The 57,671-nt window shown below is 48.2% G+C and carries 52 protein-coding genes, 6 tRNA genes and 2 pseudogenes (1 of these 60 running past the window's edge); 9 read left to right on the top strand and 51 right to left on the bottom strand.

Annotated features, from left to right (window positions below; all coding sequences use genetic code 11):
* Positions 1–304 precede the first annotated feature (304 nt).
* From ASF12_RS10875 to ASF12_RS10915, 9 genes are all read right to left on the bottom strand, one after another.
* Complete coding sequence (locus ASF12_RS10875; RefSeq protein ID WP_056033945.1) at positions 305–2,011, bottom strand: GMC family oxidoreductase N-terminal domain-containing protein; 1,707 nt, start codon at positions 2,009–2,011, stop codon at positions 305–307.
* Positions 2,004–2,663, bottom strand: coding sequence for a hypothetical protein (locus ASF12_RS10880; RefSeq protein WP_056033948.1), 660 nt, complete (start codon positions 2,661–2,663; stop codon positions 2,004–2,006). Before ASF12_RS10880 ends, ASF12_RS10875 begins: the two co-directional genes overlap by 8 nt.
* Positions 2,664–2,813: 150 nt before the next feature.
* The gene (locus ASF12_RS10885; RefSeq protein WP_056033951.1) at positions 2,814–3,551 is read right to left on the bottom strand and encodes a hypothetical protein; all 738 of its coding nucleotides are present in this window, start codon (positions 3,549–3,551) and stop codon (positions 2,814–2,816) included.
* Between the two features lie 129 nt (positions 3,552–3,680).
* Positions 3,681–4,787, bottom strand: coding sequence for a rhamnogalacturonan acetylesterase (locus ASF12_RS10890; protein WP_056033954.1), 1,107 nt, complete (start codon positions 4,785–4,787; stop codon positions 3,681–3,683).
* Between the two features lie 95 nt (positions 4,788–4,882).
* Complete coding sequence (locus tag ASF12_RS10895) at positions 4,883–6,139, bottom strand: MFS transporter (RefSeq protein ID WP_056033957.1); 1,257 nt, start codon at positions 6,137–6,139, stop codon at positions 4,883–4,885.
* 163 nt (positions 6,140–6,302) lie between these two features.
* Complete coding sequence (locus tag ASF12_RS10900) at positions 6,303–6,659, bottom strand: hypothetical protein (protein ID WP_056033960.1); 357 nt, start codon at positions 6,657–6,659, stop codon at positions 6,303–6,305.
* Between the two features lie 63 nt (positions 6,660–6,722).
* Positions 6,723–7,643, bottom strand: a complete 921-nt coding sequence (locus tag ASF12_RS10905) for an ABC transporter ATP-binding protein (protein ID WP_056033963.1) — start codon at positions 7,641–7,643, stop codon at positions 6,723–6,725.
* 5 nt (positions 7,644–7,648) lie between these two features.
* Positions 7,649–8,335, bottom strand: coding sequence for an ABC transporter permease (locus ASF12_RS10910; protein WP_056033966.1), 687 nt, complete (start codon positions 8,333–8,335; stop codon positions 7,649–7,651).
* A gap of 39 nt (positions 8,336–8,374) precedes the next feature.
* On the bottom strand, positions 8,375–8,593 hold the full coding sequence (locus ASF12_RS10915) for a response regulator transcription factor (protein ID WP_046228807.1): 219 nt from the start codon (positions 8,591–8,593) through the stop codon (positions 8,375–8,377).
* Between the two features lie 521 nt (positions 8,594–9,114).
* Here ASF12_RS10915 and ASF12_RS10920 point away from each other — a divergent pair.
* From ASF12_RS10920 to ASF12_RS10930, 3 genes are all read left to right on the top strand, one after another.
* Positions 9,115–9,318 carry a hypothetical protein gene (locus ASF12_RS10920; protein WP_056033970.1) on the top strand — a complete coding sequence of 68 codons (204 nt, stop codon included), beginning with the start codon at positions 9,115–9,117 and terminating at the stop codon, positions 9,316–9,318.
* A gap of 106 nt (positions 9,319–9,424) precedes the next feature.
* On the top strand, positions 9,425–10,108 hold the full coding sequence (locus ASF12_RS10925) for an ATP-binding cassette domain-containing protein (RefSeq protein WP_056033973.1): 684 nt from the start codon (positions 9,425–9,427) through the stop codon (positions 10,106–10,108).
* Entirely contained in the window at positions 10,105–11,460 is a 1,356-nt protein-coding gene (locus ASF12_RS10930) for a hypothetical protein (protein WP_056033975.1), read from the top strand. Before ASF12_RS10925 ends, ASF12_RS10930 begins: the two co-directional genes overlap by 4 nt.
* Positions 11,461–11,489: 29 nt before the next feature.
* Here the strand turns inward: ASF12_RS10930 and ASF12_RS10935 are convergent, their stop codons facing one another.
* The 11 genes from ASF12_RS10935 to ASF12_RS10985 form a co-directional block, all read right to left on the bottom strand.
* Entirely contained in the window at positions 11,490–12,065 is a 576-nt protein-coding gene (locus ASF12_RS10935; protein ID WP_056033977.1) for a TetR/AcrR family transcriptional regulator, read from the bottom strand.
* A gap of 57 nt (positions 12,066–12,122) precedes the next feature.
* Entirely contained in the window at positions 12,123–12,845 is a 723-nt protein-coding gene (locus ASF12_RS10940) for an MBL fold metallo-hydrolase (RefSeq protein ID WP_056033980.1), read from the bottom strand.
* A 203-nt stretch (positions 12,846–13,048) separates the two neighbouring features.
* A complete protein-coding gene (locus ASF12_RS10945) occupies positions 13,049–13,705 on the bottom strand; it encodes an SGNH/GDSL hydrolase family protein (protein ID WP_056033983.1) in 657 nt (218 codons plus the stop codon).
* 26 nt (positions 13,706–13,731) lie between these two features.
* Positions 13,732–14,589, bottom strand: a complete 858-nt coding sequence (locus tag ASF12_RS10950) for an AraC family transcriptional regulator (RefSeq protein WP_235533122.1) — start codon at positions 14,587–14,589, stop codon at positions 13,732–13,734.
* On the bottom strand, positions 14,552–15,415 hold the full coding sequence (locus ASF12_RS10955) for a sugar phosphate isomerase/epimerase family protein (protein ID WP_056034270.1): 864 nt from the start codon (positions 15,413–15,415) through the stop codon (positions 14,552–14,554). The genes ASF12_RS10950 and ASF12_RS10955 overlap by 38 nt, the downstream gene beginning before the upstream one ends.
* Positions 15,416–15,478: 63 nt before the next feature.
* Positions 15,479–16,549: a Gfo/Idh/MocA family protein gene (locus ASF12_RS10960; RefSeq protein WP_046228814.1), complete on the bottom strand. Its 1,071-nt coding sequence runs from the start codon at positions 16,547–16,549 to the stop codon at positions 15,479–15,481.
* 41 nt (positions 16,550–16,590) lie between these two features.
* Positions 16,591–17,751 (bottom strand): Gfo/Idh/MocA family protein, encoded by a 1,161-nt coding sequence (locus ASF12_RS10965; protein ID WP_056033989.1) that lies wholly within the window; start codon positions 17,749–17,751, stop codon positions 16,591–16,593.
* A gap of 246 nt (positions 17,752–17,997) precedes the next feature.
* Positions 17,998–19,593, bottom strand: a complete 1,596-nt coding sequence (locus ASF12_RS10970) for an extracellular solute-binding protein (RefSeq protein WP_056033992.1) — start codon at positions 19,591–19,593, stop codon at positions 17,998–18,000.
* 85 nt (positions 19,594–19,678) lie between these two features.
* Positions 19,679–20,572, bottom strand: coding sequence for a carbohydrate ABC transporter permease (locus tag ASF12_RS10975; protein WP_056033995.1), 894 nt, complete (start codon positions 20,570–20,572; stop codon positions 19,679–19,681).
* Positions 20,573–21,310: 738 nt separating this feature from the next.
* A complete protein-coding gene (locus tag ASF12_RS10980) occupies positions 21,311–22,234 on the bottom strand; it encodes an ABC transporter permease (RefSeq protein ID WP_200931609.1) in 924 nt (307 codons plus the stop codon).
* 347 nt (positions 22,235–22,581) lie between these two features.
* Complete coding sequence (locus ASF12_RS10985) at positions 22,582–24,603, bottom strand: beta-galactosidase (protein ID WP_056034001.1); 2,022 nt, start codon at positions 24,601–24,603, stop codon at positions 22,582–22,584.
* A gap of 328 nt (positions 24,604–24,931) precedes the next feature.
* Between ASF12_RS10985 and ASF12_RS10990 the strand changes: the two genes are divergently transcribed.
* Entirely contained in the window at positions 24,932–27,208 is a 2,277-nt protein-coding gene (locus ASF12_RS10990; RefSeq protein WP_056034005.1) for a helix-turn-helix domain-containing protein, read from the top strand.
* 102 nt (positions 27,209–27,310) lie between these two features.
* A complete protein-coding gene (locus ASF12_RS10995) occupies positions 27,311–27,856 on the top strand; it encodes a glutathione peroxidase (protein WP_056034273.1) in 546 nt (181 codons plus the stop codon).
* A gap of 104 nt (positions 27,857–27,960) precedes the next feature.
* Here the strand turns inward: ASF12_RS10995 and ASF12_RS11000 are convergent, their stop codons facing one another.
* From ASF12_RS11000 to ASF12_RS11105, 22 genes are all read right to left on the bottom strand, one after another.
* Positions 27,961–28,635, bottom strand: a complete 675-nt coding sequence (locus ASF12_RS11000; RefSeq protein ID WP_056034008.1) for a TIGR00266 family protein — start codon at positions 28,633–28,635, stop codon at positions 27,961–27,963.
* 59 nt (positions 28,636–28,694) lie between these two features.
* Positions 28,695–29,321 (bottom strand): RNA polymerase sigma factor, encoded by a 627-nt coding sequence (locus ASF12_RS11005; RefSeq protein ID WP_056034011.1) that lies wholly within the window; start codon positions 29,319–29,321, stop codon positions 28,695–28,697.
* A 46-nt stretch (positions 29,322–29,367) separates the two neighbouring features.
* Positions 29,368–29,928: a hypothetical protein gene (locus ASF12_RS11010; RefSeq protein WP_056034014.1), complete on the bottom strand. Its 561-nt coding sequence runs from the start codon at positions 29,926–29,928 to the stop codon at positions 29,368–29,370.
* Between the two features lie 375 nt (positions 29,929–30,303).
* Positions 30,304–31,410 (bottom strand): toxic anion resistance protein, encoded by a 1,107-nt coding sequence (locus tag ASF12_RS11015; RefSeq protein WP_056034017.1) that lies wholly within the window; start codon positions 31,408–31,410, stop codon positions 30,304–30,306.
* A gap of 39 nt (positions 31,411–31,449) precedes the next feature.
* On the bottom strand, positions 31,450–32,130 hold the full coding sequence (locus tag ASF12_RS11020; RefSeq protein ID WP_442952527.1) for a hypothetical protein: 681 nt from the start codon (positions 32,128–32,130) through the stop codon (positions 31,450–31,452).
* A 37-nt stretch (positions 32,131–32,167) separates the two neighbouring features.
* Complete coding sequence (locus tag ASF12_RS11025; RefSeq protein WP_056034020.1) at positions 32,168–33,199, bottom strand: ATP-grasp domain-containing protein; 1,032 nt, start codon at positions 33,197–33,199, stop codon at positions 32,168–32,170.
* Entirely contained in the window at positions 33,196–34,047 is an 852-nt protein-coding gene (locus tag ASF12_RS11030) for an HAD family hydrolase (protein WP_056034022.1), read from the bottom strand. The genes ASF12_RS11025 and ASF12_RS11030 overlap by 4 nt, the downstream gene beginning before the upstream one ends.
* A complete protein-coding gene (locus tag ASF12_RS11035; protein WP_056034024.1) occupies positions 34,044–35,225 on the bottom strand; it encodes a cysteine protease StiP family protein in 1,182 nt (393 codons plus the stop codon). The genes ASF12_RS11030 and ASF12_RS11035 overlap by 4 nt, the downstream gene beginning before the upstream one ends.
* A complete protein-coding gene (locus ASF12_RS11040) occupies positions 35,222–36,655 on the bottom strand; it encodes a phosphoribosyltransferase family protein (RefSeq protein WP_081418756.1) in 1,434 nt (477 codons plus the stop codon). The genes ASF12_RS11035 and ASF12_RS11040 overlap by 4 nt, the downstream gene beginning before the upstream one ends.
* Positions 36,600–37,805 (bottom strand): HpcH/HpaI aldolase/citrate lyase family protein, encoded by a 1,206-nt coding sequence (locus tag ASF12_RS11045; protein WP_081418757.1) that lies wholly within the window; start codon positions 37,803–37,805, stop codon positions 36,600–36,602. Before ASF12_RS11045 ends, ASF12_RS11040 begins: the two co-directional genes overlap by 56 nt.
* 157 nt (positions 37,806–37,962) lie before the next feature.
* Positions 37,963–38,703, bottom strand: a complete 741-nt coding sequence (locus ASF12_RS11050) for a TerC family protein (RefSeq protein ID WP_056034027.1) — start codon at positions 38,701–38,703, stop codon at positions 37,963–37,965.
* A gap of 18 nt (positions 38,704–38,721) precedes the next feature.
* A complete protein-coding gene (locus tag ASF12_RS11055; RefSeq protein WP_056034030.1) occupies positions 38,722–40,092 on the bottom strand; it encodes a TerD family protein in 1,371 nt (456 codons plus the stop codon).
* Positions 40,089–40,667 (bottom strand): TerD family protein, encoded by a 579-nt coding sequence (locus ASF12_RS11060; protein ID WP_056034033.1) that lies wholly within the window; start codon positions 40,665–40,667, stop codon positions 40,089–40,091. The genes ASF12_RS11055 and ASF12_RS11060 overlap by 4 nt, the downstream gene beginning before the upstream one ends.
* 139 nt (positions 40,668–40,806) lie before the next feature.
* Positions 40,807–41,382 carry a TerD family protein gene (locus ASF12_RS11065; RefSeq protein ID WP_056034038.1) on the bottom strand — a complete coding sequence of 192 codons (576 nt, stop codon included), beginning with the start codon at positions 41,380–41,382 and terminating at the stop codon, positions 40,807–40,809.
* A 36-nt stretch (positions 41,383–41,418) separates the two neighbouring features.
* Positions 41,419–42,021, bottom strand: coding sequence for a TerD family protein (locus tag ASF12_RS11070; protein WP_056034039.1), 603 nt, complete (start codon positions 42,019–42,021; stop codon positions 41,419–41,421).
* A 171-nt stretch (positions 42,022–42,192) separates the two neighbouring features.
* Positions 42,193–42,960, bottom strand: coding sequence for a VWA domain-containing protein (locus tag ASF12_RS11075; RefSeq protein WP_056034043.1), 768 nt, complete (start codon positions 42,958–42,960; stop codon positions 42,193–42,195).
* A gap of 147 nt (positions 42,961–43,107) precedes the next feature.
* Positions 43,108–44,937, bottom strand: a complete 1,830-nt coding sequence (locus ASF12_RS11080; RefSeq protein WP_056034048.1) for an ABC transporter ATP-binding protein — start codon at positions 44,935–44,937, stop codon at positions 43,108–43,110.
* Positions 44,930–46,675, bottom strand: coding sequence for an ABC transporter ATP-binding protein (locus ASF12_RS11085; RefSeq protein ID WP_056034050.1), 1,746 nt, complete (start codon positions 46,673–46,675; stop codon positions 44,930–44,932). The genes ASF12_RS11080 and ASF12_RS11085 overlap by 8 nt, the downstream gene beginning before the upstream one ends.
* A gap of 141 nt (positions 46,676–46,816) precedes the next feature.
* Positions 46,817–47,581: a peptidoglycan recognition protein family protein gene (locus tag ASF12_RS33260; RefSeq protein ID WP_063892543.1), complete on the bottom strand. Its 765-nt coding sequence runs from the start codon at positions 47,579–47,581 to the stop codon at positions 46,817–46,819.
* 160 nt (positions 47,582–47,741) lie between these two features.
* Positions 47,742–48,608, bottom strand: a complete 867-nt coding sequence (hflC, locus tag ASF12_RS11095) for a protease modulator HflC (protein WP_056034052.1) — start codon at positions 48,606–48,608, stop codon at positions 47,742–47,744.
* Positions 48,605–49,639, bottom strand: coding sequence for an FtsH protease activity modulator HflK (gene hflK / locus ASF12_RS11100; RefSeq protein WP_063892544.1), 1,035 nt, complete (start codon positions 49,637–49,639; stop codon positions 48,605–48,607). The genes hflC and hflK overlap by 4 nt, the downstream gene beginning before the upstream one ends.
* 73 nt (positions 49,640–49,712) lie before the next feature.
* Positions 49,713–50,795 carry an AI-2E family transporter gene (locus tag ASF12_RS11105; RefSeq protein ID WP_056034056.1) on the bottom strand — a complete coding sequence of 361 codons (1,083 nt, stop codon included), beginning with the start codon at positions 50,793–50,795 and terminating at the stop codon, positions 49,713–49,715.
* A 346-nt stretch (positions 50,796–51,141) separates the two neighbouring features.
* On the opposite strand from ASF12_RS11105, the pseudogene ASF12_RS35550 reads away from it, so the two are divergent.
* The 3 genes and pseudogenes from ASF12_RS35550 to ASF12_RS11115 form a co-directional block, all read left to right on the top strand.
* A pseudogene (locus tag ASF12_RS35550) lies at positions 51,142–51,666 on the top strand (LamG-like jellyroll fold domain-containing protein); the annotation flags it as partial.
* A gap of 120 nt (positions 51,667–51,786) precedes the next feature.
* Positions 51,787–52,959 (top strand): annotated as a pseudogene (locus tag ASF12_RS35555) (right-handed parallel beta-helix repeat-containing protein); the annotation flags it as partial.
* Between the two features lie 138 nt (positions 52,960–53,097).
* Entirely contained in the window at positions 53,098–53,652 is a 555-nt protein-coding gene (locus tag ASF12_RS11115; RefSeq protein ID WP_056034060.1) for an SEC-C metal-binding domain-containing protein, read from the top strand.
* Positions 53,653–53,823: 171 nt separating this feature from the next.
* On the opposite strand, the gene ASF12_RS11120 is transcribed toward ASF12_RS11115, so the two are convergent.
* The 9 genes from ASF12_RS11120 to ASF12_RS11155 all read right to left on the bottom strand — a co-directional run bounded on the left by ASF12_RS11120 (position 53,824) and on the right by ASF12_RS11155 (position 56,134).
* A complete protein-coding gene (locus tag ASF12_RS11120) occupies positions 53,824–54,246 on the bottom strand; it encodes a pyridoxamine 5'-phosphate oxidase family protein (protein WP_056034063.1) in 423 nt (140 codons plus the stop codon).
* Positions 54,247–54,526: 280 nt separating this feature from the next.
* Complete coding sequence (locus tag ASF12_RS11125) at positions 54,527–55,120, bottom strand: ribonuclease H-like YkuK family protein (RefSeq protein WP_155973055.1); 594 nt, start codon at positions 55,118–55,120, stop codon at positions 54,527–54,529.
* A gap of 48 nt (positions 55,121–55,168) precedes the next feature.
* Positions 55,169–55,253 (bottom strand) — tRNA-Leu (locus ASF12_RS11130).
* 7 nt (positions 55,254–55,260) lie between these two features.
* Positions 55,261–55,337 (bottom strand) — tRNA-Glu (locus ASF12_RS11135).
* Between the two features lie 25 nt (positions 55,338–55,362).
* A tRNA-Trp gene (locus ASF12_RS34390) sits at positions 55,363–55,435 on the bottom strand.
* Positions 55,436–55,444: 9 nt separating this feature from the next.
* Positions 55,445–55,518 (bottom strand) — tRNA-Gln (locus ASF12_RS11140).
* 4 nt (positions 55,519–55,522) lie between these two features.
* Positions 55,523–55,598 (bottom strand) — tRNA-His (locus ASF12_RS11145).
* Between the two features lie 2 nt (positions 55,599–55,600).
* Positions 55,601–55,677, bottom strand: a tRNA-Glu gene (locus ASF12_RS11150).
* A 223-nt stretch (positions 55,678–55,900) separates the two neighbouring features.
* Positions 55,901–56,134: a hypothetical protein gene (locus ASF12_RS11155; RefSeq protein WP_155973058.1), complete on the bottom strand. Its 234-nt coding sequence runs from the start codon at positions 56,132–56,134 to the stop codon at positions 55,901–55,903.
* 898 nt (positions 56,135–57,032) lie between these two features.
* Between ASF12_RS11155 and ASF12_RS11160 the strand changes: the two genes are divergently transcribed.
* Positions 57,033–57,671, top strand: the 5' portion of a protein-coding gene (locus ASF12_RS11160; protein ID WP_056034067.1) for an S-layer homology domain-containing protein. Its footprint extends 54 nt past the window's final position; only the first 639 of its 693 coding nucleotides appear in the window; it begins with the start codon at positions 57,033–57,035; its stop codon lies off the right edge, out of view.

The raw sequence follows: 57,671 nt of genomic DNA on the forward strand, positions 1-57,671 counted from the left end.
CAAACAGCACGCTTGGCTACATGTCACCCTTGCGTTTCGAACAGCTTTATTACGAAAAAATAGCATAATGGGCGTGTCTACTCTATTGACAGAAGAGCACAGGAGCCGCTAATGCGCCAGCAATCGCCATTTTGACACAATTATGAGGGCAATAGCGGATCTCCTGTCCGCGTGCAGGCTGAAATCGAAAAAAAAGCGGAAATAGCGGAACCTCTGTCCTTCAAAAATGAGAGAGGGTACCTGTCTGTGTGGTCAACGAAATGTGCTTGGGGATGCATACAGATGCTAAATAACAAATTTAGCGTTATGCAAAATATTGATTAAAAATCTTTTCGGCCGTTCGTGTGGCCAGCGCTTGTGTGGTAAGGGTCGGATTCGGACCGCCGATTCCGTTGAAATGCACGCTGTTATCAGCGATGAATAATCGTTTGACTTGCATCGCCTCGCAGTTCGTATCCGTAACGTATCCCATTCGCATGGTGCTTTCAATATGGAGCATAAAGCTGAAGGGCGTATCCGAGCGAATAATCGTTTTGGCTCCTGCTTGCTTTAGCGTCTCGGAAGCATATCTGGCCAATTTGTCACGTCTTTGCAGCGTTTTTTTGCTCGGAGTATAATAAACAACAGGAATTGGGCCGTTCTCGTCCTTCAGCAGCGGATCCACCTCAACCCTGTTGTGGTAAAGCGTTTCGTCATCCGTGAGAAGCAGCATCGTCATCGTTCGAGTATAGTTCATCATCAGCTCTTTCAATTGAGGACCAACGACCCGGCCGTGAATATCCCAAGGCGCTCCCGGCTCGGGAGGGTTAAGGGCATTATAGCCTGCCTCGCTGAAGCCATAAGTCAAAAAAGACATTAAACCCGGGCTCAAACAGGACACTTGGAAAATCCCTGTTCCCGGAATATCAACTCTGGCTCCCGAAGTGTGCCCCACATACGGATAAACGGCAGGCATGCCCAGTATGTTCATTAGTTCCTTTTCATCAAAAACGCCTGAAACCCAGTCAAAACAATGATTGGTCAAGCCTCTTCCTACCCAAGCATTATGGGGCAGTCCAGAATTCAGCCACAGACGTGGAGATTCGATGCAGCCTGCAGCCATGACGACCGTTTTTGCATGAAGCTCTCCGATTTCCCCTGTCCACGTATCACGAAATTGCACACCTGTTGCACGAAGTCCTTCTTTCGGGTCCTGCTCGGTTAAAATTTTAATCGCGAAGGAATTGGGACGAATGGCAACATTGCCGGTTTTGAGAGCGAGAGGAATGTAGCTGACGAGGGTGCTTCTCTTGGCAATTTTATCGACGGACGGTCCGACCGAACAGCCGTTGACACAGTTCCCCTTCAAGGTGCACCCTTCCATGTGTGATAATTGCTCCAATGAATAATTGGGGTCCATCAGATGCTCATTTGTCGGGAGTATAGCGTTTGGATTCGGGCGATAACCCGGCGTCGTCACATTGAGCGTAGGTATGAGCTGCCAGCCCGCCTTTTTAGCCCCGTAGTAAAAAAGCTCTTCTTTCGGAGTCGTCGGTGCAAACTGGACAGGCAATGTGGCTTCAGCTTTCTCGTAATAAGGAATCAGCTCCTTATAGCTAATGGGCCATATCCCATCAACTGCAATCGGAAAAGCCCGCGGCGACTGCGTCCAATAATGCTGGGTCGTTCCTCCAACTCCGGAAAGCTGCCAGATGTCTCCCTTCTGGCGCATAACCCTATGCCAAGGTGTACGCCGGCGGTCTGCCGGACCGAAGCGGAACATGCCGGACACCACATCATTCATGTTGTTCTCATACCCATTGTACAGCTTCTTATAGAGAGCTACATCCAGATCATTGTAGCTGGAGCTCCATTCCCCTCCACGCTCGCTGTTCGGGTTTTGCCAGTTTTTATTTCCATACCATGGGCCAGCTTCCAGCACCAATACTTGCAGTCCAGCCTCTGCGAGCTCCTTGGCAGCAACGGCACCTCCGCCGCCGGATCCGATTACGATTACATCCGCATCATACAATGGTAGATTCCCCTCCCTCACGAACGATGGTCAACTTATAACCGAGCAGCGCCCGGTAACCCGGAACGACGCCTGGGTAACCGACCTGCTTCCAGCTGATCGGGAAATATTCCAATCTTCGCTCGGTAGGCGTAGCGAGCCGAGTCGTACCATACGCGGACCACTCCGAGTAATTGCCAAACATCGTCTGCCTGTTGAGAAAGTCAACCATAAAGCGGACAATGCCTCCATCATACTGGTACGGAGGGGGCAAGCTCCAAAGATCAACATCAAGCTGCTCAAGCATTGCTAGAACCCGAATCCTATCGATAGGAGAAAGTGCGGCATAGGGGCTGCTTTCCCAAACCGCATGATTTGGAGCATGCTGCGCACGCCCAGAGGTGACGAGTTGAACCGCACCCGCATTGAGCATTTGGGCCGTTGGGGCAGCTAACGGAACGACCGTAAGATGTGTGCCTAAAAAAAGCGAAAGACTATGATCCAATTCCCATATCATATACTCATGAATGTGCAAATCTACTGCTCCAGCCGTTTGCTCCGCTCCGTAAACGGCAAGCGCAGGTGTGTTTGGCACAATGGCTTCGACCAGCGCCCGAAACGTTGCAACCGTAGAAAGATCAATGGAATTAATATATGATTTTGTTCGATGCATGTCGGATTCCACCCTTTGCAAGCAGAGATGTTAGCATTTGGACTCAATATAACAAAATCTATTCCATTAGTTTGTTTATTATTCTTTCACAAGCAAAAAGGAAAGAGCAGCCATTAGGGCCGCTCTTTCCTTTTTGCGATTTCAATATCGTTATGAAGCTGCTGCCTCGGATGCGTCAGCAGCTGTATCCGAGCCTTGGCCCGCCGTACCGCCACCGCTGCCTTGGCCGCCGGGACGGCCGCCGCCCATTCCTCCACCCATCATGCCGCCGATTTGAATCGTTGCCGCATCCTGGGTGCCGTCGGTTAACGTGTAAGTGACAATGTCATCGGCTTTCAAGTCGGCAAGCGTCTTGGCCGTCTCCACACGCTGGTCGTTTTCGAAAGAAATGGCTGTAATCGTTGTCGCATCGGTCACCGTCACTTCCACCGTCTCCTCGGTGAACATATTCTCCATATTCATCCGGCCACCGCCCTGACCCTCAGCAGCTTGTCCACCATCCTGAGCCGGCGGCTCCGGCTGTGTTCCATCTGGCGCCGCTCCCGCTTCACCTTGCTGTGCATCGCCTTGCGCTGGAGGCTCGCCGCCTCCTTGGCGGTCACCTGGCGTGAAGGAAGATTTGTAGAACGTAATGGTCTGCCCATCAATGGATTTGATCTTGCCCATTGTGCCTCCCATCATCATGCCGCCTTGGCCCGGACCGCGTTGCGCTTGTCCAGCACCAGCATCCGCTTGTGTGCCACTCTGCGCAGCGGCCGCTTCCGTGCCTGCAGCAGCCGCTTCCGTGCCTGCAGCAGCAGTCGTATTCGTTGCTGTCTGATTGGCGCTGCATGCAGCCAAAGTGGCCGTTATCACAATCGTACTTAGTAGTGTTTTCCAATTCTTCATAGGGTTCGCTTCCTTTCAATAAGCCTTGCTTAATTGTACAAGCACAGCTTATCAAACCATTATGAACACCGTATGAATGCCGCCTTAACGTCCGCTGAATGTGCGGCGCGCACTTAGTGACAACAAAGCTTAGCGGAATGCGACCTGTATTGCTCCAAGCCTCAATTGCTTCAGCTGCTCGACAACAAGGCTGGCAACTTGCAGCGCTCCGCGCTCCTGAAAATGCGTATTGTCCTCTACGCCATTGGGAAAGTTCATAAACTCGCCGGGCGCCGCCCACATAAATACCGATTGGGTCGCTTCCGGCCCAAGCTCCTCGAACAGCTTGCGGCTTTCCTCTGCCAAATCGATTAACGGTACATTTTCCTCCTCGGCAAGCTCCCTCATCGCAATTAAATAATCGCCATGCGTATCGACGAGACTACCATCTGCTTCATAAAATCGCCGCTGTACGGACGTCACCAGCACGGGAATCGCCTCGCGATGCCGAGCCCCGTCTATGTACTGTTTTAAATATTCCTTATAAGTGGTAAAAGGCTCCGTCCGCCGCTCCTCATCCGGCTTCTGGTCATTATGTCCGAACTGGATCATCAGCACGTCCCGCGGCTTCATCCATTGTAAGATTTCATCAAGGCGGCCCTCTCCGATAAAGCTTTTGGAGCTCCGCCCGGAAACCGCCCTATTCTCAATAGCTACATCCTGCTTGAACCATTTGGGCAGCATTTGGCCCCAGCCAGCATAGGGATAGCCATCCTCGCGCTGATCCGTAACGGTTGAATCTCCGGCAAGAAAAAGGGTCGGCGTTTGGCTGGAAGGCAGCACCTCAAGCGCATTAATGCGCGGCGCCAATCCCGTAAAGGCCAGGCGGATTTGACCATCTCTTATGGACAAGGAAAAGCTGTAGCGAATAAACTCGCCTGCTACCGTCCTCACACGCTGTGCCATGAGCCGGCCACAGCCGGCTTTAATCGTCGTCTCCGTTGCGGTTATGGCATCGCCGATTAACAAATTCACGGTGTAGACACCATTTTCTACATCAAGCAAAAAGGACGTTTCCATCGGAATACAGAAGTCGCTGCCCATGCCCTCCGCTTCCACACGACTCTTCGCCGCTACCTTCGTGACCGAGCTGAATCCGTAGCCTTTGCCTGGCTCGTACAACGTTGAGTCCGTTACCTTCACATGCCCGTCCCTCGCAGCTCCAACACCAAAATCAAATCGAAAAACATCCGTCATCTTTGTTTTCCTCCCTCAAATGATCATCAGCCGTTTCCCATGCTGGTTGTAAGCGTTCTCTAAGTTGTATGCAAGGCAGCGTTTCTGCTGCCCCTTTACTCTCCTAGCGTAGTGCCGTTTGAAAGCCGCGTCCCCGCCCGCTTGCGGTTGCCGATTACAAACAGCAGCGTGCCGACCCAGCCAAAAATAGCAGCCCCGATAAGCAGCGTACTCAGCGGCACACTGTCCGAAAAGCCCGCGCTCAGCAATGGTCCAAGCGTGCCCCTCACGCCAAACAGCATCAGATGGATACCGAACACGACCGCCTCACGCCCAGGAGCAAGCCTGAAAATATAAGAAAGGATGCCAATATCCCAAATCGCTTCGCCAATCCCCTGAATCCCATTGCCGAGTATGACCGCCGGGTAGGTGCCTATCAGCCCATAAAGCATCGGAACGATAGCATATGCTGCAATCCCGCCCAATATCGTATAGCGGATATCAAAACGATCAATCATCCAGCCCGCTATAAAATAAGTGACCAGCAGTCCGATAAAATAAGCGACGCGCGCATAACCAATTTGCACATTGCTTAGTTCAAGCACCTGTACCTGAATAATCTGGTATAGCGGAATTGACAGCATATTGCCGAAGCCAGCAAGCGACGTTGCGGCCAGCAGCACAGCCAGCTTCTTGTTGCCCGACACGAGCTTCCACTGATCGCGCAGCGAGAAGCGGGTGACCGAAGCGCCGGGAGCCACCAGCTTTTTCAGCGGAATTTTCGGCAGACGCAGCGTCTGGAACAGCAATATAGACAATGTGCCTGCTGCTGCTGCACAGACGAGCGGCCAGGCCGTACCGGACGTATCGGCCCATTTTCCGACCAAATAGGCGAGCGGGATCATAATGGCTCCCATGGCCACTCGCACATACCCCATCAGCCTGCCTCTTACATCGGGCGGATACATGCGGGACACGAGTGCCGCATAAGCCGGAGCTTGAATACCCATCAAAATTTGAAAAACGAGCGCCGTTGCCACAAACACCGAAGGATGAGCAAACAACGCCGGAAGCAGCAGAAGCAGCCTGCCAATTAAGTTTGGAATGACCACAAATGGTTTTGGATTGTTGCTTTTCTCGATCCAGTTCGCCCACAGCGGCGAGAAAATAAGGCCAATTGCCGGGGCTGCCGACAATAGCCCTACCTGAAAGTTCGTCGCCCCCTGCTGTATTGCAAACGGCATGTAAAACTGATTAAGCACCACATTAAACAAGCTGAACAATAATGAAGCGCCCACATCAATTTTGGCGTTATACCAGACGCGAGGAGTCATTTGCATGCCAAATTTTTGCAATCGGGCTTTTGTTTCCATCTTCTGCTGCTTCCTTTCGAATCTCTTCCTTTTCCCGAAGAGTACTCATTCATTTACGTTACTTTCATTAGAGCAAAATTCAACCAGAAGCGCAACAGAAGATTTTTGCAAAAAAAAAGAGAAAGCTCCGGCCGCTGCTTGGCTTTGAGCCTTCCCTATTACCTTATAATGTTGCGGCGATGAGCACAAAGCAGACAACGGAAATGCCCGTGTACAGCCATGCGTTCGTTCTGCTGCAGGTTTTGCTGGTCCAAATTCGGTATAAATAAATGATGGTAACGATGACCGAGATAGCCGTAATGCCGTTTAGCAGCAAGCCCACCCAATCTGTTCCCGAGCCGGCCGCTTCGCCGTGATGCCTATGCATGCTGCTTTCCACTGCTATACTCCCTGTCAACAGCAGTGGCAGCAGCAAATGAATGCCGTGAATGACAAGGGGAAGCAGCATCCCTCCAATAGACAATAGCGAGCTTCGCGGCAGCTGTTGCTTCGTAATGGGCAGCCCTCTCCCTTCTGGCAAAATAGGTTCCTCCCTCATAATTACAACCGGGAAAACTGTTTTATGCCAAAAGAGCATTATTTTTCAACCTTTATTCTCGTGGTTAACAAAAATGGTTTCCAATGAAGTATGTTCAACCTCTATTCGAAATAGGTCTAAATGATAGCGAACCGCTCCATTGACTATATGAGGAATTACGCCTTCGTTTGCTATGTTTAATTCCACCCATTCATTGTTCCATGCTGCAATTTCTGCGAATTGGCTCATTTCATTCATCCATAGTTGAAATTCATTCTCGGTATTCGATTGATATTTAATTTTTAGTCGAACATGCTCATCATGAGACTGCTGCAGCTCCTTCATACTCCCTATTTTCTCAATTTTCCCTTTATGAAGTATAGCGATGCGACTGCACACTCTTTCCACCTCATCAAGGTTATGCGAGGTCATAAACACAGTGGTTCCTTGTGAGGCCCATTTTATAATTAAATCTCGAATTATAATAGATGACTCAATATCAAGCGTTGAGGTCGGTTCGTCAAGAAAGAGCAATTCAGGAGAGCCAATTAAGGCTTGAGCGATACCTAATTTCTTCTTCATTCCTAACGAGAATTTACCTACTTTCTTATTCGCATGCTCTCCTAAGCCAACTTCCTCTAACAATTCGAGCATCGCTTTCTTATTTGCCCCAAAGCCTTTAATGCGAGCGAAAAAAAACATATGCTGCAGGGCAGTCATGTCATTATAATAATTGCTGTTATCAGGCAGAACACCCATACGCGATTTAATTCGATTTAAATATTCGTAAGGTTGGTCAAAGATTTCTATACTTCCACGAGTAGGTTTTAAAATTCCTGTCAACATATTTATCGTAGTGCTCTTCCCGGCCCCATTCCTGCCTAGAAAGGCAAAAATCTCACCCTTATTTAGTGAAAAGCTAATTTCATCCACTACCTTATGATTTCTATATTCCTTGGTTAATCCGTCCACTTTTAGTATAGTCATCTGAACTAGAGTTCCTTTCTTTCAAAAACGATAATTGAGATTATTAACATAATAGCAATCTCAACAACTGTTAAAGCAATAAAACGATAATCATCCATTGCAATATAATAAGGCAGCGCATAATTTAAAACTTTGGCTATAACTGATTTGTTAAATAAACTCCATATCCCTATACCTGGAATTACAAGCCCGGCAATTAAACTGATAAGTACCGTATAGCTATGTTTCGTAATAATAGTGGACATCATTATCGCTACTCCAGAATGAAATGCTATGAAAACCCACAATAAAATTAATGGAGCAATATAAAAAGTTTGAGTACTGATAGAAATACAAACAAAGGTGATTAGAGTAACGCTTGCCCAAAAAGAAAATACGGATATAAACTTGCCAACTATTACGTTTTTCCGAGATGTTTTTGTAATGAGAAGTCTTATTCTTTGCAATTCAATATCCCGGTTTACAATATCATGGGATAATATATAGATAAACAATGCCCCGAACAAAATAAAAATAAAAGATAACCCCGCAAGCTCCGTTCCTTGAGAATCTCCGGATGCCTCTGTCAAAAATGTACTGCTTGAAGCATACTGAGCGGCCCAAATAGATACGGATGTTACAAATAGAATGACAAGAAAAGATTTCACACCTTTTATTAGCCCCAGATACTCTTTCAAAACAATACCAAACATAATGTCCTCCTATATTATATTTACTTCATCAAATCTATTTTAAACGTTTTCATTCATTTCCTCGGAAGTGATAATTTGATTTTGCAAAGCAAATACAGCAGCTCCTACCCGTGTGGCTACGTTAAACTTTCCAAGTATGGACGTAACATGATAATCGACCATTCGCTTTGAGATATACAAAATTGAGGCGATCTCTTTATTAGGCTTTTCCTTGCAAATGAGCAACAATATCTTCTTTTCCGTTGCGTTCAATTCCATGTTTAGCTAGTTTTCCTTTCTCTCAAAAATACTCTGCCTATGAAACCTAATAATGCCGCGCCTCCAAATAGGTATCTCATCGTCTCCGTCTCTTCATAAAAAAAGATTCGGCATAACAGATAGCCTAGTATCCCAACAAAACTTAGCACTTCAAAAATTCTTCTCATTTTTCCACTCCTTTCATAATTCAGACAATCAATACATAACTAATTAATACCATATTTTTATTTCAATTTCAATCTTTGAGTATTTATTACATTTCACAAAATTTTCACTTTCTATAAAAAATCCGGCGTTAATTTCTACGGAAACTTAACTTTTTTGGGTCTGGCGATAAATCCCACAAGTCAAAAACTTACTATATTACCCATATTAAAAATATAAATTACAGTCTAATAAATGTATATTTTTTAAATTTTTAACCAAATAATTGCGCATATGCGAAATTTACTAATTTGTAAAATAAGTATAATATTGTATTCAGGTGAAGTCAGAGGGGAAAATTAGAGGAGATGATTTAATTGATCGCAAAGATTATTGCTTATATTATTAAATATGGTTCAAAAGCTTGGGATGTAATCAAAGTGGCTATTGGGTCAGCATGGAGCAGCTTTAAAGCAGCATGGGATGCTGGCGTGTGGAAAGCCACCCAATGGCTGGTGGAAAGATCTGTATACGTTGAAATCATATATGAAGCATTAAAAGCTGTTTTCGGAGATAACTAAAAAAGCCCAGCGCCACGAACGCTGAGCAAAAAAAGTGATGAGATAAGACCCAGAAAACTCCCTCTGGCTTACCTTTAATAAATCATTATAAGGATTGGTATAAAATATGTCAATGAATACAACATCCCCTCCTCCTCTTATTGATGTAAGAAATGTATCTAAAAGCTTTGGAAAAAAACTTGTATTAAACAAAATCAATTTTGCTATGCCAGCGCCCTCCATTTATGTACTAAAAGGAGCAAATGGTGTTGGAAAAAGTGTGTTCCTAAAATGCTTGCTTCATTATGAGCGAATTGACGCTGGAATTATAGAAATTGCCGGCAATCCTTTATCTGACCGTATAAGTCTAAGAACAAATACTTTTTTCATCTCATCAGACCATCAGCAATTTATCGAGCTGTTGACTCCAAACGAATTTTTTCAGTTTCTTAAAGAAATTTATATGATCCCTTTTGAACGAATAGAACAAGTGAGCCATCTTGCAGAAGATTTAAATGTCTTAACCGAACTGAATACCCTTTTCTCAAAACTTTCCTTTGGAACTAAAAAGAAAATCCAGTTCATAGCAGCAATGCTTATTTGTCCAAAGCTTCTCATCTGTGATGAGATTTATGAGGGCTTAGATACTGATGCAGTGCTTTTTATTCAACAAGCTTATCAGCATAGAAAATTACAAGGTATGGGAACACTTCTCACTACACATATTCGTGATTATGGTGAAGAGGTTGCCGATCTTATTTTCGAACTTTTCAATAATGGTATTCATGTTGTGAAAGAGGATATTACATGAATCTGTCTGCTTTTAGAAAACTTTTATCGATTGCTTATGACGATCGTATTTCAAATGTGACTAAACAAGCCATCATTGATTTTTGCAGCCTCGGCTTTTTAATGAGTCTTATCCTTTTAGGCATCAAAAATTTTGGCACAGCAATAACTATGGAATATTACATCGGTATCTATTTGGCTCTAAATTTAATTCTTTTATTTTTCACTGCTGCCGTTTTGAAAAGTATCCCTACGCTAAGCAAATTTGTTGGTTCTATGCCAATTAAGCCTACTGCTTATTTTTATAAGGTTTATTTAGTTAGTTCCTTAAAGTTTTTTATTTTATTAGAGTATCTTATTGCAGCTTTAATTTTACTTTGGAATGATACCAGTTTAAAAACTGTAATTATATTCGTTATATTGTTGGAAGCAATACGATTTTTACGACTTTATTTCGAGTTTTTATTTGGATTTTTAAAAAGTTTACCTGGTTTGAGCATTTGGTTTTCAATGTTGTTTTTTTCATGTTCCGCACTACTGTATGTACTAAACAAAAAGCAAATGCTTAGTCTATCTATTTTTCAATATTCACCTTCAGTTGCTGCTTATATTATTATAATTTTAACCATTTTAGGCTTACTCACAGGTCCGCTACTCGCTGCTCAACAAATGAATCAATTCAGCAGAAACGCAATGCTTTATTTCTATTTCACCAGTAAACTTATGAAACTCTCTACCCGTATTCTCTATTTAAATAAACATACAAAAGCAATGTTAACTACTCACATAACCCGCTTGCTTAGAAATTCTGACTATATGGGTAGAATTATTCGTATTTTTACTGTTGTAACTCTTTTATCATGTTTTAATGATGTAGTTCTAGCTCCTTTTTTTAATATGCCCAAGGCTGCATTTGTAGATATTCCTTACATGATATGTCTTGTTACTTTTCTAACGCTACAATTAGAATATCCTATATTTAAAAATTCTTATTTAGATGAGTTCCCCATCACAAACAGGAAAATAAATCTTATTATTGATTTAATCGATGCTTATATTTTAGTTTTATTTTTAATATTTTTAATGCTTATCGAATTTGCTACAGGAAATAGTGCCATTCAAATGACAGGTGTTATTTTCTTATCTTTTTTCAGTTTTTACTTCATCAGCAGAAGTATATCCATCCCGCAAAAAAAATTATCTAACATAAATAAATTATTTTATTACTTTCAATTTTTCATCCTTTCTATTCCCTTAAAAATAGTTATGGATAATGTCCCTGCTTCAAAATGGCATGTACACTTGACTGTATTTTTCGCATGTTTATCCTTATATTGTATAAGGAAGAAAATATTTATTCGGAAGCGAAATTAAATAGACATGCTGCGATTAGATTAAAGATGTTACTCTTCTATACACATTTGTTGAATACCCGACAAATACGTTTGCAGCACAAGCTGCATCGATTCGTCCAACTGGTAGGGCAAGCCGAAGCCGCCTTTCTGCTCGATGGAGCTAAATCCATGCAGCAGGCTGCGCAAGCCGCGGACGATATGAATCGCTATCTCCTGCTTTAATTTGTAGCTATCCAGCAAATTAATAATGAGCCCCATCAGCTGCTCGCTAACCGCTTTAAATTCATCATTATCCTGTGATTGGGACGGAATTGTTGCCTCGTAAACACCCGGATTCGAGCGGGCAAAAGCAACATAGGCTTTGCCCGCCGCATAAACGGCGTCTTCCCCTGTCAGTCCTTCTACCGCTTTACTCATCTGCTCGTTCATTTCGCGCAAGCCATAAATCGCAAGCGCCAGCTTCACCCCACTCAAACCGTCTATATGGTTGTATAAAGAGGGAGAGCGAATACCCAGCTTCTGCGAAAGCGAAGCCATCGTCACTGCTTCCAGCCCTTGCGTATTGGCAATTTCTGCGGCTGTCCGAACTATCGTCGGTACATCCAAGCCTATTCTTGGCGACATGTCATCTTCTCCTTGCTGTTGTGAAATCCATACAGATTATATCAGCGTGCTTTTCCTTTAATGTGCCGCAGCAGCAGCGAGCTTGCGTTCAGCCGTTATGATGGCCTGCTCCATTGCGGCCACCGGGTCAACAAGCAGGTTGCCGTGTCCGACTGCCAGCAAGGACGGCTTCAGTGCAAGCAGGCGCCTCGCACTAATCAGCGACTGCTGCTTATTCCAGGTTGCCCATGCCGGAAATGGAAACAACGGCCGAACTTGTCCGCTTACCGCAACGCCTCCACGCAGTTGAAAAGCATCCCCGACAATCAGCTCGCCGCCTCTCGTATTGAGAAAGGCCATGGAACCGGGCGTATGTCCCGGTGCTGCAACCGCCAGCAGCGATCCGATACGGTCGCCATCTTGAAGCAGCAGATCCGGCTTCGTTGCTACTTTTTTCGGCACACCGCCTCTGATTGGGGTAGCCGGCTCTCCCGGTTCCAAGGAGCGGTCTCCTCGCAGCAATCGCGCATCCCTCGCCGAGATTGCTACGACTGCATCCGGCAGCTGTGCTTTGAGCGCATCCAGCGCTCCGATATGATCATCATGCGCATGCGTCAGCACGATTCGTACAATCGGCTTGCCCAGCTTGCGTGCTGCCTGCATAATCGCTTCGGCATTATTCGGCAGTGCTGCATCGATCAGCGTCAAGCCGTCCTCTTCTTCGACCAAATAGCAATTAACAGGAAATACATGGGGCAAATAGGTCAACTGATAAATATGCTGATGTTTGGTCATTCTCACAATGCATCGCTCCTCGGTATTTTGCGCTTGCTGCGCAAAAACTAATATCATTAGTTTTATAATAACTAATGATATTAGTTTTTGCAATACGTTTATTCGTCTACATTCATCATCTACGTTCATCATGCACACATATGGACGGCTTATGCGGCATTAAAATCAAAAAAAAGCCTATCCTCGACGGATAAGCTTTTCACCCACTTTTATTTCGTCCAATCGAAATCCATTGCCTGCAAAAAAGCTCTCGCCAGCACCATATGGCCTGCCGCCGTCGGATGCACGCGATCCCACGCCAAAGTAGCGGAATAGAGATGGGCCAGCACTTTATTAAATGCCGCCTGTGTATCAATGAACAGACAGCCCGTCTCATCTGCAATTCGGCGTACAACTGCACCATATTCGTCCATCGTGCGGCGCATCGCATCCTGCTCATTGCTTTCCAGAAAGAAAGGCGTCATCAGCACGATGCCGCTTCCGGCCACCGGCTTCGCCAGTGCGACCAGCTCGCGCAGCGTTTGCTCGTACTCCTCGATATAGACATGCCACTCCGTAATGAACGGCGTATCATATTGGCGCCATACGTCATTGATGCCGATCATGATCGAAAGCACATCCGGTTTTTTATCCGTCACATCTTCCTGCCATCTCGCTTTTAAATCACGGACCGTATGCCCGCCCGTTCCCATGTTCACTACGCGAATACCGAGCTCCGGATAAACCGCCTGCAGCAGCGCATCCACCTGCGCTACGTAACCTCTGCCAAGCGCGCCGAACAGCCCCTCGCCATTCTGCTTGTTCCGATCGCAATCCGTAATCGAGTCTCCAATAAACAACAGCTTCTGCCCACGTTCCAGCTTCACCCGAATCATTCCCCCTATTTATACGATTAGCCTTGCGTCTCGCGCCGCTTGAACTGCTCTGGTGATACACCGACAAACTGCTTGAACATTCTGCTGAAATGGGCCAGATGCTTGAAGCCCAGACGATAGCATGCTTCTGTAACCGTGACGGACGGCTCCATCAAAAACATGATTTTTGCCTCATTGATTCGCCTTCTATACACATAGTGAAACACCGTTACACCCGTCACATCCTTAAACAGCCTGGCAATGTACGACTTGCTTAAATGCAGCCGTTCTTCCAGCTGCTCCATATGCAAATCGTCCGTATAGCTGTGCTCCAGCAAGGAAATGATGCGCTGCACCGTCTGCTCCTTATCCGAGGAAAATTCTTGCCGGTCCCTTAGCGGCTGCTCGCACAAGCCAAAAATAAAATACAATAAATCAACAAAGGCAAGCAGCAGACGGTTGCTGCCGATGGCATCGCCCCGCTGCTGATGCACATGCATTTGAGCCAAAAGCCGCTCCGCCTCTTCCTTATGCTCGCCTCTGAGCCGCAGGCGGTGATTGCGCAGCTCCTCAAACGGCTCCATAACATTGAGCGCCTGCGGCAGCTCCAGCAGCGGGCGCAGCAGCGAAGGCTCAAAATGGACAATCGTCCGGACATAAGGAACGGAAGGATCGATTTTGGCACAATGCAGCGTCATGCCGAACAAAATCATCATATCACCCGGCTGCATATGGTAAATTTGATCGCCAATCAAATAGTTGCATTTTCCTTCATGAAAATAATAAACCTCGTAATTCGTATGTGAATGAAAAATCGCTTCAAGCGGCGTCTGAATTCGGTAGCCGAAATCGAGCATTTTAACCTTGCGACTGCAATCCGTTAATATAGCGGACAAAATGCCGCAGCATGTCTGGAGACTCCGCAAATTCCTTGCTGAAATCTTCAATGCCGAGATAGCCGTCGTAGCCGACAGCCTGCAAATCCTCGATGATTTGCTTCCACGGCACTACCCCTTTAGCGAGTCCCGTCCAATCCGCCTTCCAGTTGATGCTGCCATCCGCCTCTTCCGGTCCAGCCTGCCAGCCCGCATTTTTCACATGCACATGGGCCAAATACGGACCTAGCAGCTCAAGTCCCATCCGGTAGTTTTCGAAGCCTTCGTAAACCATATTGCCGGGATCGTACAGCACGCCAATACAATCCGGGTCCAGCCCTTCGCAGAGCCGATAAGCTGCGGAAGCGCTTGCCGCAATCGTCTGATGATGGGTCTCGACTAAGCCTTTAACGCCATACTTTCGGCACAGCTCCTGCACTTGCTGCAAATACGTTCTTGCCAGCGTGAACAGCTCGCCGAACGGCCGGCTGCGATCATAAATCGGAACACCAAGTCGAATAAAGGAAGCCCCTACCCGCTTCGCCGCTTTCAGCACCTGTTCGGTTGCCTCCAAATCGCCAGCGGTGAGATATGGAGTCAGGCTGAGCGATGTCAGTCCATGATCAGCCGCAGCCTTGCCAAAGCGATCCAGCATTTCATCTCCGCCTGAGGGGAAAATCGTACAGCGATTGTTGCCCCAGAAAGAAGGCTCCTGGCTCGCCACAGCTGCATCCGGTGCTTCTTTGTAACGCCATTCTACAGCATGAATTCCTGCCTCTTGCGCGGCGGCTGCCAGTTCCTCAGGCCCCAGCTCCGGTGTTGCTACCGTAAATACAGACAACTTCATCATCGATTCACGTTTCTCCCTTCCTCGAACCGTATTGTATGTTTCGCTTCCTCTGCTCTTTCCCTACTCGACCCGGACAGCCTGCAATTGCGCCTGCAAGCAAAGCTCTGCCGCTTTAAACGTATGCGCCTGCGGCATCGCAAGCTCCGTGCCATTCAAGCAATCAAGAATGAGCGCTCCAAAATAAGGGAAACCAACCTTGTCTTTCACATCTATTTTTTGCTCGCCGTCTCCATTCACGAGGAACAGATGGTCGCTGCCGCCTCTCGTCAAATCGACATATTTGCGCAGCTCGATATAGCCTTTTGTCCCGAGAATAATCGTCCGGCCATCGCCCCAAGTAGACAAGCCATCCGGCGTAAACCAGTCCACGCGAAAATAATGCGTAGCCCCGTTGTCGCCGATAAGCGTAGCGTCGCCAAAGTCCTCAAGCTCTGGGTATTGCTTATTATTGTAATTGGCTATTTTGCTGGATTGCACCGTCGCATCCTTACAGCCGGCGAAATACAGAAACTGCTCAATTTGATGACTGCCAATATCGCAAATGATGCCGCCGTACTGCTCCTTATTGAAAAACCAGTCTGGCCTAGCCGCTGCATTCAAACGATGAGGCCCCAATCCCATTACATTCAGCACGCGGCCGATAGCCCCGTCCTTCACGAGCTGCCCTGCGTATTCCGCGCATTCTACATGAAGGCGCTCGCTGTAATAGACCGCATAAATTTTGCCTGTAGCTGCCGTTACTTTACGCGCCTCAGCCAGCTGCTCAAGCGTCGTAAACGGCGCTTTGTCCGTAAAATAATGCTTGCCATGCTTCATGACCTCGACGCCAAGCGGGCCGCGCAAATTCGTTATCGCTGCTGCTGCAACGAGCACCACTTCCGCATCCTGCAAAATTTGCTGCTTCGATTCCGCTGGGCGAACCTCAGGATAAGTGCGCACAAATGCTTCTACCTTCTTCGGGTCTGGATCATAAACCCACTTGAGCGTGCCGCCCGCTTCCCGAAGACCGTTGCACATGCCATAAATATGCCCATGATCCAGCGACAAAGCAGCGAATACAAACTCTCCTTCTTTGACAACTGGTTTGGGCTTGCCTTTCGGGGCATAATTCATTCCATTTGCTGTTGACATAAATGTTGCCTCCCTCTCGCTTGCTCATCAGTGGTTATTGATTAGTGGGTACCTCTCACATCCAGCGTCTCATAACTGTTCGCATCTTTGTGCTTATCCGAGCTCAGTATTTTCTCTTGCAGCTTCTCATAAAATAAATCCTCGTTAATCGGAAGATCGACCCATCCATCTGTCCATGTAGAGAGCAGCATCGCGTTGGACAGCTCCAGTCCCCTAATCCCCTCTTCGCCTGGAGCAAGCAATGGCGTGCCATGCAGAATCGCATTTACCCAGTCCTGAGTAATGCCCATGTGATTGCCGCCATCGCTGACCGGAATTTCGAATTTCCAGCATTCCGGCTGGCCGAAGCCGCCTTTAAAGCTCGCATTAAATTCGGTTTCAGATACGCGCAGCCGCCAAAACGTCATTTTGTCATTTTCAATGACGATTTTGCCGCGTTCACCCGAAATTTCAAAACGGTTCGTTCCCGGCGACTCAAAGGTCGAGGTGACAAACACACCCGTTGCTCCGTTTTCATATTCCACGTAAGCCGTCACATCGTTTTCCACTTCAATATCACGGTGTTTTCCAAAGGAGCAAAAAGCGCGCACGCGCTTCGGCATCATTCCTGTCGTCCACTGCCACAGGTCAAGCTGATGCGGGTCCTGATTCAGCAGTACGCCGCCGCCTTCGCCAGCCCACGTTGCACGCCAGCCGCCCGAATCGTAATAGCTCTGTGAGCGGTACCAGTTCGTAATAATCCAGTTCGTGCGGCGAACTTCCCCGAGCTCCCCGGATGTAATTAAATCGCGAAGCTTCGCGTACAGCGGATTCGTGCGTTGATTATACATAATGCCGAACACTTTATTGCTTTGAGCCGCCGCTTCATTCATCTCGCGAACCTGCTTCGTATAAACGCCAGCTGGCTTCTCAATCAATACATGCAGCCCGGCCTTCAACGCTGCGGCTGCCTGCTGCGGATGATCATAATGCGGGGTGCAGATGAGCACGCCGTCCACCTCGCCTGAGTAGAATAGTTCCTCAGCCGTCGAATACAGCTTTAGTTCTGTCCCCCATTCCTGCGCTGCCAGCTCCAAACGTTCGGAACGCACATCCGACACCGCAGCAAGCACGGCGCCCTCTACTCTTCCTTCAATCAAATAACGTGCGTGTCCTGTTCCCATATTCCCAAGGCCTAATATGCCGATTCTGACTTTATCCAATGATTAACATCCTCTCTAAACCTGTTATAAGAAGGATCACTATAGCTATATTGTAGCATAGATCATTATGTAAGCGTTTGATTCAAAAGGCCGAATATCCGCTTAACATTTGACTGTCATTGTACTCAAGTGTCCGCACCTAATCCCCTCTCTTATTGCATAAGAAAAGCGGCGGTTATGTCCCTCAGGGACACACCACCGCTTTTCCTCCCATACCGAGAGCTGCCTCTGGTACGGCTTTGTCGCTTATTTAATATTTTTCTCAGTTACATAAGCTTGCCATTGTTTCATGTACTCGGCTTGAATTTTCTCAAGTCCAGCTTGCTTCGCTTTATCCATGAACGTTTTCAAGCCTTCTTCGATATTGTCCACGAGACCAGCTTGCAGCGGGAACAGGTACTGCTTCTCCACTTGCTCAAGCGCTGCTCTCTCGGCTTGGTAAGAGCTGTAGTCTTCGGCAAAGCCGTTGAATTTGTCTGGAACTTGGATTTTGTCCAGTTCGTCGAAGATCGCTTTTACGCCGTCATAGTTTTTGTCAAACAGCATGAACTCTGGATTTCTCCATGCCCAGCCATTCATGCCTTCACGAGCAAAGCCGTTGGAGCTTGCATCGCCGATCATTTGGTAGTAGCCATCTTTGACTTCATAGTTTTTGCCTTCCACACCGTACTCTGTCAACTGATTGTAACGTTTGTCCGTTACCATTTTCTCATAGAATGCCAGTGCGCGCTCTGCGTTTTTGCTGCTTGTTGGAATCGCAAAGCCATTGTGAATCGCATGTACTGGTGTTGCAATGCCTGTTGTAAGCGGGAATGGGTAGTATTTCAGCTCCCAATCCGGGTGAGCCGCTTGCACTTTAATAACCGAATCATTGAAACGAGTTGGGTTGTCTCCGAAAATCGTTGCTGCTTTGCCGCTTGTCAGCTGCTCCTGAATAACGTCGTTGATGTTCAGTACGTTTTTCGGGATGTAGCCGTTTTGCTGCCAGCGCTTGATCAGCTCCAAATCCGCTTTTTGCTCATCCGAGCCCCAGTAAGTGTAGATGTTGCCTGGCTCGAAGTAGTTCACGCCAAGACCGTAAGGCAGCGCGCCGATTGCTTTGTGCTCGATATCGCGAATTTGGTTCACGAGGCTGCCGCGCACGTCTGCACCAAGTGCGATTGGACGCATGCTCGGCTCATTGGCTTTAATGCCCGCCAAATACTCTTCATACGTTTTCAAATCCTTTGGCTCTGGCAGGTTGTATTTTTTACGAAGATCTTCACGCCATACGAAGCCATTCGTTACATACTCTTTGTACGTTGCTGGAACGGTAAAGATTTGGTTGTCGATTTTAACCGCTTCCCACATATCTTTCGGCACGAACTCATTCAGCTTCGGCGCAGCTACAGGTAGCAGCTTGTCGAGCGGCTGGAATGCGCCTTTTTTCGCATAGGACTGGTATTGCGTCCATTCTGCTGTAAAGATCAGGTCGACCTGTTGGCCGGAGCCAAGCAGCAATTTATATTTTTGCTCCCAATCGGTCCATGACGTGTAGTTGAATTTGACGGTTGCATTCAAATCCTGAAGCGCCATTTCATTGATTTTGTCTTGAATGGTAGCGAGATCCTTCGGCGCATCGCCTAGCATATAAAATTGCAATTCTACTTTTTTGGAAGTATCGATACCCGTTTTCTCGCCTGCTTGCGCATTGTCCGGCGATGCGGTAGCTGCTCCGCTATCTGCTGGACTGCTGGATGCTGCCGTATTTCCGCCACCATTGCCGCTGCAAGCTGCGATCATGCTCATAAGCAGCATTACGGTGAGAAGCATGACTAAACCTTTGCTCTTTTTCTTCATCATGTGAATCCTCCCTTTTATAAGTTGAACCTATATATGTTAGCTGGACCCTAGTAGCAAGCTTGCCGCTATGCACTCTGGTACAGTTCTAACCTTTGACAGCCCCAATCGTCAAGCCTTTTACAAAATAACGCTGAACGAAAGGGTAAAGGAACAAAATCGGGCCGGTTACAATAATCGCCATCGCCATCTTGGTCGACTCCATCGGCATATCCCCGCCAAGTGAAACGCCTGTACCTGCTCCCATCTGGGACAGGAAGCTCATCGCATTGATAATGTTGTAGAGATAATATTGAAGCTGGTACATCGTCGTGTCATTGATGAACAGCGAGGATGTAAACCAGTCATTCCAGTAAGCCAGCGCCAGAAACAATCCGACGGTTGCGATGCCCGGCATCGACAATTGCAGCACGATGCGAGCGTAGATTGTAAAATCATTCGCGCCATCGATTTTAGCCGATTCCGTTACCTCATCGGGAACGGCGGAGCGGATGAAGTTTTTCATCAATATAATGAGGAACGGCGTCATAAGTCCTGGAAGAATGAGCACCGCATACGTATCGGTGAGCTGCAAATATTTCGTCAGCATAATGTACCACGGCACAAGTCCGCCCCCGAACAGCGTCGTGAAATAAATAAAGAAGGAGAAAAAATTCCGATATTTAAAATCTCTGCGCTGCAGGACGTAACCGGCCATCGTAATGAAAAACAGCCCGAGAAATGTGCCGACAACTGTCGTTATGATCGTTACGGTATAGGCATTGATGACCTGCTGCGGGAATCGCAGCACCGTTGTGTAGCCTTCGAGTGAAAACACCTGCGGGATCAAATGATACCCGTCGCGGAGAATCGATTCGTTCTGGGTGAACGATGCTGACACAATGAGCAGAAACGGAAACAGGCAAGCGACGGACGTGAGCAAAATAACTACGAAAGCAATAATGCGGAACAGCAGCATATAGCTGTCGTCTTTGATTTTCATAAAGTAACCTCCATGTTCTCTTTGTGTCAGTGATTAGAATAAGTGCGCTTGGTGAGGTAGGTTCGTCGCTGCGCAAAAGGTTTGGCCTCCGATCGCCATTGCCCGTGGAAATTCTTAACTATACCGCCAGCGGTAAATTTCCACGGACAAAAGCGAACGCGTTCGCTTCTCCAGCTCAAACCTTTTACTCCGCTCAGGCCCCCTTCACCAACACCCTCCTTCTAAAACACGAACCACAAAGTTCGAATTCATACAGCAGAAAACAATTGATTTGTCGCTTATAAATGTCTACATCTCTGTGGTTAAGGCTTCTTCGCTCCCATGCTTAAGCACAAGTCTGTGCACTAAGGCAAGTGCACTTGCCTTGCTCTAGCTCCAGCTCACGAAGGTATAATGCAAACGCGAATGCGGCAAAGGATTTGTTACTGGTCTGGCTCTTGGCTCTTAAAGGTACGGCGCAAGTGCGAATGCGCTAATGATTTGGTTCTTGGTTTTGGTTCTTGGTTTTGAACTTAAAGGTACGGCGCAAGCGCAAAAGCGGCTAAGCTGCTTTTCCCTCCTCCTAGGAGGGCGATGAAAAAGGCGAAGTGGAATGAAAAGGTTGAGTTGGAGAAGCGTGAGCGTTCGCTTTTACCCTTGAATTTCCCCCTTTATGGAAGGGGATTTGAAGAAATTCAAGGGTAATGGCGATCGGAAACCAAGCTTTTCATGCAACACAGCCTCTTTTTCATCGCGCTCCTAAAACAGCGCGTATTCGTCGTTGATTTTTCGAATAATATAGTTGACCGTCATAATCAGGATAAAGCCGAACAACGATTGGTAAAGACCCGCAGCAGTCGACATCCCAATATCAAACGTTACTTTCAGCGAGCGGTACACATACGTATCCAGAATGTCCGTCGCATCATACAGCACGCCGTTGTTGCCGATTAATTGATAGAACAAGTCGAACTGTCCTTTCATTATGCTGCCGAGAGCGAACAGCAGCAGGACGACGAATGTCGTTTTCAGCATCGGAACCGTAATGTACCAAATCCGTTGGAAAATGTTGGCGCCATCAATTTTGGCCGCTTCGTAATATTCATCGCTGATGCCTGTAATAGCAGCCAGATAGATAACCATGCTGTAACCGAGGTTTTTCCATAGATAGAACAAAATAATGAGCGGTACCCACACCCACGGTGTGTTGTACACATCGACCGGCTCAATGCTGAGCTGCTTGAGCAGCGTGTTCAAGAATCCGCTTTCATAGTTGAACAAATTGTACACGATAACGCTCAGGATAACGAACGATACGAAATAAGGCAAAAACATAACGGATTGCGTCAGCTTCTTGAACCATTTCGATTTAAGCTCGCTTAGCAGAATAGCCAGCGCGATGGCGAGCACATTGCCAAGCCCGATGAAGGCTATATTGTAGCCAATCGTATTTAAGGTCAGTTTAGTCAAAATGCCGGATTGCCATAAAAACTTGAAGTTTTCCAGCCCAACGAATTCACTATTGAATAAGCTCGTATTATAATCGAACCTCGTGAAAGCGTAATAGATGCCGACCATCGGTAAATAGGAATTGATGATGAAAAATAAAATCGTCGGCAGCAGCATGAGAAATAAAATGCGGTTGGTGATCAGCTCGTGAAAAAAACCTCTTCTCGTATTCATGCAGGCTATGTCTCCCCTTTCAGCTTTCAGCTTTGCTTTTTCTTTTTTCATTTGTACGATGCCAGCTGCAATTGCCCTCAGGCTCACTTGCTCAATTCTAGGCGACTGCTGCTGCTTACGTCGTTCGTTGTGCCCTCAGTGTATAGCAGGCTCGAAACGCTCAGCTAGAGCAACATCAGGCAATTAGTGAAAAATGCTGCGAAAACACAGGTGAACGAATTGCACCTCTATGCATTTTTCAGCTTTTCACAGGCTGTCCACTAACGCTGCAAGATGTTAAAAACATAGAGAAAAAGCCGCTTTTCCCGGTGTGAACAGGAAAAACGGCTCTTCTATACCAGCCCCGCCTATGTCGATATCTGCAAGATCATGACGCCATATGGTTCAATTGATACTGTGCCAGACAAGTGTTCACTGGTCAGCAAATCGGTGTATGCTACTTCTCCCAGCTCAAGCTTGGACTCAAAAGGATTATGATTCAGCACGAAAGTGTAAGCTTCCTCCCCTTTATGACGCTGCGCCATCTCGACTCCGGCATCCGCGAGGAGCGGCGCCCCGATGCCATGCTTCTCGCAAAGCGTCTGCACGAGCCCGCTGAGCAGCTTCTGCTCAGGAACCGTCGCCACATAATAGGCTTCGCCTTCCCCGTAGCGATTGACGGTTAGCGCTGGCATCCCCGCATAAAAATCGGACCCATAGCTGCCAATGGCCTCTGCACCCTCCAAATGAAGCAAATCGCATAGCAGCTCACACTCATAAGAGCCCCCGGCTATATGTCCAAACTGCTCTCCCACTTCGATGGTGTTGCGCATATCCGGCGTCAAGCTGTCGATTTCTTCGACCCATACGCCAAGCAGCTTTCTTAACGCGCCTGGATAGCCGCCCAGGGTGACCAGATCATTTTCATTGACGATACCGCTGAAAAAGGTCGTTATAAACGTGCCGCCAGCCTGCACGAACGCTTCGATGCGCTCGGCTACGCCTGGCTTCAGCATATACATGACGGGAGCGACGACGATTTTGTACTTGGAGAAGTCGCTGAGCGGGCTGATGACGTCCATTTGAATGTTTTGGTCGTAAAAAGCTTTATAATAGCGCTGCGCCTGCTCCAAATAGTTCAAGTCCGCGCTTGGCCCGCTCGTGATTTCAACCGCATTCCAGTTGTCGATATCAAACAGCAGCGCCGCTTCCGCCTGTACCGTAGCATCCAGCAGCTTGTCGCCCAGCTCCTCCAGCTCGCGCCCCAGCTGCGCGCATTCGCGGAATACGCGCGTATGCTCATGCCCGACATGCTCGATGAGCGCGCCATGATATTTCTCGCAAGCGCCGATCGAGCGGCGCAGCTGGAAGAACATCACCGTGTCGGCGCCATGCGCGACCGCCTGGTAGCTCCACAGCCGCATGACGCCCGGGCGCTTGAGGCTGTTGTAGGGCTGCCAGTTTTGCTGGCTTGGCGTCTGCTCCATCAGCATGAACGGCTTGCCCTGCTTGAGGCCCCGCATATAATCATGGCGCATCGCCACATTGCCCATCGGCTCATTCATTTGCGGATAGCTGTCCCAGGATACGACATCCATCGCATCGCCCCATTTTTGCAAATCAAGGCCGTTGAACAGCCCCCAAATATTTGTCGTAATCGGCAAATCCGGGGTAATACGCTTCAGCTCCTCATACTCCCCCTTGTAGCAGGCTAGAAGGGAATCGGACATAAACCTTTTATAATCGAGTGCCATCGGCTGAAAATGGCGGTTGTCTCCGTTGAGGTTAGATGGCGGTACAATATCTTCCCAGTCATACACCGTATGGCCCCAGAAGCTCATGTTCCACTCTGCATTCAAGCGCTCGGTGGTGCCGAACTTCGCCTGCAGCCAGACACGGAAAGCTTCCGCACAATGATTGCAATAGCAATGTGTGCCATACTCATTGTTAATATGCCAAATGAGCAGCGCGGGATGCTCTTTGTAGCGCTCAGCTAGCTTCGCCGCAAGAGCACGGGAGAAACGGCGGTATGTCTTGCTATTCGGACAAAAATTAGTACGGGAGCCATGCGTCCGCTTCCGTCCATCTACATCAACCGGCAAAATATCGTCATACTTGCGTGACATCCATGCAGGCTGTGCAGCCGTCGAGGTGGCGAGGCAGGCGTAAATCCCATTTTCAGCAATGAGATCCAGCAGCTTATCCAGCCATTCAAACTGATAAACGTCCTCGGAAGGCTGCAGCTTCGCCCAGCTAAATACCGGAAGTGTGACGACATTAATGCCCGCCTCCTTAAATAAACGCATATCCTCCTGCCAGATCGCCTCTGGCCATTGATCAGGGTTATAGTCACCGCCATACCAAATTTTTGGAAGCTTGGAATGAATCATTTTGTCACTTTCCCTTCGACTTATCCATATTGCACTGCGAATTCGAGGAAAAGTCTAAAGGAAAGCATTAGCTTTGTCATCTGAACGTATTGGTTTTGCCAAAAAGTTCACTCCAGTTCGGTTTGTTCACAGCGTTCAGAGCAAGGTCGTTCAATTTTATGCATAGAATACATTGTACGGTTGGCAAAGTGAAGTTTATAATATGAACAGAGATGCATGGGGGATCAGGTGAACAAACTGACATATGCGCATAATCAGGCAACCGATATCTAAACCAATTAGAGACTTATAAAAAGTAAGCGCTTACTAAGAAAAGAGGGGGACAGCTATGAAAGCCAACGCATGGAAAAATAACGGAAAGCTCTACAGCAGGTTTCTGCTCAGCATTACATTATGTATCGTATTGACGCTGCTTATTTCGTCCTTCTTCTATTATCTTGCTTATACAAGGCTGGATCTAAAGCAAGCCTATTTATCCGACGTCAGCAGCCTGACCCGAACGAGCCATGAAGTGAACAACATGACGGAGAGCGCCCAGTCGCTCACCTTCCAGCTGTATCGGACGTTTACGATTTCCAAGCTGCTTTTTTATACGAAGCCTAATATTTATGATGTGACGGCAGCTATGAATGACTTGACCAACTACTTGAGCTCCATGCCGTTTATTGAGTCGATATATGTATACAATTCAGCCAACAATCAATTTTACATTGCGAATCGTTCGGGGCAAAGCGGGATTTTTACCAAGGAGGAAATTTCCGATAAAGGCATTTTACAGACGTTAGAAGATTTCCAGACGTATAAGCCGTTTACTCCGATTCCACGCTCCTATGTGCCAGAGGATGCAGACAGTCCAGTATTGCCTGGACAGCCGTCACCCGTGCATCATGTATATACTTATTTAGGCTATGATGCGGTCGGTAAAAATCAAACGATAAACTCGGCAGTCATCGTCAATATTTCATCGTCGTGGATTAATAAAGATATTGGAACCGCTTCCAGCGAGTCACTCGGCAAATCGTTTATTATCGATGATCGCCAGCGCATGCTTTCGCGCGATACACTTGCCCTCAAATCGCTGAATAAGCAAGATAATGATATGCTTTTATCGCAAATTTTCGGACAGCAGCAGCCGGGTTATATTGTGGCGCGATTTGACGGCCAGAAATCGCTCATTTCCTATACATCCTCGGATGCGCTCGAATGGCAATATGTTCGCGTCACGCCTTATGGCGAAATTACAGGAAAAGTAAGTGCCATTCGCAATACGACGCTTGCTATTGCTGCCGCGATTTTGGCCATCGGCCTGCTTATTTCCTGGCTGCTGTCACGTATGCTCTATCGCCCGATCCATCACATTATGGATAAAATGAATATGCTTGAAACAGAGCGGCGCAACAGCTCCTATACGATTAGACAAAATATTTTACGCAACTTGCTGGAAGGCGCGCAGCAATTGCAGACGAAAACCCAGCTCGACAAGCTTGAGCAAAGCGGCATTACGTTTGATTTCACAAACCATTACCGCGTCGTATTAATTAAAATTGATGACCTAGAAGCGCTCAGGGAAACGCGGGGCAATGATCTGCTCGCTTATAAATTCGCCATTATGAACATTAGCTGGGAAATTGGGCTGAAGCATTACCGTGTCGAAACGGTTGATATGAATGAAGACAGCGTTGTGCTCATGCTTGGGCGCCTCGAATCGACGGAACAGCCGGATGATGAGCTGCTGCGGACGATGCTGCTGCAAATTCAGCATTCGAGCCTGGAATATTTGCGGATAGGCATTTCTATGACGTACAGCCCGGAGGCGAACCAGCCTCAGCAGCTTGCCTCCCTCTATAAACAGGTGAAGGAAGCTTCACTGCACCGCTTATTTTATGGGCAGGGCTGCTTGATCTATTCGCAACAGATTATGGAGCTGAAAGCGAAGGAATATAAATTCCCCGTCGATAAAGAGAAAAAACTGACCGATGCGCTGATGGCTTCCAAAAATATCGATGCAAAACAGATTTTCGCCTCTATTGTAGAGGAGACGGCTGACTATCCGATTCACGTCGTGCAGCTTGCTATCTCGCATTTAACGATGACGGTCAATACGATTTTGTACACGATTCATAAAAATAACAGTCTCGAGGTCGAAACCGGGCTGAATACGAACATCCCTTCACTCGATAAATTCGAGACGGTGGAGGAAATGAACGCCTTATTTTTCACCTTATTTGATGATATTCAGGCTAGGCTTATGGAGAAACGCACGGTCAAGCAAAGCGATCTCATTCGTAAAATCAATGAGCTGATTGAGCGCGACTTCGCGAACTCCAATCTATGCTTGAATTGGATTGCTGAGGAGCTGGATATGTCCTCCATCTATATTAGCCGGGTTTACAAGCAGCAGACGCTGACCGCTGTCGTCGACGTCATTAATCAGGTGCGGCTGGAGCATGCCAAAGATTATTTGGAAAATACGGATTGGTCCGTCGTCGATATTGCCGACAAAAGCGGCTATACGAGCAGCTCTTATTTCCATCGCATGTTCAAGAAAAGCTTTGGCGTCACCCCCGCCGACTATCGCAAAACGAGACTCGCCCAGCATGGCTGATCGACATAGGTGAAAACTATAAGCTTTATCTCTATTATATATTAGACCAATAAGTGAATTTGTCCTATGATGGGTTGTATAGCGCCGAAGGGAGCGATCAACTTGTCCATCTATGACTTTCAAGTTAAAACGATAAACGGAGAATGGCTAGATTGGGCAGCCTATCAGGGGAAGGTTGTTCTCATTGTTAATACGGCGAGTAAATGCGGTTATTCCAGCCAATTTGACGCGCTCCAGCAGCTTTACGAAACCCATCACCAACAGGGATTGGAGATACTCGCTTTCCCCTGCAATCAATTTAATGACAAAGAACCGGGCAGCGATGCTGAAGTAAAAGCCTATTGCGAACAAAACTTTGGCGTTACGTTCCCCCTGCTCAGCAAGGGGGACGTTCGAGGCGAAACAGCTCATCCTTTATTTCACTATTTAGTGAGCGAAGCTCCGTTTCACGGTTTCGATATGCGAACCCCGAACGGCAAGTGGCTGGACCAGTTTTTACGTGAAAAATACCCCGAGCTCCATGCTGGAGATGGAATCAAGTGGAATTTTTCTAAGTTTCTCATTGATCGCAGAGGTCAAGTAGCAGGCCGTTTTGAGCCGACTGTACTACCGCAAGAGCTTGATTCAGCGATAAGAGCATTGCTTTAAAAAAATGAAAAGCAAGGCGCTTAGCTCGTCCATCCGAGCTAAATGCCTTGCTTTTTCACAATCCTGCGACCTTCGAGCCGATTCGTCTATGTACCATTGTTTCATCACTTTGGAATAAACTGATTAATCCAGCCGCCGAAGCTTTTCGGATTTCTCGTTTGAATCAGGACGACGCCTTCGCCACGGAACCGGCACACAATGCCTTCGCCACTTGTAATGCTGGACAACCAGCCGTTAGCAGCCTTCTCGATCCGGTAATCCATATAATCAGGCCATGCAACCAGATGTCCGTTATCAATGATAACTTCCTCGCCTGCAGCAAGCTGCACGGCATGAATCGTGCCGTAGGAGGAAAGAAACACCGTTCCTTTGCCGCTAATTTCAACAATAAAGAAGCCCTCGCCCGACAAAAAACCTTTCGCCAGGTTTTGCATCTTCGTGTTAACCTCAATGCCTGGCGTTCCAGCCAAGAAACCATCCTTCTGCACATACAGCTTGTACGACCCATCAAGCTCAATCGATTCAATATCGCCAATCGCTGCAGAAGCAAGCAATGCTTCGCCTGGGCCCCGTGTGGCAGACAGCTCTTGAAAGAAAAACTTCTCGCCGCTCAGCATCCGTCCAAGGCCGCGCATAATGCCGCCATCGAGCGTACCTTTCAGCTCCAGGTTTGGCGACATCGATACCATCGCACCCGACTCTGCTTTAATCGTCTCGCCGCGCTCCAACTGCACCTTCAATAAGGGAAAAGCGCCGCGATATAAAATTTCATGTCTCATTTCAATTTATTCCTCCGATCATTCGTACTGCCTCAAGCTTGCCGATGTTGGGCCGCTTTCTAAAAAAGCGGCCCACTCATCATCATGCTGCTAAGAAATTTCAAGGAAGCACCACGCAAATTTAGTATGCTCCATTTTTTCTTCAATAGCTGACGCACGCGAAATAACCGTGACTTAATAGTGCCGACAGGAACCTGTGTTTCTTGGCTAATTTCATCCAGCGACATATCGTAAAAATATCGCTTCACAACCAGCTCGCGATCCTTGTCAGACAGTCCCTTCATCACCTCGGATAGCTCCTCGGACAGCTCCTGCTCCAAATACACATGCTCCGGCCCTTTATCCAAGCTCGGCAGCGTTTCCTTAAGCGGCCATTGCGACATAAAATAATCCGGCTCTGCATCCAAAGAGACGCTTCGGCGCGTCTTGCGTTTTCTGAGCGTATCAATACATAAGTTAATCGTAATTTGAAAAATCCAGGTCGTGAAGTTTTTCGAAGGGTCGAACTTATCGATATTCGTCAAGAGGCGAATAAACGTCTCTTGCAGAACATCCTCGCTTTCCTGACGGCTGCCAAGCATCCTATAAGCAGTTGAAAACAGCCTATCATAATAGACCTTTGTAATTTCCGCGAAAACCAACGGGTCCTTCTCTTTGATCCGAACCGCTAACTGGGAAGCATCCATAATTTCTCTCCAAACTTAAATAGGATAATAGACTTTAACATTGGCATTACCGAATTTTGGCGATATCCTCGCCCGCCCTCTTATACGCCTTCACAAGCTCCTGAATTTGATTAAATTCACTGTCTCCCGGCCCAAGGCCATCCATAAACATTTTCTGCAGCACCGATTTGAAAAGGGTTGTCCGCTCCTCAATGAAGCTGCGCTCCAGCTCCAAAATTTCATCCAGTGTGTGGCTGTTAATGAAATCATCCAGCTCGCTCCGCTCGGCGCGGCCGCCGCCCCCATCACCGCCGTAACGCTCACCCCGCAGCCTTTCCGGCTCTGGCACTTCCTCCTCTTCCTCGTAAGGATTCAGATTAACCGAGGAACGAATCGACGATAAAATAATATTTTCTTTCGCGAGCATAATTTGGAACGACTTGTTTTGAAATAAATCGCTCATAACGCTGCGACACAAATCTCGATTTTTAAGTAAGATGCCATCGAAGGGATGTATGGTCCAATTATCATTCGAATAAAATAAATTAAATATAAATTTCTCGCTGCCAAAAACGTATTCTACGTTTATTGTATGTTCATCCAGCATCTCAAATGAAAAATCCAACATTATCGTTCCCTCCATACGAGCAGCAGGCCCGAATTCTTCCGATAAGTCAATTTTACCAAATGATCCGCCATTACGCTAATATTATATAAAATTCGACTCTATTCTCGTTTTCCATAGAACGATAACAATGGCCGCATCTTCCTGTACTACAGAAAATACGGCCCTGCCCACGATTATAATTGGTTATGCTGCTCTAAAATGGCCTCTACCCGTTCGCTTGTGGCAACGATAATCAACGTTACAATCAATAAGCCGAGCGTGCCTACTGCAATCAAAGACAACCATCCTCTCATTCCATCGCTTTTGTTAAGCCTATGAAAGAGTGGCGCCATCTATGTGTATCGTTGTTAAAATAGAACGAGCCTCCTGCTATATTTAGCTGAGCAGCCTGTCTATGTCGTTTCCGCCAGCAGCTCCGCTGCTAATGGCCGCTTGCGATTGTCCGCCTGTTTCCAAGCCGAGACGCTTCGACATGCTTTGGTTAATTTGCGCCAGCTTCTCCGTGTGGGTTTTGCAGGTCGCGATAATGTCGCGATTGGATTTCTCCGATGTGTCGAGCGCTGTAATCAGGTCGGCAATCGCCGTGTTGACAGCCTCCAGCGACATCGCTGGTTTTTTGAGCAGCTCCGCCGACTTTTCCGTTGACGTTTTGAGCAGCTCTGCGTTGCGCTTGAACTGGTCTTCAATCGTGCTGTTTACACTCTCGACTGCATTTGCGATTTTTAACTGATCCTCGATAGCGAGCGTGATCATCGCCGACACCGTAATCAGATTAGACGCTTTATAGATGCTGTTGTTGACCGCATCAATCAGCTTGTCGCTGTTGTCATTGACGATGTCCGTCGCAGCAACCGCCTGATTGAACAGCAGTATATCCTCGGTCATCGACTGGATGCGGGTGACGACTTTACGCAAGCCACGCTCCAGATACGTTTTGCGCTGCTCATTTTCCGGCTTGGCGATTTCCGCTTCGAACAGCTCCTTGAGCTTGTTGCCCATGGCGATCTTCTCTTGCAGCGAATAAATTTCCTCAAGCGAGCTGCGCTTGAGCGTACGCATATTCACAATGCTCTCCTCAAGGCCATCCTTGCCGTCCCGCAGCCCCTGCACAATCGCATCAATATTCGTCCGCACGGACTGATATTTATAAACGTAGTTTTTCACGGGCGACTTGCGGATCAGCTTGCCGATAAAGCCGACGTTTTTACTTTGCTGCAAAGATTCGCATTCATTACGCAGAGACAAAATCAGATTCGATACTTGGCTGGACCCGCCTGACATGAGGGTGGCGACCGGACGTTCCAACTGCTTAAGTGTCGCGCCCGCACGCTCCTGCGTCTTGGCGCCCAGCTTGCCCATCTCGTCCATTAAGCCATCGAGTGAGAGCGTATCGGCCTGCGCTACCTTCTGAATAATGACGGCCGCTTCCTGGACGGCCTTCTGCTCGTCTTCTTTTTTCAATTGAATCGTTTGTATGGACACTCAAGTTCCCTCCCCACGGATTTTCAATCTAATAGGCCATTAAAACTCCGAGTAGTTGTAGCGTTTGTGAATAACCTCCGCCTTGGTTTGCAGCTCCATCAAATCCTTGTGTTCAATCGTTGCAACAATTTCCGAAATTTTTGTATTAATATCCCTCAGACCATTTAGCAAAATACGGCGGTTTTTCGTTTTGGCGTCGCCGCTCAGCCTTAAGAAAGGATTGATGACGCTGTTCAGCTCCTTGAGCACCAGCCGTCTGACCGTATGATTAATTTCATCATTATTCAGTTCAGTCAAGAGCGGCAATACCCGGTGCAAACGGAGAAAAAGCGAACAGGACTTTTCCACAATTTCATTGTCCAGCGTATTTTTCTGCCCTTCGGATATAACCATATCCTCCAGCACTTCCAAATACTCCAGCACGGGATCAAATATCGGGCTAATCGCCGGTGCTGGTGCAGATGCAAATGCCCCGCCTCCGCCAGAGGAAGAAGGCTGCAATGCTTCTGGCAGCTGCCCAGGCTCAGAAGAAGCACGGGCTGGCGACGGAATTGCATCGATAATATTGGTTTTGCGCAGCAGCCGCTTCTCATCGAGCACGACACCTACGAGTGTAGCTGCGACAGGGATAAGCACCGTTATAAATTCTGGCAGCAGCCAGCTTGTTGCAGCGGCAATAACAAGTCCCATTGCCGCTCCGATAATCGAGCGTTTTTGAATCACTCTCTCACCCTCCAACCTGCTGTGCCACTCGCTTCTATTCGAATGCTGTCAAACGCAACGGCTGCTCAACGTGGCTCGCCAGTACGCCATACTCAGGCGTCAGCTTGCCCACCTCTCCCCCAAGCGCCAGCTTGACCGCCAGATAAGGAAAGTTGATGCCGCTCAGACAGGAAACATGGAGACCGCCAGACATCCGCGGATTAATCTCCAGAAGCTTGGGCACTCCATTTTTGTATTTCATTTGTATATTATAATTGTAAGGGATTTTGTACGTTTCTGAAACCCTCTGGGCAATTTCCATTAATTCCGGCACATTGTCCAGCAGACGCAGACGGCCGCCCGCTTTACGGCGCGGAACTGCGGCAAGCAGCTCCCCATTTGGCGCAGCTAGGCAATCAATACTGTATTCAAACCCGTCAAGCAGCTCCATCACCATTAAATCACCAAACTGCGGGACGGTCGCTAAGGTACGGTACACCTCTTCAAACGGCAGCGCACGCGACACGGAACCGAATAAATCCGCCAGCTTGTCGCGCTCATTGTCAATGATGCGGAAGCCTTGTCCACCTTCGCCATCCGTTGGCTTAAAGCAAACGCGATGCCCTTTTGATACCAAATCGTCGTAGGCCGCCTTAAACTGCTCTGCCGTTGAAACGACATGATAATCAGGAATGACCATAATGCCGCTCTCGCTCACCGATTCATAAAACTGATCCTTGACCATCAGCTTGCCGAGCAGCTCCTCATCCTGGCAGACGACGACTTTAACGCCTATTTCATCAAAACGCTTGATGCTCTTCACAATATCCAGCATATTCAGTCTTGGGACGAACACATCTATTTTATACCTCAAACAGAAATCAATGCAAAAATCAACATAAGCCTCGCCTTTAAAGGGCGGCTCAACCTCCGCCACATCGCAAGCCTGCAGCGACATATGCTTCGGATCGGAATGCGTGCCGTACAGCTCAAAGGCTGCTCCGTCGCTATTGTTACGAATCGCATTCATATAATGATAAGCGACCGAAAACCAACGGTTGAACCATACTTTTGTTACGTTGCTCATACGTTTGCCTCCCTTTCGACTGCTGCTGCTGTCTTAAATTCAGCCATGACAGTGGACACAAAGTCCAAAATTTGCTGCGAAGCCATAATGCCCGAATGCGTTGTAAACGTGTAAGCCAAATTTCCCGGTTCGCGCTGCTCCTGGCGAAACAGCTCGCCGTGCCTTGGGGCAATCGCATGACTTGCCGCATCTAGCAGGCACTGGTCCAGCAAGGAATCACCGGAGGCAGCAACGACCGTCGCTCCAAGCTGCTGCTTCAAATGCAAGAGCGCCGCGCTTTTGCTCACCTCATTTGGCACGAGATAAATTTTGCGTCCTTGTACCGACACTTTCCAGCCAAGCGCCGTAATTCGTTCCACAGCACGGCTCACCTGCTCGGTTGGCATCCGCTCGCGATCAATGACGTAGGCGAAAAAAAGCTCATCGCAATAACGCTCGCCATGAATCCAATCCGTACTCGCCACCTCATCGAAGATCGCTTTAATTTCTTCCGCCGGAGCCGCACTAGCCGCAATAAGCTTCTGGATATGCGTGCTCCATTCTTCGTTCCTTACGCCATTCACCAAAATATTGCCGCCATTGCTCGTCACCGCATAGGTTGGCGCTATATGGTCGCGGAACAGCTCAATTCGGTTGTACTGCTCCATCGTCCGGGTCGTTACTGGAATAAAATGAACCTCCTGCGCAATAGCTTGCAGCAGCGGCAGCATTTCCGTCAAAAAATACGACAGCACTTGACCATCCTTCGTTTCTGCGGGCATCACAAGCCCCGAGCCCTCCGCACCATCCAGTCCCATCGATCTCGTGGAATAAATGAGCGTCTGATCAAGATCACTGGCGAAAATCATACAGCTTCCTCCTCGGCGGAAGCAGCAATATCCGCCTTTTTATTTTTCGATTTAATAATGCCGCAGCAGGAATACGTCAGTTCAGGAAATACTTCCACTGGAACGCCGCGATCGCTTGCCAGCAGCAAAATATGCTGGAGCCCCGGGTTGTCCAGGCGGTCAACGAGAATTTTCCAAGGCACGCGCCGCAGCAGCACCCGTGTCGTCTCCCCAACGCCCGGCTTCACCAAATTAATATCCTCGATGCCGTAAAGCTTTTGAATCGCTTTAATATCCTTCAGCCCCTGCCAAGTTACCTCAGCCTTCTCGTTCATCAGCTTCACAGCTTCCTGCTTCGCCTGCTGTGAGATTTGGCTGAAATACGCGGATACCGTATCGATGAAATGATTGGATAGATCCTCCTTCATCCATTCCTTATAAAACTTCGCCCCGTGAAAATCATCCGGCCCAATGATATCGCCGCGCAGTACCGTGCGGCTCATCAGCCCGGACACGGTAGAATTAAGGCAAGCACTCGGAATGAGGAAATCCTCGCGGGTGCCGAATATGCTTGAGCTGCAAGCAGGATCTGCCAGTACCGCAAGCTCCGCATCCAGCTGGGTGCCGTACTTCTGCTTGAATGTCTTGCAAGCTTCAATCAACACTTGAGTAATGGCGCCTTTTCCCGTCCAGCCATCCACGAATTGAAGCTTTGCCTCCGGACCATGCTGCTGCAAAATATAAAGCAGCGCATTTTCATCAATGCCCTTGCCGCGAATGATCGAGATGCTGTAGTGCGGCACATCAAGCCCACATCGCTCTGCTATGTAGCGCTTCATCAGAATGCCGATTGGCGTGCCCGCTCTCGCTAAAGAAACGAGCACCGTGTGCTTGCCGCTGCGCGCCACTACCTGTTCGGCTACGATGCCAGCAGCCAATGCTACCCGCTTTGCAGATTCCGTCAATGTCTGGTGAAACAGCTGGATGTATTCCGGCGTCGGCTGGTATTCTACAGGCAGCATTTCCGAATAATGCACGCCGGATTGGATCGCTTCCTCACGATCCTCGGTTCCCCGCTCCAGCTGCACATCACTCAAATCCTTCAATAGAAAAACGACGTCGGACGGCTTATAGCTGCCAAGCGGCTTCGGAGCCCCGATCGGTTTTTGCAACCGTTGTTCAAGCAAGCTTCTGCTCATGCCTTTTCCTCCTTATGACTGCCCTTTGATGGACCGCAAATAATGACATTGATTTGCTGGAATCCGCATGCTTGCAGCGCCGACAGCAATGGAGCAAGACGATCCTCCGGCCAGTCGCGCTCTGCAAAAATAAAGCAATCGTCGTATTGCAAGGCACCGACATTATAAAAAAAGTTCCTCACCTGCTCATCTTCCGGTGATGGAAACGCTTGTCCCGATTTAATCGCATAATCTGGCTTGTCAATGGGATGAACCGGGCTTCTCGTCGTTGAGTGGTAGCATACACCCTGCCCCAGCTCCGCCGCTATTCGCATCGGTATATACATAAACTCGCCTGTGCCTAGGCATAATGTACGCTCACCCACTCTAAAGCTTCTCAGCTTAGCCCCAGCCTCTGCAATGCTTGCATCCAGCGTCCTATTCTCGCTGGAGCGAACGCCGAAGCGTCCCGTTCCTGCCAAATAAGGCGAAGCATTCACAGCTCCTGCTGAATCAACCGAGCTGTAGGATGCGAGCTCGAACAGCTCGTCCAAATACACTTTATTCAAGCGACCGCTCGCAAATGTTTCAGCCTGAGTCTGAGCGCTGGCCGCTACCTGCTCGGGCGAGCTGCCTTCCGCCCTAATTACGCCTTTCATCAGCGACAATACTTCAATCGATACGCCAAGCTCCTGTGCGGCTTCCACAAAACGCTGCTCATCCGCTTCAGTTCTCCAATCGAGCAGCGATGCTACTATATATTGTTGACGGGGAAATTGCCTTTGGATATCCCGTATTATGTTCAAGGCTGTTTTACCAGTCGTGAGCTCATCATCGACGAGAACGATCGGCTCGTTACCGTTAAAAAAGGCCGCATCCAAAGCGTAGCAGCGATGTGCAACCGCGTGGGAATGCTCCTCTTCAAAGCTAATGAGCGATTCTATCGCCGGAATCTGCTCCCTAGTCGTATGAAGATAGGTACAGTCCTCACTGAACACGCGATACATGCTATGCCCAAGTGCTGTTGCTGTTTCTGCAAAACCGATAAACAGCGCTTGCTCAGGCAGCTTTAGATTAGCTTCAATCACTTGATGATACACCTGCTCTGAACGTCCCGGTTTAGTCAAACCTTCGATAGCGTCATCCAGCAGTTCATTAGCCAGAGCATGCTGCTGTTCATCCGCAGCGTACCTTTTATAAAGCAGCAGGGACAATGCTGCGCCGCTAAGCAGCGAAGTATAAGGATTAACAGGAAGATGCTTGCCCAGTACTTTGCTGACAAACAGAAAGGCCCGCTTCTTGTTCATGCGCGCTGCCATGGCAAACAGCGTATCCGGGGATAATCCGAATGGATTTGCTGTTACCGTTACCGATACCTTAAGATCATCTACAATGTTATACGTATGCTTGCTCCTGGCTTGCGAGTAAGGCGATAAAATGTTGTTCTTCATGCAGCACCCCGTATATTTTTGATCTTGCCATTACGCGATTAGCCCAATTCATATGGGGTTTCACTTCATTCATCTTATTGGCATAATCGCTCTTGAGTACGCCGACATAGCCGTTATGGCTGGCAATAATGCTTTGTGCATCAATATATTCTTCATACGTCACCGCATAGAGCGATTGCACCGGCCGAATATGCGACGGGTGGATAATCGTTTTGCCAATAATGCCGTTTTCCTTGTCCATCATGACTTCGCGCAGCAGGCCATCCGTTTCTAGTGCTGCCGAATGCCGCAGGGGCCAGCGCTCTCCTTTTCCAGACAGCTGCTCTGGCTGTAGAGGAAATAATGAAGGGACAGAAGCCTGCTTGCTGCTCGAAAAGTATTCCCATACGGGTCCCGAGATGACATAAGAGGCATCCATTCGCCCAAATATATTTATAATATCCGCCATACAATCGCGAACAGGAAGAATATCGTATATGGTCATGGTTTTGCTGCGGCGCAGGCCAAATAAACTGGAGAAGTCTGTCGCTCCAATACGCACATTGAGCACATAACGCTGATAACGATCGAGAAGCTGCTTAATGGCCAGCAATTCCTCCAGGCGTGTCTCACGATAAATGATAGCAGGTGTTTCTAGTATAGGCAGCCCATAAAGCACCGGCGAACCAACACTTTGCTGACGGTTAAATGCAGCGATTTGACTAAAATAGGCTTCACCGTTTGCCGCTGTAAATTTTGGGAAAATAAAGCCGGTAATCAGGCTGATCTTTTCTTCCAGCCGCTCTATAATGCGGGCAAGCTGCTGCGCGCTGCGAATGCGAATGAATAGTAGAGGAAGATGATCGCGCGATAAAGAGCCAATTTTCAAAAAAGAGGATAACCGAAAAATTTGCTGCAGCAGAGAGTCCTCTGCCATTTCCACCAAATGGTCGCCAACCGCATCCTCCAGGTCAATGACCATCGTCGTCAAACCTTCATGCTTGCGGTTTAAAATATCTTCGGAAATCGTTTGGCGGGTAGCCGGACAATACAAAGCAGCTCCGACGGCATAAGCGAGAAGCTCCCGCTCCGTCGTATGATCGAATGGGGTAGGTGCCGAGAAGAAAACCGCTTCTTCTTCCTCCCAGGTAAAATAATCAAAGTATCGCATTCCGGTTTCCTCCTGATTCATTCCAGTAATCGACACTGTTCCAATTACTCGGCCCCGATCGCCAAATGCGCGATCTATTCATAAAAAAAATAATCCCCCCTTTAACCAGGAGGGATTAAGGGATCATTACCCGCATAAACCGCTATTTAAACAAGCTTTAGTTGCTGTTTGAAGTACCCTTCTTTTGTCTCATCAGGCTTAGTACGATCGTACCGCCAAACAATAGGCCAATTAGGGCAAAGAAGTAGATGTGAGGGATTTCGATATGGAAGGCCCCCAAAATCATTTTAACTGCGATTAACGCAATGAGGAAAAATGCCGTTTTTTCCAGCTCAGGAATTTTCTCAATCAGCTTGAGGAATACTTGGGCCACGCCGCGCATCATCAGAACGCCGAGAATACCGCCAAGGAACAATACCCATACTTCCTTGCTGACGCCAAATGCCGCGATAACGCTATCGATACTGAATGCAATATCCATTAATTCTACAGCGATAACCGTTCTCCAGAACGATTGCCCTTTGTTTTCAACACTGTCTTCGCCGCCGCCCTTGAACAATCCTTTATAAGCGATGTACAAGAGATAAGCCGCGCCTAGGAATTTGACGGCTGTGAACGTAACCAAATACGTACCGAAACCAATCGCCAGAAACCTGAAAATATAAGCGCCCAAAATACCGTAAAACAACGCTCTCTTTTGCTGTTCCTTTGGTAAATGCTTAACCATAACAGCGAGCACGAGCGCATTATCGGCGGACAAAAGTCCTTCCAATATAATCAGTGTTCCAATAATTCCCCAGCTGACAGGGTCGGAGAGGGTAGTTACTACTGCATCCCAATCAAAGAAATGTCCGTAGTTCTCCACAATGCTTGTGAAAAAATTCGTTAGCCAGTCCACTTCATTCTAACCTCCATTTTATTTGCTTCCTGCAACCCAGCTGAGACCCCAATCGAAAGCACTATCAAGCTTCCGATGCCCTTCAAAATACCGAACAATCCGCTCAATGCTGAACGTTTCATTGTTCACATTCGTAATCATGGCAATTGCACACATCGCCTGTCCATTGTCGTATTCATCCAGCTTAACAACAATGTCCGGGCCGCCTTGCTGGCTAAGCGTGACGACTCCATCAGCCTCAGACCAGCGCGTCACCCCTTTGTAAATAAAGGTGAAAATGAGCAATCGCTTGATTTCCTTAATTTTCTCTCCGTTAATCCGGATATTTTCACCCGTCGTCACTGAGCCTGTCCGATCATCGCCATCCAGCATCACATATGGCGCTCTGTTCAGGGAACCGAAGCTGTTGCCAAGTGCCTGAATAACGCCTTTGCTGCCATCTTTCAACTCATACATGCAAGCGAGGTCAAGATCAATACCCGTACGTTTGAACAAGCCGCCGCCGGCTTTCTGGTTCCAATTGAGGTTAACCAAAATTTCGCCCAAGCCGCCGCTTTGCTTCGTCAAATTAATGACGTCGCCCTTCTTCTTCAGCTCAATTTTGGAAAAATTGATTTTCGGCGCTTCTGAAGTCGGCTGCTGCGAAGCAGCAGGAGCAGATGGTGCAGGAGCTGGCGTAGAGCCAGGCCTTGGCGGAATGACGATGCGCGAGCCTTGCGTCTCCTGTGGTTTAGGAGGCGCTGGCGGAATCAGCGGATTCCGTGGTGCAGAAGACGTCTGCGGTGCAGGCGGTACTGGCGGCGCAGGAGGAGGCGTAGGAGCAGCAGGAGCTTTGGGCTCGTCCTTCACTTCAATGCCGTAGCTTCCGCATAAGTCTTTCAGCCCGCCAGAATAGCCGGCCCCAATCGCATTAAATTTCCACTCCTGATTGTACCTGTAAAGCTCGCCGATAACAATTGCATTTTCCACCGAAAAAGGCTCACGCAGATCATAACGAATGAGTTCCTGGCCCGTACTTTCATTCAGAAAACGTATGTATAGGCCGTTTACCCCGCTGAACTGCTGATTCCGTTTTTCCCCATCGTAAATGGTCAACGTAATGGCGATTTTCTCAACTGCAGCGTCGGTACGGGAAAGATCAATCTTGAACTGCTTGCGGTCATTGCCGCCCGGCGATTCGATATAGGATAAAAAAGCGTTCGATGGATTGCCGTAAAACAGCAAATCATTGTCACTTCGCACCTTGCCGCCTGCAGCTAGCAAAAAAGCGGAAGTATCGATTTCGAAGGAGGAAGGGGCTGACCATCCCAGAGCAGCCGTAATCCGGGTCAAACCCGGATTTGACTTGGTTACATCAGCTTTCTGCCCCTTTACGAGCGCTACCGTCATACCTCTAGGCCGTAATTGCGGCAAAGATCGGCTAGACCGCCAGCGAAGCCACTTCCAATCGCCTGGAACTTCCAATCGTTCTCATGGCGGTAAAATTCGCAAAATACAACTGCTGTTTCCGTCGAAAATTCTTCACCAAGGTCAAAACGAAGCACTTCATTGTTATTCGCCTCATTGACTACTCTTACGAAAGCGCTGCTCACTTGACCGAAGTTTTGTTGGCGAACAGGAGCATCATGTATCGTAACTGTTATGCCGATACGCACGATATGTGCTGGAACTTTGCTGAAGTCGATAATGACTTGCTCATCGTCGCCTTCACCTTCGCCGGTACGGTTGTCGCCAGTATGCAGCACAGCCCCGCCGTATGTTTCTCTATTATTGTAGAAAATAAAATCTTCGGCTCCCTTGGCCTTTCCATCAGCATGGAGCAAAAATGCAGAAGCGTCAAGGTCAAATTCGCTGCCGCCTGCATATTTATTCGTATCCCAGCCCAGACCGACAACTACTTTGGTCAATCCTGGATTTGTTTTTGTGAGATCAATACGTTGGCCTTTAGACAAGTTAATAGACATATGATTTCCCCGCTTTCTAGAAGAGTGATGTTATAGAGGTTGGATAGGTAGAAAAAAAGCTGTAAAGGGGCCTGCCCTCCCCTCCCGCCATACGCACGCGAGAAAAGAGGACTTGCCCCTGCTTCTATGCTTTTAAATGTTAGTTCAAGCCGAAGTCGCGTGCCAGACCGCCAAGGCCATCTTTATAGCCGCTGCCGACTGCGCTGAATTTCCATTCGCCGCTGTGACGATACAATTCGCCGACAACAACGCCGGTTTCGATCGAGAAATCTTCGCCCAGATCGAATTTGATTAATTCTTCGCTGCTCGCTTCGTTCACAATGCGGATGTACGCATTGGAAACTTGTCCAAAGTTCTGGTTGCGAGTCTCTGCATCGTAGATCGTAATAGCGAAAGCTATTTTTTCTACATCAGCAGGCACAGTTGCCAGTTCTACTTTGATTTGCTCATCGTCTCCGTCGCCTTCTCCTGTACGATTGTCGCCTGTATGTACGACGGAACCGTTCTCATTGGAAGTATTGTTGTAGAATACGAAGTTTTTCTCGCCTTCTACTTTACCCGAAGCTGCCAAAAGAAATACCGATACGTCGAGGTCAAATTGGCCGCCGCCGTCATATTTATTCGTATCCCAGCCTAGACCTACCAAAATTTTGGAAAGTCCTGGGTTTGTTTTCGTCAAGTCTACTTTTTGACCTTTGGATAAGTTAATTGCCATTGTCAAAAACCTCTTTTCATTTTATGGGATTGGGTATTACTTGTATCGCGCCGCCAAAATATCAATATGTGGCGCTTGGGCTCCTTCACCGATAGCGTTGAATTTCCATTCGCCATTGTGACGGTAGAGCTCACCTGTAATCAGAGCGGTCATGCCGGAGTAATTATCCGTCAAATTAAACTTAACCAGCTCTTGCATATTATTCGCATTTAAGACCCGTATATAAGCCGAGCGGATCATGCCGAAATCCTGCTTTCTTGCTTCCGCTTCATAGATGTTGACAACGACTAAAATTTTCTCCACATCGGCTGGCACTTTCGCCAAATCGATACCAATTTGCTCGTCATCGCCATCCCCTTCACCCGTAATGTTGTCACCCGAGTGAATGACCGAGTTGCAGGCACTCTGTTTATTATAGAAGCAGATGAGGCTTTCGCGGCTTGCCAGCTTTCCGCTCGCATTCAGCATTAGAGCCGAAGCGTCACAGTCAATGTTAGCCGCCTGCTTCCGTCCCATTCCGAAGAAGCTTTTCTTCTCTTCCACCGCTGGGTCCCAGCCAAGACCAACCATCAGCTTGGTAAGACCGGAGGTTCCTTTAGTCAAATCAATCTTCTGTCCCTTAACCAGATTAATACTCATGTTCGAGGTCACCTCCTTCCCACATCAGGCGAAGCAGCTTCGTCATCCGTGGCTTTCGTTTTGATTCTACCTTTTCTACGCATGTAGCGCCCAACAAGTTTCAGAGAATTTTGGCGAAACGTATAAAGATTTTATAAAGGGAAGAATGTACTGGATTAACATGTCATTTATTTAGAATAATTGTTTTTCTTTCGCTTCTTTAAGCCATGTCGGAAACTCAACAAGCAAGCTGTCATACAAATCGTCATCGGAAATTTTATCGAGGTTTTTCACCTTGAGGAAATTTGCATTGTCGATATAACGACCATCCAGATTGTCCAGCTCGTCCAAGAAATAGAAACGCTCATTGCCTATGCCGACAAACTGAAAGAAGATCCCAAGTCTTGACAAGCCGCGAATCAGCTCGCGCGTCTCCTCTTTGTCGGAGTTGTCCCCATCTGTGAAAAATAGGACATATACGGGCGGGTCATTTTTAATCTTGGATGCATCAATTTCATATTCCGTCCGGCCGCCCAAGCCGAGAAAACCGCCCTTGCGGGTAAGCTTCAGCGCCCCTGGATAATAAAAATCTGCGATCTGCTTCATGACACCCGCATATTGCGTGCCCATCTCAAGCTTATGCTTGCTCGTAATTTCCCGCTCTACAAATTGATAAAAATTCGCTTGATAAATTTCCCCAATTTCATGATTGCTCAGTCCAAAAGCGAATACATCCGCCGCACCGTTATCATCAAAATTCATCGCAAGCGCAAGCGCGCGCTCCGCTGTTTTTTGAATAATGCCGCTTCTGTACAAATTCGTCATCGAACCGGAAATATCGAACACGGCTGCTACTCGGGCAACCTGCCCATTCAGCCCCCGCTTGGTTAAGGAAATCGTTGCTTTCTTCTTCAAATCGATCAAATTATCTTCCGCTTGCTTCCTTAGATCAATACTCAAAGAGATCCCTCCTTAGCTTGATACTGTTAACTATATCAAATCTAATATAAAATGACAAAAATCCCAAAGTGCATTGCTAGTTTTTTACTTTTTTCGACATAACGCATACCCGCTATCATTACCCATTTTTTGCTTCATTTAATCAGCTCAAGCGAATACTTTGCCCCGCGAATGGCGATACAGCTCTTCGTAGTACCCATGCCGTCTCACCAGCTCTGCATGCGTGCCCTGCTCGGCAATTTCGCCCTTGCGCATCACAATAATGCGATCAGCCTTCATGACGGTAGAAAGGCGGTGTGCGATAATAATCGTCGTCCGTCCTCGCGAGACGATCGCAAGCGCCTGCTCCAGCAACTGCTCGCTATACGAATCCAGATTCGCCGTCGCTTCGTCAAGAATGAGAATTTTCGGCTGAAATACGATAATTCGGGCAAAGGAAATCAACTGCCGCTCGCCAGCAGACAAGCCGCTTCCCCGCTCGGACAGCCGCGTATTATAGCCCTCGCTCATTCGCTTGATAATAGCATCTGCCCCAACTAGGCGGCACGCCTCCATAACCGTTTCCTCATCAATGTCCATATCGAACAGCCTCACATTATCCAGCACGCTGCCGGAATAAAGATAGGGCTCCTGTTGAACGAGGCCGACAATGCGGTGCAGCTGCGCTTGCTCGATATCGCGTACATCCGTGCCGTCGATCCGCACGCCGCCAGAGCGAACATCGTAGAAACGGCAGAGCAGGCTGATCAGCGAGCTTTTCCCTGCCCCTGTCGTGCCGACGATGCCAATTCGCTCTCCTGACCGGATATGCAGCGACAAGCCCTGAATGACAGGCGTCCGTTCCCCGTATCCAAAAACAACATGATCAAATTCGATATCGCCGCGTACTTGCGCTTTCGCAAGCGTACGCGGCTTCGCCTTGTTTTCCACCTCCGGCTTAAGCGCAAATATGCCCCAGATGCGGGACACCGCAACCGTCGCCGATTGCAGCGTATTCCACTGCTGCGTAATCGTATTAAGCGGCTGGAAAAACTGGCGGATATACGTAATGAACGCGTAAAGGACGCCGAACTCGATTTGCTTGTTCAGCACCGCCATGCCGCCAAGCCACGTAACGAAAGCAATAGACAGATTACTTAATATATCGAAGGAGCAGCGAAACCATACCTGCGTCTTTACTTCCTTCATATTAGCCCGGAAATAACCTTCATTGCGCTCCGTAAATTCTCGCTGCTGCTCCTTCTCCTGATGAAAAACCTGGATCAGATTCATTCCGGCTAAGTTCTCAGCAGTAAAAGCTATGAGCCGGGAGAGCTGCGTCCGCGCCCGCTGATAGGTCCGGCGCATATAAGAACGGAAACCGATGGCGATGCCCGCAATAATCGGCAGCAGAAGCAAGCAATAAAGCGCCAGCTGTGCGTCCAATTGGAACATCAAAAATATAATGAACACCAGCGTCATGCCATCGCGCAGCACGCTCATCAGCACTTGGCCGAACAGCTGATTCAGCGATTCCGTATCGCTGGAAACGTGGGTAATCAAGCTGCCGCTTGAGGTGCGGTCAAAATAAGACATCGACAGCTTTGAAATGTGCTCGAACAGCTGCTTGCGGACCTTCGCCACAATGCTTTGCCCTGTGTATTGCAGCATATTGTTTTGCAGGTAGGTAAACAGCAGGCTCATAGCTGCTAAGCCCAAATACAAGGCTCCTATACCGATAATGGAGCGATACTCCCCCTTGCCCGCCATCAAATGATCGTCAATAATCACTTTCACTAGATAGGGCTGGAGCAAATCCGCCGCTATAGCAAGCAGCGTACAGAAGAAGATTAGCGTAAAGCTCCATTTATGGGGTTTAGCAAAGGCGGATAATGCCCGAAATGCCGACATATATTTTATATCTGGCTTCGGCTGGTTTGGACCCATTTGCTGATCAGCCCTCTGGTCAGCCTCCCAATTGCGAATGGAATTAGCCATCTGCTTCTCCCTCCTCCTGAATCGCGCACAGCGATGCGTATAAGCCCGGCTTCGCCGACAGCTCGGCATGGGTTCCTTGCTGTGCAATCGTCCCTTCCTTCATGACGATAATTTGATCGGCATGCTTGATCGCACTAATTCTATGGGCTACAATAATCGTCGTTTTCCCTTTGCGCATCCTGCGTACCGTATTCATAATTTCCGTCTCGGTTACAGCATCGACAGCGCTGACACTGTCATCCAAAATCATAAGCGGCGCCTGCTTAATGAAGCCTCTCGCAAGACTCGTTCGCTGGCGCTGCCCGCCAGACAGCGTCACTCCGCGTTCCCCAAGCTTCGTCTCGAACTGCTCGGGAAATGCCATAATATTTTCAAAAATTTGCGCCTGCCTTGCCGATTCCTCAACAGCGTCCATTTCACGCCCCCGATCCGAAAAAGCAATATTATCGCGAATAGAGGTACTGAATAGAAAGCCATCCTGCGGCACGTAGCCAATTTGGCTGCGCAGGCTCTCAAGCGTAATGTCGCGAATATCGGTCCCATCAAAACGAATGGTGCCCATCGGCGCTTCATATGTGCGCAGCAGCAGCTTCATAAGCGTCGTCTTGCCGCTGCCGGTCGCTCCCACGATGCCAATCGTCATGCCTGGCCGAATGTTCAGCCGAATATCGCGCAGTGCCGCTTCGCGAGCCCCCGGATAAGTAAAAGACAGTCCCGCAACATGAATGCTCTTGCCATGCAAATCAAGCGAAGCAGCCGCCTTGCTTTCCTGAATATCCGGCGTTTCTGACAGCAGCTCGTTCAGCCGCTCCAATGAGGCCCGCGAGCGCTGCATCGTATTAATCACAGTGCCGATTTGCTGAAGCGGATTCATGAGCATCCGTATGTAAAGCGTCAATGCCACAAAATGCCCCAGCGACAGCTCGCCATTCACCGTTAAGTAGCCGCCTAACGAAATCGCTATAATTAAAGACAAAGCGCCGAGAAAGGGAATAATCGCCTGAAAAATCGAAGATACCCGGACCAGACGAAGCTGGTTGTCCTTGATTTGATCTACGGTTGTGAAAAACCGCTCATTCATTACCGATTCAACAGCAAATTTCTTCGTGACGCGTATGCCCCCGAACTGCTCCTCCGCTGACTCGGTCATCGTAGCGAGCGAGGCCTGCACTTTTTTGGAGCGCTGCATAATAACTGGCCCGAATCTCGTAACGATGAACGGGATCAGCAGCAGCGGCACGATGGAAGAGGCTAACAAAAACAGCGGGATGCCGCTGTAAAGCATCATCGTCACGACGGCGAAAAACAGCGTCACCGCACTGGCCGTCTGATTGACGCCCATCGAGATCGACTCCCTCACTCCAGTGACGTCATTGACGACATAGCTCAGCAGCTTGCCGACGCCATTTTTCGAATAAAAACGTTCGCTAAGTCCGGTAAAATGCACAAACAGCTTGCCGCGCGTCAATCGCTCAAAACGTCTGCCAATGTACATAATGAGAAATTGCGCCACACAAGCCAGCACAACATAGCTCGCGCCAATGGCGAGCAGCAGCAGGCTGTAGTTTTGAATAAGCCCGCTCGATAAACCGTTATTTTGCAGCGCATCCGTAAACCTTCCCAGCACCTGCGGGAAGAACACCTGAATGATACTGGATGCGACATGCAGCAGAACGGCAACTGCATACAAAGGCCAGCTTTGTCTTAGAAAATCGACTAAAATCCGCCCTTTTTTCATTCTGCACATCACTCCTTTGCCGGCTAACTATTTACTGCTATAGTATCCATTGTAACAGTTTATTCCCCTTTTGGGTCGAAAATGACGAAAAGACGGCTCGCTTGAGCCGCCTTCGCTCTGCGCTCAGCCTCTGCCTGCCGCCTACAGCAGCCCTTTGCGATACAGCACAGTCAGCACGCGATAAAAGTCCAGCGATCCGCCTTCCGGCGTGTCGATGACTCCAGCTGCTGCCGCAGCCGCAACCGCTGCTTTCGCCCATGCTGGCACCGCCATGCTGTGCTTTGCTTCTAACTCGGTTACCCGCTTCACCACCGCATCAAACTGCTGGCGCTCCGCATCTGTCATGGGCTCCCCCTCCTCTTCCGGCTTTTCCGGCTCTGGTTCTGGTTCTGGTTTTGGCTCCACTGGATCGCCCAGCAGCGCTTTAATTTGCTGCAAAAAGCTTTCCCAACCGCCCGGCCGGCTCCGAAACGTATGCGGACAGTTTTTGCCGCTCCAGTGGTTATGCTGGACGACTGCCGTAATCGGCAGTCCGAGCTGGCGCAGCAATCCGGCAATGAGTGCCGCTGCATTCGCCTCCGCCTTGCTGCGGATGCCATCGGCATTTTCACAAATTTCGATGCCGATTGAGCTGCGGTTGCCCGGCCCATTGCCATCGCCTGCATGCCAGCCATGCTCGGCCACTGGCAAATGCTGCACGACCCTCGTATCATCCACCGTAAAATGCCAGGACACGGGCAAAGCTGCGGCGGCACTGCCTTTTAAATATTTGGCATGCGAAAGCGCATCCGCTCCCTTCGAGCTGTTCGCTGTATCATGTACCGTCACATATTTCGGACCTTGAATGGCGATGCCGGGACGATTGTTCCTGCCCGCTGGAATAAAATCCTGTATCCTTTCAGCCATCGTTCACCCTCCCTTCGGGTGCAAGCATCATTCGCTCGCTCCTATTAGGAAGTGCAGCAGCACCACAATTGGTTTGTACACCTGCCTGAGGACGACAAAAAAAGGCGGGGAGAAGAGTGCTGCTCTTCCCCGCCTCGTTATTCAGCCACAAGCTGGCTCTTTATTTGCCAAGCAATATTTTCGCATATGGCGAGTCGATTGGCAGCATGATGACCGGCTCGTTTTTGAGCGTCGTCACATAGCTGTCCAGCGTCCGGTAGAAATTATAGAACGCCGGGTCCTGCCCGTATGCTTTATTATAGATTTTCGCCGCCTGCTGCTCACCCTCGGCAATGATTTTTTTCGCGTCAGCCTGTGCTTGCGACATCAGCTCGCTTGCGGTACGGTCGGCCTTCGCCGTAATTTTGCGCGACTCCTCATCGCCCTCGGACAAATAACGCGCCGCGATGGATTGACGGTCGGAAATCATCCGATTGTACACGCTTTGCTTATTGCCTTCAGGCAAATCCGTACGCTTAATACGCACATCGATTACCTCAACGCCATAATCGTCACGCTTCAGCGCCTCGGCTACGTCGCGCGTAATTTCATCATTAATATTGCCGCGCTCCGTCTGCTCGCTAATAATATTATCGTAATTGACCTCGGACAGCTTGCGCCGCACCGAATTGTAGACCGCTTCATCAATACGCTGGACGCCAGCGCTTACCGTCTGCGCCGTTTTCAGAAATTGCTCCGGGTTCGTAATGCGCCATACGGTGTAATTGTCCACGATGATCGGCTTCTTATCCTTCGTCAAAATCGACGTTGGATTGCTCTCATACGTCATCTGGTATTTCGGCAATGGCGACACATTTTCGATAAATGGAATTTTCAGCTTGAGGCCCGGCGTTTCGGCAACCCGTACCGCTTCCCCAAACTTCAGCACGACCTTGTATTCGCCTTCCTTTACGATATACATCGAGCCTGCGCCCAGAATGACGACGAGCACAATGGCGACTAGCAAAATCAATTGGTTTTTCTTCATGGTGTTACGCCCCCTTCCGCCTGCGGAGCAGGGGTTTGCGAATTGCCGGTGCTGCTCGAAGCGCTTTTGCTGCGCAGCAGTTCATTCAGCGGCAAGTAGTTCACCGTATCTCCATTGCTGTTTGTAATGAAAATTTGCGCATTCGGCAATATTTTTTCCAGCGTTTCAAGGATGAGACGGCTTTGCGTAACGTCAGGATTATTTTTATATTCGGCAAAAATCGCATTGAACTTCGCGACGTCACCCTCAGCGTTCAATATCCGCGACTTTTTCTCTGCTTCGGCATTTTCGAGCAGTGCCTGTGCTTCGCCGCGCGCCTTCGGAATGCGATCGTTTTCATATTTTGCCGCGTTGTTGATCTTTGTATTTTTCTCCTCGCGGGCATTCGTGACTTCGCGGAACGCTTCCTCTACCTGGCCGCTCGGCGGCTCAATATCCTGGAACTTAATGTCCATAATTTGAATGCCGGTTTGATATTTCGTCTGCAGCTCCAGCAGCTTCTCCCGCACCTTATCCTGAATAACGGTTTTCCCGTCCGTAATCGCATAATCGAGCTTCTCGGAACCGATAACCGAACGAATGGAGGAGCTTGCCGCATTGCGCAGGAAACGCTCCGGATCATCAATATTGTACAAATAATCATGCAAATTGCTTATTTTCCACTGGACGACGGCGTCGGCCGATACGATGTTTTCATCCCCGGTAATCATAAGCGCTTCGTCGTCAACGGGAGTCACGCTATCGCCATTTTGGCGGTACCCGATATGAATGCGCTGCACCAGCTCAGCTGGCACCGTAACAACTTGCTGAATCGGATATGGAAACTTAAAATGCAGCCCCGCCGTCGACTCCCCCGTATACTGTCCAAATGTCAAAATCGCCGCCCGCTCCTGCTCCTGTACCGTATAAAAAGATGAAAATCCGAGCGTAACGGCTACGATGCCGATGGCTGCTCCGATGATCGCCTTTTTTACCGTTTTTGGATTAAGCGGCTTCTGGCTTCCTTGCGGTCTGTTTATTTCAGTGTTCAATTAAACCTCTCCCTTCTATTTATATGAACAAAATGAGAACAAACCTAATCTGTTCATACGTGAAGGGAGCCTATTAGGTGACAGTTTTTTCCCAGCGATTATAAATCCGCACGACGATGATCTTCACAAGCAAATAAACCGGGATCGCAACCATGATGCCGATGATGCCGCCGAGCGCCCCTGAGACGAGAATAAGCAGCAGCGTTGTAATGGGATGAACGTCCAGCTTTCGCCCATAAATATACGGGGACAAAATGTTGCCTTCAATCTGCTGGGCCAGCATAATGACGACGACAACCCAAATGACCGACGAGGGCTCATCGATAAACGCCACGATCACACAAGGGATAAGCCCCAAAATTTGCCCAATATACGGAACCATATTCATGAAAGCAATGAGGAGCGCGAGCACAAGCGGATACGGCACGCCGATTAGAAGGAAGCCAACGAGCACCATTCCGCCAAGCAGCAGGCAAAGCGTAACCCGGCCGACAATAAAGCCGCTCAACGCTTTGTCCATCTCCTGAAGCGTCTCTTTCAAACCGTTTTTATATCGCCCAGGGACCCGATCCAGCAGCTTATGGACCGCGGCCCGGTCATCCATCAGCATGTAATAAAGCAGCAGTGGCGCCGTAGATACGACAATTATAAAATTGGAGAGCACAGAAAAGGCATTTTTCATATAGTCGGTTGCCGATGCAATGCTTTTCGTTAAATAGGGCCCCGCTTTATCCATTAAATTAAAGCCAGCAAAATCAAATTTCGACAGATCAATCCCGAACAAGATTTGATTTTTCTGAAGCTGGTCCAGCTGCCTTCGAAAATCATCCGCCAGCTTTGGCAGCTGCTCAAGCAAACCCGTCAGCTGGCGCTGCAATATCGGCCATACGACGATGCCGAGCAGCGTAATGAGCGCAGCCGCGAGCACATATAGGAGCAAAATGCATAGCGGCTTCGGCAGCTTCCAGCGATGCAGGCGCGCGACCAATGGGCGGAGCAAATAATACAAAAATACCGACAGCACGATCGGTACAAAGATGATTTTCAGCGCTAGCATAATCGGGTCAAAAAAGGCGGAGTTGCGCGCAAACAAATACAAAATAAGCAGCACCAATACGATGCTGACAAAAATTTGATTCAATCGGGTTAAACGCATAATAAAGCTTCCCCTCTGTCGCTTAGTCGTGCCTATCATCTATGCTTACCCATTCCCCTGCTCCTGAAACCAAATGACAAGCTTGGCTTGCGCGTTCGGTAAATAGACCGTCTATCGAAAAAGCCGCATTTTTCGCGGCTAAAACAACATGTGAGGTAATGATTATTGCTGGAATCGCTTTCATTCCTTACGATGTGTCCAAGGAGGTTAATTGGAATAAAATACAATTTAAGCGATTACAAAGGAGGAAATTAATGTAATGTCCACTACTATGCTATTTAAGAAAAAGGGGATCAAACCACTCGCCTTCCTGCTCTGCTTCTGTCTCGCGCTTCCTTTTACATCCATGCTCGGTAAGGTTCAGGCGGCTACGCTTTACAGCGCTGATTTTGAAACGGGCACAGCATCCGGCTGGACGTCGACAAGCGGTACATGGTCGGTCGTACAGGATAGCGGCTCCTACACCTATGCCCAAACAAGCTCCGAAGAGGGCCGCACTTCCGCAGGAAATCAGGCCTGGACGGATTACAGCGTTGAAGCCAAAGTGAAAATTGATAATTTTAATGGAACAAACCGTACTTATGTAGCCGGACGCTACCAGGATGGCAATAATTTTTATGCGGCATCGCTTTATAACAGCGGCAGCGGCAAGCTTGAACTGCGCAAAAAAGTAAGCGGTTCCACAACTACTCTTGCAACCGTCGATTATCCCATTGCTGCCGGTACATGGTATACGGTTAAACTCACGATGTCTGGTTCAGCAATCACCATGCATGTGAATGGCACGCAGGTGCTGACGGCTACTGACTCCAGTTTGACCTCAGGTGCTGTTGGTCTCGTCAGCTTTAAGACGGCTGCTAAATTCGACAATGTCATCGTGTCGGATTCGGCATCGACGCCAACACCGACAGCAACTCCAACTCCAACACCAACGCCAACAGCTACAGCAACTCCGACACCTACAGCTACACCAGCACCATCCGCTACACCAACGCCAGCTACGGGCGATCTATTCGTAGCAGCGAATGGCTCTGCTAGCAACAGCGGCACGATCAGCAGCCCGCTTACGCTTGCAGCAGCACTTACGCAAATTCAACCGGGCAAAACGATCTATATGCGCGGCGGTACCTACGCTTTTTCCGGAACGGTAACAATTGAGCGCACGAATAGCGGAAGCTCTGTTAGTGCACGCAAAGGACTTGTCGCTTATGGCAGCGAGAAGCCTGTGCTGGACTTTTCCGCACAAGCTTTTGCCTCTACGAACCGCGGTCTGCAAATTAACGGCCATTACTGGTTTGTGAAAGGACTTGAAGTGAAGGGTGCTGGCGATAACGGCATCTATATTGGCGGCAATTACAACCGCATTGAAAATGTAGAAACCCATCATAACCGCGATACGGGTCTGCAGCTTGGACGATACGTATCCACGGCCGGCTACAGCGAATGGCCAGCTTACAATGAAATTATTAATTCTTACTCCCATGACAACTACGATCCGGATAATGGCGAAGATGCAGACGGCTTTGCCGCGAAGCTGACTGTTGGTCCGGGCAATGTTTTCGACGGCTGTATTGCGGCGTATAACGTTGATGATGGCTGGGATCTGTTTGCAAAAACCGAAACCGGAGCCATTGGCGCTGTAACGATTCGCAACAGCATCGCCTATCAAAATGGCCAAACGTCCGACGGTACATCGACAACTGACAGCGATGGCAATGGCTTCAAGCTGGGCGGCGAAAAAATTGCTGTAAATCACATTGTAGAAAACAGCATCGCTTTCCAAAACAAAAAGCATGGCTTCACCTATAACAGCAACCCAGGCTCCATTTCCATGAAAAACAATACTTCGTGGAGCAATGGACAAAGCAATTTCGCTTTTGATTTAGGCACACACACCTTCACCAACAACTTGAGCTTCAGCGGCAGTTCTAGCGATAAAACTAGCGGCACTGACGTTTCCAATACCAATGTTTGGTGGAAAAGCAATGCAAGCGTGAACGGCAAAGGTCTGCTCGCAAGCGCTGCTGACTTCGTGAGCTTGACCCCAACCGTTACCCGAAATGCAGACGGATCGCCGAATCTTGGCAACTTCCTCAAGCTGGCCACTGGCAGCGATTTAATCGGCTCCGGCACGCCGTCTGGTACAAATATTGGTGCCCGCTAGACATAAATAAGAGCAGGAATTTACGGCCGCCCCTTGCCTGAATGCTTCAAAACCGCTACCATGGTAAGGGTGCATAAGCGAATGCTGCCCCTTGTGGCTCCTTATGTGCGATTAACTTTTTGCCTAAGGAGACTTAACATGTTAAAGCCAGGAAGAAATGATGTATGCCACTGCGGCAGCGGCCGTAAATATAAAAAATGCTGTATCGAGCTTGATCGCGAGGAAGAGCGCCGCTTGGCGGCGGCGCAAGCTTCCGGGGGGTTGCAATCGTACGCGGATATCGAGCGCCTGCTGGATCAAGAGCTCGTGTGGGAAGCACCGTCCTATGGAGAGCTTGCCCGTGAGCTGGCTGGACAAATGAAGGACGGCTACACGCCTGCCCAAATTAGCCTTGCTCTGTTTATGTGGAAAGAGTATACGGATGCGAATAAACCTTCCTTCCGTAAATCCGGCGTTTACTGCGCGGCTTTGGAATATTTGATTTGCGAAATTCAAAGCATTCCAAGCTCGAAAGCCGAGCTTGCCGAGAAGTACAGCGTATCCGTATCTACTCTATCGAAAAAATGCACCGAGCTGACCAGCTTCTTTATGGAGCAATATGCAGAGCTGCAAGCGGAGCAGCCTGAAGCTGCAGCCGCTGGCGATGCTGAGCGCGCGGAGCAGGCGCAGCAGGAAGAGCTTGTGAAGGCTTAAGCAAGGGCCCCCGGATTTCGGCTTAAGCAGCCAGCTGTTTCACTTCTAGCTACGGATCGTCTATTGCAGCAAAAGAGCCCGCCGCCTTCACATGAAAGTGAAAGCAGCAGGCTCTTTTCGTTTGTTTTTTTCCTGTGCATAGCTCTAGTTAATTGCTAGCGTTATTTGATGCTATTGCAGCCACACCTTGGTCTCGCCACCGTCGCTCGAGTATTCAATATACTCCGGGAACGCTTCTATAATAATGTATTCCGGATCGTGAGGTCCATCAAACCACTGCTTAAAGTTTTCATTCCATAGCTTCTCACGCAGCTTGTCGTCCGCACATAACTCGGCACGAGCCTGAATTTGAACAATATCGGTAGATGGCTTGCCATCGTATCCGACAAGAATGTGAACATTCGGGTTAGCCCGCAGCTCATCAACCTTGCTCGTATCGCGATTTGTCGCCAAATATAAGTTAAGTCCATCATGGAAAAGTGCCATATAACGCACCATCGGCTTATCGCCATTTACGGTAGCAAACGAGCAAACATGGTTCGCTTGCAGCACATCAATAATTTCCTGCTCCAATTGTTTTGTTGTATTCGGCATCGGTATCTCTCCTTTAAAGGTTCATCTTTTGCCAGACTTTCTGGCATCGCGCTTGCCATAGATTACCCCTTTTGCCGTTTTTTTAATCGGAGCTCTGTTTTGGTGTTATTCCGGTTTTATGTAATAGACAGCATGGCACCGTTAGATAAGCTGCTTTTCTTTAGCCTCCAACCAGCGCCAGCCGTATAGCAAACGTGCAGAAAACGTACATCAATCGTAAAGCAGACGCATGAATACGCCTGCTTGTTTTTAATCAAGAATATTTATGTTTTACTATTATTTATATTTCAACGACATCATTTGCCGTGAAGCGGTAAGGCTTCTTGGAATGCCGATTCGCATAGGAAGAAGCGACAATTGCTTCCGGTTTCAGACGAGCTTTCATCCCCATAGCTTCCACACGCAGTACCATTTCCGCCACATAGGCAGCTGTCTTGCTGACAGCCGGATCGGTTCCGGCATCGACGTCAATATACGCTTCAAAGGACGCGCCCTTGTAAACAAAAGGAAGCACAATATCCTCCATTTGCGCCCTGCGTTCGCCACCGAAAAACAGCGCTACCTCCTCGCTATATGACGTCTCCAGCGACAGCTTCTCCTTAATGGATTTCAGTTCCCGCGGAATGACGACCTGCCGATAGCAGGCCCATGCCCCTTTGCCCTCACGCTGGATAACGACGCCGGTAATCATCGTCGTATGTCCTGCATGCACCTGGCAGTCGGTACCGATCATGAAATTGTAATTTGCATGTGGATCAAGCGACATAAAACGGACAATGCGATCATGCACCTGCTCCAGATTTAGGCGTCTTTCCGATACATTGTGAAACTCCATGTCGTGAATCAATTGAAGATGTTTTCTTATTTTCATCATCGTCACCTGTAAAGCAATTAGGCTTCTTCCCTTCTTTAGTTGGATTAGTGTGCTTCAAGGGACTCGAACCCTTAGTTGTCCAATGAACAGCGGATTTTAAGTCCGCCGCGTCTGCCAATTCCGCCAGAAGCACAAAGTGATGGTGACGCATGGGGGATTCGAACCCGCCGTATCCACGAGTGAAAGTCGTGTGGCTTAGCCGCTTGCCGAATGCGCCTTAATTAAATAATCGCTTTTTAAAACAAGGGGCGCGGGTATCGAACCCGCCTCATTCGGATTTGGACTCCGAATCGCCTGCCTTGGACATGTCCCCCTCTATCGAATTGGCTGCCCCTCTTGGAATCGAACCAAGACGCACGGTGTCAAAGACCGTTGCCCTACCGTTAGGCGAAGGGGCATTATTGGGGAGATTAACCGGACTCGAACCGGTACTTATCAGGACCACAACCTGACGTGTTTGCCTTTTCACCATAATCTCCATGGTGACGCATGGGGGATTCGAACCCGCCGTATCCACGAGTGAAAGTCGTGTGGCTTAGCCGCTTGCCGAATGCGCCTTAATTAAATTACTACTGAATCAAACCAAAAAAGGAACGTTTGTTCTTATTTTTGCAATAAAAAAACTACTTTCTCCCTCTCGGCTCCGCCTTGCCTCCTCGACTTCAGCCTACTTCAGCTAAGTTACGAGAAAACACAAACGGACCACTCACCAAGGGTGCAAGTAGTCTTCACGTATACAGATAATGAATCATCGGAATTATTCTACCCCGTGCTTCAAGATCAGGCTGCCGCTTCTCCCCCTTTGTTCAGGATGGAGCAGTCCGGCTGCGATACGCAAAAACAACGAATATTCGGTTCGATGCAGGCAACATGTAGGTTTTCATTCATCTCTTCTAAAGCTGGATGCTGCTGTTCATCCGCCTGATGCTTAACTGTTCCGCTCTGCACTTGCTCATACTGATGTAAATCAAGCTCCGCTTGCCAATTCATAAGCTGTTCTGCTGTGTTTTTCATTTCCTGCACCTTCCTTTCCTCTTCGTTATTGGTCTCGCAATGGAATCGGCTTACCGATCACGTATTTCACTTCAATGCTTTAACGCTTTAATTCATGTTCGACTTGATGCTTCTCATACTAGCATATCGACTTTTAACAAGTCAACCCTTTTTATTTCAAAAAATGAAAATAGTTTATATTATTGATTTTATTACCTTATATTCATGAATGACACACGGAAAATCGAATCATTTTTCGTTAATGAATGATTTTCTCCATCTGAAATATTCCTTTAGCAAATAAAAAAAAAGGACTACTGCTCAGCGGCAGTAGTCCTTCATCTCCCCTTCAATAGCCTACCCATCCAGGGGCTCAGGCGAATACCTGGTTCCCTTCCGGTTGGCGTCGAAAGCATATAGGAGAAAGGCTGCTGCACGGGCTGTTCGCATTTTCGGCCTGCACAAAAAGATGGCTGCTCTGTTCAGAGCCCCACGGTTGTTCAAGCTTGCTATCATGATTGAATAATAAAATGGTTAACATGCGCCGTGCACTTCCTTTCCTTCGATTGATTATGTTAAATGGATTAAGTTAATATGGAGTCAACAACATCCGTTAATATTGCATTTAATCCTCGTCAATTGTTTCCCATCTTATAGCAAATAATCCTATGCTGTCAACAGTAAATATTTATTCGACTGTATAAAGGATATCCGCTGCTTACAGGGTATATTCAACGAAAACGCAAGTAAACTGCCGCAATCGAACGACAAAACGCATTTCACAAAAAAATATAAGGCATTCTACAGGTGTTCAGCTGATTCGTTTTTATATCGGAAAAGTTTTTTGCAACCTTTTTGGTCATGTCTCGTCTGATACGGTATAAACGGCAACAAAAATTTCACATAGAGGTGATATACAATGAGAATCAAACATAAATTTGTGATGTTATCCGCTACTGCTCTGCTGGCTCTGTCTTTTGCTGGCCATAGCTTCGCGGCTTCCACTCCGTTCACCGACGTTAATCAGTCTTCTGTTAAAGATAAAATCGCTTCACTCCAGGAAAGGGGAATCGTTAAAGGCGTGAGTAACGACGAGTTTAAACCGGATGCATCCATCACAGCTGCCCAAGGTATTCAATTGATTGTGAATGCACTGAATTTGAACATCGATAACATCAGATTTTTCAAAGCGCCGCTAGCGACTGACTACTTCGCTAAAGCTAACAATGACGCCTGGTATGCAGACGCTTTAATCATTGCTGCGAATAATCGACTTGAGCTGCCAGCCGATCTTGACCCCGCCAAGCCATGGACAAAAGAAGAATTTATCCACTATTTGATGAAAGCCGCCGAAGTGACAAACAACCTGCCGCTTATCAACATTAAGCCTTTGGAATTCGCCGATGAAGCCGATCTGGACGTACAGTATCAAGGAGCCGTTCAACGAGCGCTCGTTCTGAAAATAGCGGATCTTGACGCGGATCGCAAACTCCACCCGAAGGAGGAAATTTCCCGCGCCGAAGCAGCGGTTTTGACCTATAATGTGCTGGAGTATATT

The organism is Paenibacillus sp. Leaf72 (genome assembly GCF_001422685.1).
Lineage (GTDB): Bacteria > Bacillota > Bacilli > Paenibacillales > Paenibacillaceae > Pristimantibacillus.

What these genes read in the sequence shown, in the direction of transcription:
- ASF12_RS10930 (WP_056033975.1), top strand. Translation starts at nt 10,105, where the DNA reads ATGAATCTGTCTGCTTTTAGAAAACTTTTATCGATTGCTTATGACGAT.
- ASF12_RS10960 (WP_046228814.1), bottom strand. Translation starts at nt 16,549, where the DNA reads ATGTCAACAGCAAATGGAATGAATTATGCCCCGAAAGGCAAGCCCAAA.
- ASF12_RS10890 (WP_056033954.1), bottom strand. Translation starts at nt 4,787, where the DNA reads ATGACGGATGTTTTTCGATTTGATTTTGGTGTTGGAGCTGCGAGGGAC.
- ASF12_RS11085 (WP_056034050.1), bottom strand. Translation starts at nt 46,675, where the DNA reads ATGAAAAAAGGGCGGATTTTAGTCGATTTTCTAAGACAAAGCTGGCCT.
- ASF12_RS11115 (WP_056034060.1), top strand. Translation starts at nt 53,098, where the DNA reads ATGTTAAAGCCAGGAAGAAATGATGTATGCCACTGCGGCAGCGGCCGT.
- ASF12_RS10955 (WP_056034270.1), bottom strand. Translation starts at nt 15,415, where the DNA reads ATGAAGTTGTCTGTATTTACGGTAGCAACACCGGAGCTGGGGCCTGAG.
- ASF12_RS11065 (WP_056034038.1), bottom strand. Translation starts at nt 41,382, where the DNA reads ATGGCAATTAACTTATCCAAAGGTCAAAAAGTAGACTTGACGAAAACA.
- ASF12_RS11040 (WP_081418756.1), bottom strand. Translation starts at nt 36,655, where the DNA reads ATGAAGAACAACATTTTATCGCCTTACTCGCAAGCCAGGAGCAAGCAT.
- ASF12_RS10985 (WP_056034001.1), bottom strand. Translation starts at nt 24,603, where the DNA reads ATGATTCATTCCAAGCTTCCAAAAATTTGGTATGGCGGTGACTATAAC.
- ASF12_RS10895 (WP_056033957.1), bottom strand. Translation starts at nt 6,139, where the DNA reads ATGGAAACAAAAGCCCGATTGCAAAAATTTGGCATGCAAATGACTCCT.
- ASF12_RS10880 (WP_056033948.1), bottom strand. Translation starts at nt 2,663, where the DNA reads ATGCATCGAACAAAATCATATATTAATTCCATTGATCTTTCTACGGTT.
- ASF12_RS33260 (WP_063892543.1), bottom strand. Translation starts at nt 47,581, where the DNA reads ATGGCTGAAAGGATACAGGATTTTATTCCAGCGGGCAGGAACAATCGT.
- ASF12_RS11030 (WP_056034022.1), bottom strand. Translation starts at nt 34,047, where the DNA reads ATGATTTTCGCCAGTGATCTTGATCAGACGCTCATTTATTCCACGAGA.
- ASF12_RS10970 (WP_056033992.1), bottom strand. Translation starts at nt 19,593, where the DNA reads ATGATGAAGAAAAAGAGCAAAGGTTTAGTCATGCTTCTCACCGTAATG.
- ASF12_RS10990 (WP_056034005.1), top strand. Translation starts at nt 24,932, where the DNA reads ATGAAAGCCAACGCATGGAAAAATAACGGAAAGCTCTACAGCAGGTTT.
- ASF12_RS11025 (WP_056034020.1), bottom strand. Translation starts at nt 33,199, where the DNA reads ATGAGCAACGTAACAAAAGTATGGTTCAACCGTTGGTTTTCGGTCGCT.
- ASF12_RS11000 (WP_056034008.1), bottom strand. Translation starts at nt 28,635, where the DNA reads ATGAGACATGAAATTTTATATCGCGGCGCTTTTCCCTTATTGAAGGTG.
- ASF12_RS10885 (WP_056033951.1), bottom strand. Translation starts at nt 3,551, where the DNA reads ATGAAGAATTGGAAAACACTACTAAGTACGATTGTGATAACGGCCACT.
- ASF12_RS10935 (WP_056033977.1), bottom strand. Translation starts at nt 12,065, where the DNA reads ATGTCGCCAAGAATAGGCTTGGATGTACCGACGATAGTTCGGACAGCC.
- ASF12_RS11070 (WP_056034039.1), bottom strand. Translation starts at nt 42,021, where the DNA reads ATGAGTATTAATCTGGTTAAGGGACAGAAGATTGATTTGACTAAAGGA.
- ASF12_RS11105 (WP_056034056.1), bottom strand. Translation starts at nt 50,795, where the DNA reads ATGCGTTTAACCCGATTGAATCAAATTTTTGTCAGCATCGTATTGGTG.
- hflC (WP_056034052.1), bottom strand. Translation starts at nt 48,608, where the DNA reads ATGAAGAAAAACCAATTGATTTTGCTAGTCGCCATTGTGCTCGTCGTC.
- ASF12_RS11080 (WP_056034048.1), bottom strand. Translation starts at nt 44,937, where the DNA reads ATGGCTAATTCCATTCGCAATTGGGAGGCTGACCAGAGGGCTGATCAG.
- ASF12_RS10905 (WP_056033963.1), bottom strand. Translation starts at nt 7,643, where the DNA reads ATGACTATACTAAAAGTGGACGGATTAACCAAGGAATATAGAAATCAT.
- ASF12_RS11060 (WP_056034033.1), bottom strand. Translation starts at nt 40,667, where the DNA reads ATGTCTATTAACTTGTCTAAAGGCCAACGTATTGATCTCACAAAAACA.
- ASF12_RS11035 (WP_056034024.1), bottom strand. Translation starts at nt 35,225, where the DNA reads ATGAGCAGAAGCTTGCTTGAACAACGGTTGCAAAAACCGATCGGGGCT.
- ASF12_RS11010 (WP_056034014.1), bottom strand. Translation starts at nt 29,928, where the DNA reads ATGTTGGATTTTTCATTTGAGATGCTGGATGAACATACAATAAACGTA.
- ASF12_RS11120 (WP_056034063.1), bottom strand. Translation starts at nt 54,246, where the DNA reads ATGCCGAATACAACAAAACAATTGGAGCAGGAAATTATTGATGTGCTG.
- ASF12_RS11045 (WP_081418757.1), bottom strand. Translation starts at nt 37,805, where the DNA reads ATGCGATACTTTGATTATTTTACCTGGGAGGAAGAAGAAGCGGTTTTC.
- ASF12_RS11005 (WP_056034011.1), bottom strand. Translation starts at nt 29,321, where the DNA reads ATGGATGCTTCCCAGTTAGCGGTTCGGATCAAAGAGAAGGACCCGTTG.
- ASF12_RS11055 (WP_056034030.1), bottom strand. Translation starts at nt 40,092, where the DNA reads ATGACGGTAGCGCTCGTAAAGGGGCAGAAAGCTGATGTAACCAAGTCA.
- ASF12_RS10925 (WP_056033973.1), top strand. Translation starts at nt 9,425, where the DNA reads ATGTCAATGAATACAACATCCCCTCCTCCTCTTATTGATGTAAGAAAT.
- ASF12_RS10980 (WP_200931609.1), bottom strand. Translation starts at nt 22,234, where the DNA reads ATGAATACGAGAAGAGGTTTTTTTCACGAGCTGATCACCAACCGCATT.
- ASF12_RS11155 (WP_155973058.1), bottom strand. Translation starts at nt 56,134, where the DNA reads ATGAAAAACACAGCAGAACAGCTTATGAATTGGCAAGCGGAGCTTGAT.
- ASF12_RS10910 (WP_056033966.1), bottom strand. Translation starts at nt 8,335, where the DNA reads ATGTTTGGTATTGTTTTGAAAGAGTATCTGGGGCTAATAAAAGGTGTG.
- ASF12_RS10915 (WP_046228807.1), bottom strand. Translation starts at nt 8,593, where the DNA reads ATGGAATTGAACGCAACGGAAAAGAAGATATTGTTGCTCATTTGCAAG.
- ASF12_RS11125 (WP_155973055.1), bottom strand. Translation starts at nt 55,120, where the DNA reads ATGATGAAAATAAGAAAACATCTTCAATTGATTCACGACATGGAGTTT.
- ASF12_RS10975 (WP_056033995.1), bottom strand. Translation starts at nt 20,572, where the DNA reads ATGAAAATCAAAGACGACAGCTATATGCTGCTGTTCCGCATTATTGCT.